Annotated in this window: 51 protein-coding genes and 1 riboswitch (1 of these 52 only partly in view); of the genes, 19 read left to right on the top strand and 32 right to left on the bottom strand. The window is 65.7% G+C overall.

All coding sequences use genetic code 11. From position 1 onward, the window contains the following. From E3O45_RS11540 to E3O45_RS11520, 5 genes are all read right to left on the bottom strand, one after another. Positions 1 to 736, bottom strand: the 5' portion of a protein-coding gene (locus E3O45_RS11540) for an NAD(P)/FAD-dependent oxidoreductase (protein ID WP_134443525.1). 389 nt of this gene lie to the left of the window's left edge; only the first 736 of its 1,125 coding nucleotides appear in the window; its start codon is at positions 734 to 736; the stop codon falls past the left edge of the window. After that, positions 729 to 1,433 carry a class I SAM-dependent methyltransferase gene (locus E3O45_RS11535; protein ID WP_134443524.1) on the bottom strand — a complete coding sequence of 235 codons (705 nt, stop codon included), beginning with the start codon at positions 1,431 to 1,433 and terminating at the stop codon, positions 729 to 731. Before E3O45_RS11535 ends, E3O45_RS11540 begins: the two co-directional genes overlap by 8 nt. Further along, positions 1,434 to 2,648 (bottom strand): type III polyketide synthase, encoded by a 1,215-nt coding sequence (locus E3O45_RS11530; RefSeq protein ID WP_134443523.1) that lies wholly within the window; start codon positions 2,646 to 2,648, stop codon positions 1,434 to 1,436. It lies immediately after the preceding gene. A gap of 175 nt (positions 2,649 to 2,823) precedes the next feature. Then, entirely contained in the window at positions 2,824 to 3,729 is a 906-nt protein-coding gene (locus tag E3O45_RS11525) for a phosphatase PAP2 family protein (RefSeq protein ID WP_166789477.1), read from the bottom strand. Between the two features lie 156 nt (positions 3,730 to 3,885). Then, positions 3,886 to 4,149, bottom strand: coding sequence for a zinc-binding dehydrogenase (locus E3O45_RS11520; RefSeq protein WP_134443521.1), 264 nt, complete (start codon positions 4,147 to 4,149; stop codon positions 3,886 to 3,888). Between the two features lie 298 nt (positions 4,150 to 4,447). Here E3O45_RS11520 and E3O45_RS11515 point away from each other — a divergent pair, with 298 nt between their 5' ends. Continuing rightward, positions 4,448 to 5,386, top strand: coding sequence for a phosphodiesterase (locus E3O45_RS11515; RefSeq protein ID WP_134443520.1), 939 nt, complete (start codon positions 4,448 to 4,450; stop codon positions 5,384 to 5,386). Here E3O45_RS11515 and E3O45_RS11510 read toward each other — a convergent pair. The 6 genes from E3O45_RS11510 to E3O45_RS18225 all read right to left on the bottom strand — a co-directional run bounded on the left by E3O45_RS11510 (position 5,316) and on the right by E3O45_RS18225 (position 12,090). Beyond that, on the bottom strand, positions 5,316 to 7,124 hold the full coding sequence (locus E3O45_RS11510) for a stealth family protein (RefSeq protein ID WP_134443519.1): 1,809 nt from the start codon (positions 7,122 to 7,124) through the stop codon (positions 5,316 to 5,318). The two genes, E3O45_RS11515 and E3O45_RS11510, sit on opposite strands and share 71 nt — an antisense overlap. 284 nt (positions 7,125 to 7,408) lie before the next feature. After that, positions 7,409 to 7,837: a DUF1761 domain-containing protein gene (locus E3O45_RS11505; RefSeq protein ID WP_134443518.1), complete on the bottom strand. Its 429-nt coding sequence runs from the start codon at positions 7,835 to 7,837 to the stop codon at positions 7,409 to 7,411. A 52-nt stretch (positions 7,838 to 7,889) separates the two neighbouring features. Continuing rightward, entirely contained in the window at positions 7,890 to 9,974 is a 2,085-nt protein-coding gene (locus E3O45_RS11500; protein ID WP_134443517.1) for a thioredoxin domain-containing protein, read from the bottom strand. Positions 9,975 to 10,016: 42 nt separating this feature from the next. Next, positions 10,017 to 10,682 carry a nicotinamide riboside transporter PnuC gene (gene pnuC, locus E3O45_RS11495; protein ID WP_092448898.1) on the bottom strand — a complete coding sequence of 222 codons (666 nt, stop codon included), beginning with the start codon at positions 10,680 to 10,682 and terminating at the stop codon, positions 10,017 to 10,019. A gap of 439 nt (positions 10,683 to 11,121) precedes the next feature. Beyond that, positions 11,122 to 11,955, bottom strand: a complete 834-nt coding sequence (locus E3O45_RS11490; protein ID WP_134443516.1) for an aldo/keto reductase — start codon at positions 11,953 to 11,955, stop codon at positions 11,122 to 11,124. Between the two features lie 9 nt (positions 11,956 to 11,964). Beyond that, entirely contained in the window at positions 11,965 to 12,090 is a 126-nt protein-coding gene (locus E3O45_RS18225; protein WP_255452978.1) for a hypothetical protein, read from the bottom strand. Here E3O45_RS18225 and hrpA point away from each other — a divergent pair. Next, a complete protein-coding gene (hrpA, locus tag E3O45_RS17785; RefSeq protein ID WP_198418254.1) occupies positions 12,089 to 16,168 on the top strand; it encodes an ATP-dependent RNA helicase HrpA in 4,080 nt (1,359 codons plus the stop codon). The genes E3O45_RS18225 and hrpA overlap by 2 nt on opposite strands. 79 nt (positions 16,169 to 16,247) lie before the next feature. Here hrpA and E3O45_RS11475 read toward each other — a convergent pair whose 3' ends face one another. The 3 genes from E3O45_RS11475 to E3O45_RS11465 are packed head-to-tail and all read right to left on the bottom strand — an operon-like array spanning position 16,248 to position 18,980. Next, the gene (locus E3O45_RS11475; protein WP_166787452.1) at positions 16,248 to 17,000 is read right to left on the bottom strand and encodes an amino acid ABC transporter ATP-binding protein; all 753 of its coding nucleotides are present in this window, start codon (positions 16,998 to 17,000) and stop codon (positions 16,248 to 16,250) included. Between the two features lie 23 nt (positions 17,001 to 17,023). After that, positions 17,024 to 18,067 (bottom strand): amino acid ABC transporter permease, encoded by a 1,044-nt coding sequence (locus E3O45_RS11470; RefSeq protein WP_134443514.1) that lies wholly within the window; start codon positions 18,065 to 18,067, stop codon positions 17,024 to 17,026. 19 nt (positions 18,068 to 18,086) lie between these two features. Next, the gene (locus E3O45_RS11465) at positions 18,087 to 18,980 is read right to left on the bottom strand and encodes an ABC transporter substrate-binding protein (protein ID WP_104133304.1); all 894 of its coding nucleotides are present in this window, start codon (positions 18,978 to 18,980) and stop codon (positions 18,087 to 18,089) included. Between the two features lie 160 nt (positions 18,981 to 19,140). Here E3O45_RS11465 and E3O45_RS11460 point away from each other — a divergent pair, with 160 nt between their 5' ends. Further along, the gene (locus E3O45_RS11460) at positions 19,141 to 19,653 is read left to right on the top strand and encodes a GNAT family N-acetyltransferase (RefSeq protein WP_241979066.1); all 513 of its coding nucleotides are present in this window, start codon (positions 19,141 to 19,143) and stop codon (positions 19,651 to 19,653) included. 407 nt (positions 19,654 to 20,060) lie between these two features. Here E3O45_RS11460 and E3O45_RS11455 read toward each other — a convergent pair whose 3' ends face one another. From E3O45_RS11455 to E3O45_RS11435, 5 genes are read right to left on the bottom strand one after another with little or no spacing between them, the layout of a single operon-like run. After that, positions 20,061 to 21,101, bottom strand: a complete 1,041-nt coding sequence (locus E3O45_RS11455) for an iron-siderophore ABC transporter substrate-binding protein (RefSeq protein WP_134443512.1) — start codon at positions 21,099 to 21,101, stop codon at positions 20,061 to 20,063. A gap of 36 nt (positions 21,102 to 21,137) precedes the next feature. Continuing rightward, entirely contained in the window at positions 21,138 to 22,037 is a 900-nt protein-coding gene (locus tag E3O45_RS11450) for an ABC transporter ATP-binding protein (RefSeq protein WP_134443511.1), read from the bottom strand. After that, a complete protein-coding gene (locus tag E3O45_RS11445; RefSeq protein ID WP_134443648.1) occupies positions 22,037 to 23,113 on the bottom strand; it encodes an iron chelate uptake ABC transporter family permease subunit in 1,077 nt (358 codons plus the stop codon). The genes E3O45_RS11450 and E3O45_RS11445 overlap by 1 nt, the downstream gene beginning before the upstream one ends. Beyond that, entirely contained in the window at positions 23,113 to 24,171 is a 1,059-nt protein-coding gene (locus E3O45_RS11440) for an iron ABC transporter permease (protein WP_241985334.1), read from the bottom strand. The genes E3O45_RS11445 and E3O45_RS11440 overlap by 1 nt, the downstream gene beginning before the upstream one ends. Beyond that, on the bottom strand, positions 24,168 to 25,136 hold the full coding sequence (locus E3O45_RS11435; RefSeq protein ID WP_134443510.1) for a siderophore-interacting protein: 969 nt from the start codon (positions 25,134 to 25,136) through the stop codon (positions 24,168 to 24,170). The genes E3O45_RS11440 and E3O45_RS11435 overlap by 4 nt, the downstream gene beginning before the upstream one ends. Before the next feature lie 103 nt (positions 25,137 to 25,239). Between E3O45_RS11435 and E3O45_RS11430 the strand changes: the two genes are divergently transcribed. Next, on the top strand, positions 25,240 to 26,448 hold the full coding sequence (locus E3O45_RS11430; RefSeq protein ID WP_104133311.1) for an MFS transporter: 1,209 nt from the start codon (positions 25,240 to 25,242) through the stop codon (positions 26,446 to 26,448). A gap of 9 nt (positions 26,449 to 26,457) precedes the next feature. Next, a complete protein-coding gene (locus tag E3O45_RS11425; protein ID WP_134443509.1) occupies positions 26,458 to 27,273 on the top strand; it encodes an aldo/keto reductase in 816 nt (271 codons plus the stop codon). A 23-nt stretch (positions 27,274 to 27,296) separates the two neighbouring features. Here E3O45_RS11425 and E3O45_RS11420 read toward each other — a convergent pair whose 3' ends face one another. The 10 genes from E3O45_RS11420 to E3O45_RS11375 form a co-directional block, all read right to left on the bottom strand. Then, positions 27,297 to 28,283, bottom strand: a complete 987-nt coding sequence (locus tag E3O45_RS11420; RefSeq protein ID WP_134443508.1) for an aldo/keto reductase — start codon at positions 28,281 to 28,283, stop codon at positions 27,297 to 27,299. Between the two features lie 58 nt (positions 28,284 to 28,341). Further along, positions 28,342 to 29,244: a hypothetical protein gene (locus E3O45_RS11415; RefSeq protein ID WP_166789475.1), complete on the bottom strand. Its 903-nt coding sequence runs from the start codon at positions 29,242 to 29,244 to the stop codon at positions 28,342 to 28,344. 460 nt (positions 29,245 to 29,704) lie between these two features. Then, positions 29,705 to 31,009, bottom strand: a complete 1,305-nt coding sequence (locus E3O45_RS11410; protein WP_134443506.1) for a thymidine phosphorylase — start codon at positions 31,007 to 31,009, stop codon at positions 29,705 to 29,707. A gap of 67 nt (positions 31,010 to 31,076) precedes the next feature. Then, complete coding sequence (locus tag E3O45_RS11405; RefSeq protein ID WP_134443505.1) at positions 31,077 to 31,490, bottom strand: cytidine deaminase; 414 nt, start codon at positions 31,488 to 31,490, stop codon at positions 31,077 to 31,079. Between the two features lie 5 nt (positions 31,491 to 31,495). Further along, positions 31,496 to 32,788, bottom strand: coding sequence for an ABC transporter permease (locus tag E3O45_RS11400; RefSeq protein ID WP_134443504.1), 1,293 nt, complete (start codon positions 32,786 to 32,788; stop codon positions 31,496 to 31,498). Continuing rightward, complete coding sequence (locus tag E3O45_RS11395; RefSeq protein WP_241985333.1) at positions 32,785 to 34,056, bottom strand: ABC transporter permease; 1,272 nt, start codon at positions 34,054 to 34,056, stop codon at positions 32,785 to 32,787. Before E3O45_RS11395 ends, E3O45_RS11400 begins: the two co-directional genes overlap by 4 nt. Next, complete coding sequence (locus tag E3O45_RS11390; RefSeq protein ID WP_134443503.1) at positions 34,053 to 35,573, bottom strand: ABC transporter ATP-binding protein; 1,521 nt, start codon at positions 35,571 to 35,573, stop codon at positions 34,053 to 34,055. The genes E3O45_RS11395 and E3O45_RS11390 overlap by 4 nt, the downstream gene beginning before the upstream one ends. Before the next feature lie 98 nt (positions 35,574 to 35,671). Beyond that, positions 35,672 to 36,778, bottom strand: coding sequence for a BMP family protein (locus E3O45_RS11385; protein ID WP_134443502.1), 1,107 nt, complete (start codon positions 36,776 to 36,778; stop codon positions 35,672 to 35,674). A gap of 142 nt (positions 36,779 to 36,920) precedes the next feature. Then, positions 36,921 to 37,982 carry a BMP family protein gene (locus E3O45_RS11380; RefSeq protein ID WP_134443501.1) on the bottom strand — a complete coding sequence of 354 codons (1,062 nt, stop codon included), beginning with the start codon at positions 37,980 to 37,982 and terminating at the stop codon, positions 36,921 to 36,923. 44 nt (positions 37,983 to 38,026) lie between these two features. Next, positions 38,027 to 39,148, bottom strand: coding sequence for a mannose-1-phosphate guanylyltransferase (locus E3O45_RS11375; RefSeq protein ID WP_134443500.1), 1,122 nt, complete (start codon positions 39,146 to 39,148; stop codon positions 38,027 to 38,029). A gap of 82 nt (positions 39,149 to 39,230) precedes the next feature. Between E3O45_RS11375 and E3O45_RS11370 the strand changes: the two genes are divergently transcribed. The 9 genes from E3O45_RS11370 (at position 39,231) to E3O45_RS11330 (ending at position 47,791) form a co-directional block, all read left to right on the top strand. Then, on the top strand, positions 39,231 to 40,403 hold the full coding sequence (locus E3O45_RS11370; protein WP_134443499.1) for a glycosyltransferase family 1 protein: 1,173 nt from the start codon (positions 39,231 to 39,233) through the stop codon (positions 40,401 to 40,403). Between the two features lie 110 nt (positions 40,404 to 40,513). Further along, on the top strand, positions 40,514 to 40,927 hold the full coding sequence (gene sdhC / locus E3O45_RS11365) for a succinate dehydrogenase, cytochrome b556 subunit (RefSeq protein WP_092448920.1): 414 nt from the start codon (positions 40,514 to 40,516) through the stop codon (positions 40,925 to 40,927). Positions 40,928 to 40,939: 12 nt separating this feature from the next. Beyond that, positions 40,940 to 41,392, top strand: coding sequence for a succinate dehydrogenase hydrophobic membrane anchor subunit (locus tag E3O45_RS11360; protein WP_134443498.1), 453 nt, complete (start codon positions 40,940 to 40,942; stop codon positions 41,390 to 41,392). Between the two features lie 17 nt (positions 41,393 to 41,409). Further along, positions 41,410 to 43,230: a succinate dehydrogenase flavoprotein subunit gene (gene sdhA / locus E3O45_RS11355; protein ID WP_092448922.1), complete on the top strand. Its 1,821-nt coding sequence runs from the start codon at positions 41,410 to 41,412 to the stop codon at positions 43,228 to 43,230. Further along, positions 43,230 to 43,991: a succinate dehydrogenase iron-sulfur subunit gene (locus E3O45_RS11350; RefSeq protein WP_134443497.1), complete on the top strand. Its 762-nt coding sequence runs from the start codon at positions 43,230 to 43,232 to the stop codon at positions 43,989 to 43,991. Before sdhA ends, E3O45_RS11350 begins: the two co-directional genes overlap by 1 nt. Positions 43,992 to 44,056: 65 nt before the next feature. Next, positions 44,057 to 44,980, top strand: a complete 924-nt coding sequence (locus E3O45_RS11345; protein WP_134443496.1) for a YihY/virulence factor BrkB family protein — start codon at positions 44,057 to 44,059, stop codon at positions 44,978 to 44,980. Between the two features lie 161 nt (positions 44,981 to 45,141). After that, positions 45,142 to 45,999: an exodeoxyribonuclease III gene (locus E3O45_RS11340; protein ID WP_134443495.1), complete on the top strand. Its 858-nt coding sequence runs from the start codon at positions 45,142 to 45,144 to the stop codon at positions 45,997 to 45,999. Further along, on the top strand, positions 45,996 to 47,000 hold the full coding sequence (gene trpS / locus E3O45_RS11335; RefSeq protein ID WP_134443494.1) for a tryptophan--tRNA ligase: 1,005 nt from the start codon (positions 45,996 to 45,998) through the stop codon (positions 46,998 to 47,000). Before E3O45_RS11340 ends, trpS begins: the two co-directional genes overlap by 4 nt. A gap of 95 nt (positions 47,001 to 47,095) precedes the next feature. After that, positions 47,096 to 47,791 carry an HAD family hydrolase gene (locus tag E3O45_RS11330; RefSeq protein WP_241979067.1) on the top strand — a complete coding sequence of 232 codons (696 nt, stop codon included), beginning with the start codon at positions 47,096 to 47,098 and terminating at the stop codon, positions 47,789 to 47,791. Between the two features lie 68 nt (positions 47,792 to 47,859). On the opposite strand, the gene glpK is transcribed toward E3O45_RS11330, so the two are convergent. From glpK to E3O45_RS11315, 3 genes are all read right to left on the bottom strand, one after another. Continuing rightward, on the bottom strand, positions 47,860 to 49,374 hold the full coding sequence (glpK, locus tag E3O45_RS11325; protein ID WP_104133318.1) for a glycerol kinase GlpK: 1,515 nt from the start codon (positions 49,372 to 49,374) through the stop codon (positions 47,860 to 47,862). Between the two features lie 71 nt (positions 49,375 to 49,445). After that, on the bottom strand, positions 49,446 to 50,180 hold the full coding sequence (locus tag E3O45_RS11320; RefSeq protein WP_134443492.1) for an MIP/aquaporin family protein: 735 nt from the start codon (positions 50,178 to 50,180) through the stop codon (positions 49,446 to 49,448). A 188-nt stretch (positions 50,181 to 50,368) separates the two neighbouring features. Then, on the bottom strand, positions 50,369 to 52,111 hold the full coding sequence (locus tag E3O45_RS11315; protein ID WP_134443491.1) for a glycerol-3-phosphate dehydrogenase/oxidase: 1,743 nt from the start codon (positions 52,109 to 52,111) through the stop codon (positions 50,369 to 50,371). 111 nt (positions 52,112 to 52,222) lie between these two features. Between E3O45_RS11315 and E3O45_RS11310 the strand changes: the two genes are divergently transcribed. The 5 genes from E3O45_RS11310 to ribH all read left to right on the top strand — a co-directional run bounded on the left by E3O45_RS11310 (position 52,223) and on the right by ribH (position 56,910). After that, positions 52,223 to 53,197 (top strand): sugar-binding transcriptional regulator, encoded by a 975-nt coding sequence (locus tag E3O45_RS11310; RefSeq protein WP_370450001.1) that lies wholly within the window; start codon positions 52,223 to 52,225, stop codon positions 53,195 to 53,197. Between the two features lie 75 nt (positions 53,198 to 53,272). Next, a riboswitch (FMN riboswitch) is annotated at positions 53,273 to 53,410 on the top strand. A gap of 87 nt (positions 53,411 to 53,497) precedes the next feature. Beyond that, positions 53,498 to 54,529 (top strand): bifunctional diaminohydroxyphosphoribosylaminopyrimidine deaminase/5-amino-6-(5-phosphoribosylamino)uracil reductase RibD, encoded by a 1,032-nt coding sequence (gene ribD, locus E3O45_RS11305; protein WP_241985332.1) that lies wholly within the window; start codon positions 53,498 to 53,500, stop codon positions 54,527 to 54,529. Between the two features lie 7 nt (positions 54,530 to 54,536). Next, on the top strand, positions 54,537 to 55,187 hold the full coding sequence (locus tag E3O45_RS11300) for a riboflavin synthase (protein WP_134443490.1): 651 nt from the start codon (positions 54,537 to 54,539) through the stop codon (positions 55,185 to 55,187). Then, a complete protein-coding gene (ribA, locus tag E3O45_RS11295; protein ID WP_134443489.1) occupies positions 55,184 to 56,443 on the top strand; it encodes a GTP cyclohydrolase II in 1,260 nt (419 codons plus the stop codon). Before E3O45_RS11300 ends, ribA begins: the two co-directional genes overlap by 4 nt. Further along, on the top strand, positions 56,443 to 56,910 hold the full coding sequence (ribH, locus tag E3O45_RS11290) for a 6,7-dimethyl-8-ribityllumazine synthase (RefSeq protein ID WP_134443488.1): 468 nt from the start codon (positions 56,443 to 56,445) through the stop codon (positions 56,908 to 56,910). The genes ribA and ribH overlap by 1 nt, the downstream gene beginning before the upstream one ends. Positions 56,911 to 57,039 lie beyond the last annotated feature (129 nt).

Genomic DNA, 57,039 nt, shown 5'->3' with positions numbered 1-57,039 from the left:
GCGGTTCGGCCACCCTGACGTCGGTTCGATGACGGACGAGCGCGGCCAGGTCGGCGCTGTCGGCTTCCGTGGCGAGAAAATCGGTCATCGCCACCCAGCGGCGCCGGCCGCCGGGCAGTGGAAAGGACTCCACCACGCCGCCGCGCTCGAAATAGAGCACCGCACCGTTGTCGCCCGGATCGGGGTCGGCGAAGTCGCCCATGAGATAGGTTTCGCTGCGGCCGAGCTGCCGCCAGGCGATGCCAGCAGCCGCCCGCACCCGGCTGCGGGCACCGTCCGCGCCAATCACATAGCGCGCCTCGATTGGGCCGGCGTCGGTCGAGAGCACGACGGCATCGCCGCGATCGTGCACTCCGGTCACCGTCACACCGCTGCGATACTGCCCCGGCCTGAGCTGGTCGAACCGGGCGCGCAACAGGGCCTCCGTCTCGTATTGCGGCACCGCGACCACGAATGGATATTCCGGCGCTGCCCGCTCGAACGACAGCTGCCCGAGCCTGCGGCCGTCGCAGCGCACCTCCCCCTGGTGAATGCGTACCGCCCGGTCGATCAGGGCGTCGGCGACACCGATAGAGGCGAGGGCGCGGAGCGACGGCGGGTGGATGCCGATCGCCCGCGAGCGCAGCGACGGCAGCTCGCGCTGCTCGACCACCTCAACATCGAGCCCGCCGACGGCGAGCACACAGGCGAGCATCGTACCGACCGGCCCGCCACCGACGATGACAACGTCACGCATCCGCTGCTTCCCAGCCCAGCACGAGCCGCGACGGCCTGCCGCGCGACACCGTCCACCCAGCGGGCACCGCGGCCCGCAGCTCGACGGCGGTATAGCTGCGTTGAATCGAGGTGAGCCCGTCCGGCCGGATATAGGAGTGTCGAAAGAACGGCCAGGTAGCCGCCGCGAACCCGAGGTAGGCGAAGTTCGAGCGTTCGAGATCGGCGTGCAGCACCCGACGCCGTGCGAGCGATTCGGAGTCCACGAGCAGCCCCTTGAGCTCGTCGACGCTCAGGTGGTGCAGCACATGGTTGGAGACCACGAAGTCATAGTGCTCGCCCTCCGCGACAAGATCCGAGCTCAGCGCCCGCCGAAAAGTCAGCCCGGCAATCTTCGGTTGCGACGTCGCGAACACGTGCGCGCGGGCATCCGGATCGATGCCGGTCACCCTCAGCCGCAGGCCGTCACGCACCGCCCAGCCGGCCAGCGCCCGCGACACATCGCCGCCGCCCGATCCGACATCGAGCAGCGTCAGTTCGGTCGTGGTTGACAGAGCGGGGCGGATGCTGCGGCGATAGATCCCCCACCAGCCCGAGACGACCGCATTGACCACCCGAAAATCCTGATAGGTGCGGGTGAGCATGGTCGGGTCACAGAGCGGGGAATCCATGATCTCCACCGCGTCGTGGGCGCGCACGCGCAGGGAGGGAAGGGCCATTCAGCCCTCGATCACGGTCATCAGGCCGGACTCCACAGTGAGTCCGGGGCCGAACGCCATGGCGCAGACCCGCTCGCCGTCGGCCGTGGCCGGACCGTCGAGAATGGCCTTCATCACGAACAAAATGGTCGCGCTGCTCATATTGCCGTTGGTGCGCAGCGTCTGGCGCGAGGGAAACAGCTGGTCGGGGCGCAGTTCAAGCTTCGCCTCGGTCTTGTCGAGAATGCTGCGGCCGCCGGGGTGGATTGCCCAATGCTCGATCACCGAACTGAGCGAGGCGGGGGGCGCGAGGGTGAGCACTGCCGCGCCCAGAGTCGATCCGACGGCATCCGCTTCGAGGGAAGCAGTGGCTGCGAGCTGCCCGGTGATCGACACATCACGGGCGAACAGCGGGGCGAGCGCGCCCTCGATGTGCTCGTCGATGATGTGCGGAACGTAGGTGCTCAGAATCATCTCGAAGCCCTCGTCGCCGATTTTCCAGGCCATGTCGCCCTCGCCGACCGGCGTGATCACCGTTTCGAACAGGTCGAGGCCCAAGGCCTTCTCGCCCGCGAGCGGGGCCCGCGCGCTTACGATGCCGGCGGCCGCGCCGTCGGAGAATAGCGAGGAGGCAACGATGGTATCTGGATCGCTCGAGGTACGCAGGTGCAGCGAGCAGAGTTCGGCGCTGACCACCAGCACGACCGCGTTCGGGTCGGCCTCAACGAACTGCTTCGCGGTGCGGAGGGCCGGCATCGCTGCGTAGCAGCCCATGAATCCCAGGTGGTAGCGCTGCGTGCTGGCGTTCAGGCCAAGCTCCCGCACGAGCATATAGTCGGGGCCGGGCGCGTAAAACCCGGTGCAGGAAACGGTGACAACGTGCGTTATGTCTTCGGGACGAATGTCGCCGCAGGCGGCGAGCGCCCGGCGGCCGGCCTCGACGAACAGTTTGGTGGCCTCTTCGATGTAGAGCTCGTTGCGCACCCGGGTGCTCGGCATGAGCAGCAGCTGTTTGTGCGCGTCGAAGAATTGCGGTTCGGTCGAATCGTTGTCGAGGGTCAGCTCGGCGATCACGGTATGTCGCGTCTCGATACCCGACACGTTGAAACTGGTGCTGACCAGCCGTTGAGCTAGTCGGCTGAGTCCGGGCTGGGCGGCGAAGATATCGCGCACCTGCTCCTGGATCAGAATCGTCGGGGGTACTACGGTCTGGAGCGCTCTCAGCGTGACGGCCATGAGTCAGTGTTGCACGCGACTTCTGTTCCGTACAGCCCTAGTGCGCCGAAAAATCGGCCCGACACAGCTTTTCGGGGGCGCCAGGCCACAGAACTCCCAGCTGCCGTGCATAACGGCGGAGATTGTCGGAACACCCTCTGCGTCAAGCTGGTTGTGAACGGGCAGCGAGCGAAATCTACGGAAGGCGGGCGAACAGCCGCGTTCCACTGAGCGCCAGCAGCAGGCCTGCGGTAACGATGGCCGCGACGCCACCGAAATAGGCCACGACGGTGCCCAGCGTTCCGACGCTGTCGAACAGGCTGCTGTTCACCACGAGGGTAGCGACAAAGGCCAGCACGGAGACAGCACCGAAGCCGACCGACAGCCAGCGAATAACGCGAATGGTGGATCGGCGCAGGCCGATGAAGGCGGGCCACCGCGAGCTGGAGCCGTCGCCGTCGGCGCGGGGCAGCGCCCCGGCCCGCGGCCAGGCCAGCACGGCACCGGCCAGGCAGCCCCAGAAGGCAACCCAGAGCAGCCCGGCAATCACGTCACTGGGCCGATGCCACTGGTTGGCGAGCGTTGCGACCCCGGCCAGCACGGCGAAGGCGGTGCCCCAGCCGGCGACCATTGGCCGGGTGCGCGGGCTCGCCACCAGAAACACCACGAGAGCGGATGCCGCCGCCACCGTCGTATGCCCCGACGGGAAAGAGTTTCCGGCGTAGCCCTCGACGGCCAGATCGGGGCGGGCCAGGATGCCGTACTTGAGCAGCTGCGCGGTCGCCGTCGCTGCCCCGGCCGCCACCAGGGCGACGAGCAGGGTGCGCCAGTTGCGGCGCACGAGCGCGATGATCGCGGTCAGCGCGACGCCGAACACCACGGCCACATCGGGCACAGAGTCGAGCACCCGACCGGTGAACGGGGTGATGCTGCGGCGGCCGAATTCGGCGCCGTTATAGGCGAGCTGGTCGGCCTCCTGGCCGGCATGGCCCCGCACGAAAAATAGGTAGAGACCGACGAATACGAGCGCGATCAGCGCGGCTCCGGCGAGGTAGCCATACGCCCCCTGTAGCGGAGCGTTCGGTTTGGATCTGGTGCGCACGATCAAGCATGCCACAACCGGCTGGGAGCCCGAGCGGGTCGGCCTGGAGCGACCACGTCTCCGGAACAAATCGCAGACCAGCCAGCGCGCCGTGCCGGCGAGCCCCTTTCCCGGCCAGGAACGGCCGGACCGTGGCCCCGAGCACCCGGGACTCGCCTACCGGGTCGCGAGCACGACCTTGCCGCGCAGGTGCCCGGCCATCAGGTGGCGGTAGGCGCCCTGCACCTGCTCGAGCGGGAACACCCGGTCGATCGGCAGCACGATCTCCCCGCTCCCGATAAGCGCGGAGAGGGCACGGAGGTCATCAATATCCGCGGCCTGTCCGCCCACCTCGGTAATGCCGGCGCCAGCCCGGTGGCCACGCGCGGCGATCGTGTTGATCCGACCGCCGGGAACGCCCAGCTCGAGTGCCGCATCGATGGTCGCGGCGCCGTTTTAGTCGAGGGCGGCAGTCACAACCGGCGCGGCTGCTCGTCGTGCACGATGCTCAGAACGCCTGGGCCACCAAATTCCTCAATGCGTACGTATCGAGCCATGCGGCCAGCCTAGAGTACGAATCCTGAGAACGATTCAATAACGGCACTTGCCCATTTACCCCGCCCGATGCAGGATTAAGGTGTGGCGTACACCGGTTGTTCAAGTACGTCTGATCGAATAGTCCCAATCATCGTGAAAGCGCGCCGGCAAAGCGCGTCCGCGACAAACGAATGGACGCTCCGTGAGCTTTCGAACGGCTGAATACCCCCGGCCGGATCATTTCCTGTTACACCTGAGCGACACCCACCTGCTGGCGGGGGGCTCGAAACTCTATGGCAGCGTCAACGTTGAAGCCCGCCTGGCCGAGCTGTTCGCCGAGGTCGAGGCCTCTGGAGCCCAGCCAGAGGCCATCGTCGTCACCGGTGATCTCGCCGACAAGGGTGAGCCCGGCGCCTACCAGCTGCTGCGTCAGATCGTGGAGCCGGTCGCTGAGCGTCTCGGCGCCCGAATCGTCTGGGTCATGGGCAACCACGACAATCGCTCGGCTTTTCGCACCGAACTGTTCGGTGAGGTGGCCAGCGACGCGCCGATCGACCGGTCCTGCGACCTCAACGGCCTGCGCCTGATCACCCTCGACACCTCGGTGCCCGGTCACCACTACGGCGCCGTGACCGACCAGCAGCTGCAGTGGCTCGCTGAAGAGCTGCGCGTACCGGCCCCCGACGGCACGATTCTGGCGATGCATCACCCGCCCATTCCGAGCGTGCTCGACCTGGCCACCGCCGTCGAGCTGCGCGACCAGGACCGTCTGGCCGACGTGCTGCGCGGCACCGATGTGCGCAGCATCATTGCCGGCCACCTGCACTATTCATCGATGGCTATGTTCGCCGGCATCCCCGTGTCGGTAGCATCGGCCACCTGCTATACCCAGGACCTCAACGTTCCCATCGGCGGAACCCTCGGGCGTGATGGTGCCCGAGCGTTCAACCTGGTGCACGTCTACCCCGGCACGGTTTTGCATTCCGTGGTTCCGCTCGGCCGCTACCCAACGCTCGACTACGTGGATGCCGCCGAAAGCGCGCGTCGTCTGCGCGCTTCCGGCGTCGAGATCACGCCGTCGGAAACTCTGCCTGCACTGCGTGAGCCGCCCATGACACGGCCGATTCCGGTTCTGCACTAGCGGCCAGGCTGGCCCGTTCCCACGGTGCCACGATGGGAAAGTACAGGTTCAGGAACTCGGTGACCGCGGCGCGCCGCGCATCGGGCGTGATTTCCGGGTGACTGCCGTCATTGAGACAGAACATGTCCTGATCGCGGCGCTTGCGCAGATGGTTCATCTGCCGCAGGGCGATGCGCAGGGTCGTCTCGATGTAGAGCGAGCGCACCTGCGTCTGCGCGACCGCACGCCCGGTCATTAGGGCGTAATAGTGGTACAGCGAGTTGGTGACCGAGATGTCGGTCGCCGAGCGGAACCGGCTGGCTGCCGTGCGGCTGAAGTCCGCGGGGAACTCCTGTTCCAGCTCGAGCAGTACGCTCTTGCGCATGGGCGCGGGCGTGTGCTCGAGGTGGCGGGTCGTGACCTTGCCGAACCGGCCACGCAGCAGCGCTCGGTTCACGCGCGCGGCGTTCTCAAACCCGCTGCGGGTCGGGTCGTTCTCGCCAAGTCCGATTCGAGTGGATGCCTCCACGAACTTGGTCACTCCGCCCGGTGAGAAGAACAGTTCAGGGCCGACCGGGCGGCCGAAGAACATGTCGTCGTTGGAGTAGAGAAAGTGCTCGGCCAGGCCCGGAATGTGGTGCAGCTGGCTTTCGACGGCGTGCGAATTGTGGATGGGCAGCACGCTCGTGTCGACGAAGAAATCTTCGCTGCGCATGATGGTGACGCGGGGATGCTCGGCAAGCCACGCCGGAGCCGGTGAATCGGTCGCGATGAAGATGCGTCGAATCCACGGGGCAAACATATAGACGCTGCGCAGCGCGTACTTAAGCTCGTCGATCTGGCGAAAACGGGCATCCGAATCGTCGCCCTCGCCGATGACATAGGCCTTCATCCGCTTGGCGCGTTCCCGCTGGAACTCGTCGCTCGAGCCGTCGACCCAGCTGAAGACGAGGTCGATGTCGAACGTGACATCACTGGCCAGATCGTCGAACATATTCTGCAGGGTCAGCCAGGTGCGCCCATACAGGTCGATCGTGGTTTCGCGGGCCTCGGAGCGCGGCAGCCGGGTGCGCATAAGCGCGTTTTCGACCGGAGCGACGATTTCGTCCTCGCCAAAACGCCACAACTCGAACTGGAACGCTGTCTGGGCTCCGTAGCGCAGGCGTCCGATCGGTTCGATGCGCGGGCGGTAGACCCGAAAAACGCTGGACTTGCGCAGCATGGTGAGGGCGCCGTCGGCGAGGAGAAACTGCTGGTTCACGTTGCCGTCGAGCGGCTTGGCGTAAAAGGGCTCGTTGGCGAACGCCTCGCTCAGAACCTGAGTGATTTCCTTGCGACGCTTGCGGTCGACGGCGATGACCGGACGATTGTGGTCGCCGCGTACCAGCAGAAAGTCGATTCCAGCGCGGGTGAGGGCGTCGTAGACGGCAAGGAGGTCCTTGACCATGGACTCGTGCGGCGTGTAGTGGCCGTTGATGAGCGCGATCTCGCCCTTGCGCACGACGACGTCATCACGGTTGAAGCGGCGGGTGCGGGCATCCGGTGTGATCAACACCAACTCGGGCTCACTGCTGAGGGAGAGAGTCGGGATCAGGCCGGTGTTCGTGGGCGGCTCGGGTTCGCTCGAGTCGTAGCCGACGGAGTCGGAACGAAAAGCGTCGGTGTCAAAAATGTCACCGCCGAAGGAATCGGGGTAACCGTCTTCTGGGGGTTCCGTGCGCGCATCCGGTTGTGCGTCTGGAATATCGAGTGTCGCCATGGTCCTCCTTGAAAAAGTGGAGCACTCAAACGCGGGGCAATTCGTGCCTGCGCCGGGGAGTGCGGCCGAAAAAGCCGGCGTGAACGCTGCTCTGCCTGTGTCTCGAACAGCTGACTCTCAGTATGGTGCCGCCGAGATTCTCGATGAGCGACCAGCGGCCGGTGACACGCAGGGGCGTTCACCTCAGTGTACGTCCCTGATGCCGGTAGTTTGCTGCACCCGCGCGACGGCGGGTGGCCTGCGAAACGGATGCTGCGGCATCCGTTTCGCACAGTCGGTGCACGTTAGAGGGCGGAGATGCCGAACAGGCCGATAATCAAGGCCATGAGCAGAATGGTCACGAGTTCGTGGGCCAGGTTGAGCACGGTGAGGCCGGCCGGGCGGCGGTCGAAGGTGTCGTGGGTGACCATGCGGGCCGCGGTGAATCCGGCCCAGAGGATGAGCCCGGTGAGCAGGGTGTTGAACAGAAAGTTGCCGCCGTAGAAGTTCTGGGCGATCGCCGCGGCGCCGGCCAGCACGGAGGCGGTGACGAAGCTGACGATGACCGTGATGATGATGGCGCCGGTGCCGCTGCCCTTCATGCTTTCCTGGGTGTGTCCGACGGCTTTCATCCAGTACCGGCCGAAGACCGCGTGGGTGTACCAGATCGAGCCGACGACCATGCTCGATGCGGTGGCCAGGAGCACGGCCCAGATGTTAATTTCGGGAACCATGAGGGATCCTTTCGACTGGTCCTGAACGTGGGGCGTAGGCGGTATCCCGATGTTAGTGCTTGTGCGGCCCGCCCAATTGTTGCTGTTCAGCGGCAATTTTGGCCAGAAGCGCGGCTGTGGCGTCGATCGGCGGCAGTTGAGCCGGGTCGGTGACCGGCAGTTGGCAGACGAAGTCGCGGCAGAGGTACGCGGTGGACTGGCCGGTCTGCGCTGTTCGAGCGGCAAAGAGGTCGAATCCGGCGTCGGCGAAGGCGCAGGCCTGCGATTCGGTCACGGCGACGACTACGTCAGCCGGATGGCGCCGGGCGAGGTCGATCAGGGTGGGGTTGAAGCCGATGGCGCCGTGGGCGGTGGGGTCAGGGTTGGTGGGGTCGGCGCGGACTCCGTCTGGCTCGTCTGGCGAGACGATGACGAGCTGCTGGATCGGGGCGTTGAGCGCGTCGAAGAGGCGCAGCGCGGCGCCGAAGGCGAGCGGACGCTGCGGAGCGAGGGTGGCGACCAGGCTGAGTCCGGCCGCCGCGGCTCGGCGGTAGCGGTCGTCGCCGGTGAGCTGGTGGAGTAGTACGGCCGCGTCGACCGTGGCGGATAGTCCGGAGGGGTAGGCGCCCTCCGACGGGTCAATGGCGCTGACCAGGCCCTGCGCGGTGAGTACGGTATCCGAACCGTGCGGCGGGCGAAAAGCGGGGCTCGATGCCGTCGTGCTGACACCGGGGTCGGTCACTGCACCGGCCCGATCAGCAGCGTCGGTGGTGTCCGATAGCGTTCTGTCGAGCAGGTGACGAGCCTGGGTGGCGTATGTGACGTCACCGGTGACGAGAGCAAGTTCAAGGAGTCCCCGTGAGTACATGCCGTAGTCCTCCAGCGTGGCCTTCGCATCCGAGGAACGTTCGCCGGAGGCAGATCCGCTGACGGAGGCCCGTACCAGCGTGCCATCAGCGCGCTCGTGGTGCACGCGCAGATAGTCGGCCGCGCGGCGGGCGGCGGCGATCAGGTCGGGCTGGTCGAAGGCGAAGCCGGCTCGGGCCAGTGCTTGGATGGCGAGGCCGTTCCAGCCGGTGAGTACCTTCTCGTCGCGGGCTGGCGGGGTCTGCCGGAGGCGGTCGCTGGCTTCGAGGGCGTAGTAGCCGCCCTCGACCCGCTGGCCGTCGACTGTGCTCTCCGAATCCTGGGCACTCGCGAAACCGCCGCTCGGCAGCTGCATCACGTCGCACAGAAAGCGTGCGATTCCCTCGGCGACGTGGCGTGCCCACGGCGCTTCGGTGAGCATCCAGGCGCTGGTGTAGAGGCCGAGCAGTTGGGCGTTGTCGTAGAGCATGCGTTCGTAGTGCGGATCGCTCCAATCGCGATTGACGGCGTACCGAAAGAAGCCGCCCTCGATCGGGTCCCGCAGGGGTGACGCTCCCATGAGTTTGAGCGTACGCACGGCGAGCTCGGGGCCTGGGCCGTCGATCCCACCGTGCCCGAGCAGAAAGGAGAGTGCCGGCGCCACCGGAAACTTCGGCGCGCCGCCGAAGCCGCCGAACGAGGCGTCCTCGTAGGCGACCAGTTCGGCCACCGCCTGGTCGAGCCGGTCGGCATCGGGTCCAGCACCGGGCCCACTGCCGGACGCGGAGCCGACCCCCGCGGCCAGGTCACGCGCCGACTCGGCGAGCATCTCTGCGACCCGAGCCGCGCCCGCCGTCAGGTCCGCGCGGCGCGTGACCCAAGCATCCGTCACCGCGGTCAGTACGTCGCGAAATGACGGATGCCCCGGCTGCCCGACCGGCGGAAAGTAGGTTCCGGCATGAAAGGCCCGGCCGTCGGGCGTGACGAACACGTTGAGCGGCCAGCCGAGCCCGTCGATAAACGCGCTTGCCGCGGCCAGGTAGCTCGCGTCGACGTCGGGGTGCTCCTCACGGTCGACCTTGATGCTCACGAAGTGGGCGTTGAGGTACTCCGCGATGGCCGGGTCGCTGAAGCTCTCCCTGGCCATGACATGACACCAATGGCAGGTGGAATAGCCGATCGAGACGAGCACCGGCACGTCCCGCTCGCGCGCTTCGGCGAAGGCCTGCTCGCCCCAGCCGAACCACTCCACCGGGTTGTCAGCGTGACTGCGGAGGTAGGGACTGATGGCGTCGGCGAGGTGATTGGGCATGTTCCATTCTGCTCCCGCTTGGCCAATTCGAGCGATACGGGCCTAAACGACGCCGAGTAGTGCACTCCGGCGGCGTTGTACCCGCACCCAGACGATGAACCCGATGATGGTGAACGCCCCGTAGAACAGATACAGCACGGCGGAGGCGTAGTAGCCGGCGCTGATCAGCAGCGGCACCCCGACTACGTCGACGGCCACCCAGATCAGCCAGAACTCGGTCCACCCCTTGGCCATACCGTAGGTCGCGAGCAGCGAACCGGTGAAGATCCAGGCATCCGCCCAGACCGGTTCGAACGAGCCGAGCGCACGAAAAATCGGGGTGAGCACGAGGGTGCCGGCGATCAGCCCAGCGGCGAGCAGAATGCGGGTGCGGTTGCCAGCCCAGTGCGGCGCGACGGCAACGTGCACGGCGGAATTGCGGCTGCGCTGCCACTGCACCCAGCCGAAGATCGACACGACGATGAACATGATCTGACGGCCGGCCTGCCCAAGCAGGTTGACCGGGTTAGGCGTCCCGAACACGGCGCCGAGGAACACTGTGAACAACAGCACGTTGCCGACGATCCCGACCGGCCAGGCCCAGATCTTGCGGCGCATGCCCCCGACGGCGCTCGCAATTCCGAAGGCGTTGCCGATGACCTCGCGCCAGAGAATGGTCTGGGTGCCAAGCTGCAGCTGCGCGTCGAATAGCCATTCAATGGGATTCATGGGTTCTTTCTGCGGGGCGGCGCGCAACCGCGCTCAAGGGAGCGCAGCACACCCCAATGTACGCCGTTGCACAGCCGTGGCCCCACGGACCGTCGGTCGCCGGGGCCACGCATAAGCGGATGCTGCGGGCTAGTTCACCGCGTTGGGGTGAGCCGAGTCGCGGGCCAACCCGCCGCGCTCCCGCGACCTGGCTAGTTCACCTCGTTAAGGTGAGCCGAGTCGCGGGCCAACCCGCCGCGCTCCCGCGACCTGGCTAGTTCACCTCGTTAAGGTGAGCCGAGTCGCGGGCCAACCCGCCGCGCTCCCGCGACCGGGCTAGTTCACCTCGTTAAGGTGAGCCGAGTCGCGGGCCAACCCGCCGCGCTCCCGCGACCTGGCTAGTTCACCTCGTTAAGGTGAGCCGAGTCGCGGGCCAACCAGCCGCGCTCCCGCGACCGGGCTAGTTCACCTCGTTGGGGTGAGCCGAGACTCGGCCGGCGCGCTCGAGCGCGGAGATCATGGTCACCTCGGTGTGGGTCAGTTCGAAGTCGAACACGTCGAAGTTCTCCGTCATGCGCGCGAGGCGGTTCGACTTGGGGAACAGAATGTTGCCGATCTGCAGGTGCCAGCGAATGACGACCTGCGCTGGCGACTTGCCGTGCGCGTCGGCAGCATCCGCTATCACCTGCTCGTCGAACAGGGGGTACTTGCCTTGGCCGAGCGGGCCCCAGGCTTCAATGTTGATGCCGTTTTCGCGAGCGAAAGCGATGACCTCCGGCTGCTGGTGTGCCGGGTGCAGCTCGATCTGGTTGACGGCGGGCACGATGCTGGTCTCGTGCAGCAGCCGGTCGAGGTGCGGCACCAGAAAGTTGGACACGCCGATGGAACGGGCACGGCCCGACTCCTGAATCTTTTCGAGGGCGCGCCAGCTCTCGACAAACTTGTCGTTGGCCGGAGCCGGCCAGTGGATCAGGTAGAGGTCGACGTAGTCGAGGCCGAGCTTCTCGAGGCTCTCCTCGAAAGCGTCAAAGGCTGATTGGGTGCCCTGACGGTCGTTCCACAATTTGGTTGTGATGAACAGCTCGGAACGGTCGATGGCCGAAGCGGCGAGTGCCTTGCCCACACCCTCCTCGTTACCGTAGATGGCAGCGGTGTCGATGTGGCGGTACCCGACCGACAGCGCGTCGGCCACAATGCGGGTGGTTTCGTCGGGCTCGACCTTGAACACGCCGAAACCGAGCTGAGGAATCGTGTGGCCGTCGTTGAGGGTGATGGTGGGAACTGATTTCGTCATCGCCCCAGCCTATAAGCCGGGGTCCTCGACGCTCTCTCCCAACCCCCAATGTTCACTGACCGCGAAAGCGCCCACGCTGGCCAGCACGAGCGCTTTCACGTCGCGGGTGGGGGCGAAGTAATATTGAGACTTCATGGAAACGCTCAATATCACCTTCCCGCCCGAACTGCCGGTCAGCCAGCGTCGGGAGGACATTGCCCGCGCCATTCGTGACCACCAGGTCGTGATCGTCGCCGGATCGACCGGGTCGGGCAAGACCACCCAGCTGCCCAAGATCTGCCTCGAGCTCGGCCGTAAGAACATCGGCCACACCCAACCGCGCCGGCTCGCCGCGCGCACCATTGCCGAGCGCATTGCCGAGGAGCTCGGCCAGGAGGTCGGGCAGCTCGTCGGCTACCAGGTGCGGTTCACCGACAAGGTCGGCGCGGATACCCGCATTAAGTTGATGACCGACGGCATCCTCTTGAATGAAATTCACCGCGACCGCATGCTGCGCAAGTACGACACGATCATCATCGACGAGGCGCATGAGCGCAGCCTCAATATTGACTTTCTGCTCGGGTATTTGCGGCAGTTGCTGCCCAAGCGCCCCGATCTCAAGCTCATCATCACCTCGGCGACGATCGACCCGGCCAGTTTCGCGAAGCATTTCGCGGCCGCCGACGGTACCCCGGCGCCTGTCGTCGAGGTGTCAGGGCGCACCTTCCCGGTGGAGATTCGCTATCGCCCGCTCGTGGCGGAGCCCGGAATAGACGACGATGATGACACGACGGATGCCGCTCCCCCGGTTGACCGCGACTACATCGAGGGCATCACCACCGCTCTCGACGAGCTCGAGCGGGAGTCGAATGGTGACGTGCTGGTCTTCCTTTCCGGCGAGACCGAGATTCGCGACGCCGCCGACGCGCTGCAGGGCAAGTACGCCTCCTCGGCCAGCCGCAATCCCACCGAGGTGCTGCCGCTGTACGGCCGGTTGTCGTCGGCGGACCAGCACCGGGTGTTCCAGCCGTCGACCGTGGCCGGGGTCAAACGACGCATCGTGCTTGCGACCAACGTGGCTGAGACCAGTCTGACGGTGCCGGGCATCCGTTATGTCATCGACGCCGGAACGGCGCGGATCAGCCGCTACAGCGTGCGGTCCAAGGTGCAGCGGTTGCCGATCGAAGCGATCTCGCAGGCCTCTGGCAATCAGCGCAGCGGCCGCAGCGGCCGCACCAGCGACGGTATTGCGATTCGGTTATATTCCGAAGAAGACTATATGCGCCGCCCGGAATATACCGAGCCGGAGATTCTGCGCACTAACCTCGCCGCGGTCATTCTGCAGATGATTTCGCTCGGCCTCGGCGACATTGCGTCGTTCCCGTTTCTGACCCCGCCGGACAGCCGCAATATCAAGGACGGCCTCGACCTCCTCGCCGAACTCGGCGCCATCGAGGCGGAGGGTACCGGCCGCACCAAGAGCGGTCGCCGCCCGGTTGAAACGGATGCCGCCCCCGCCGCCGGCCCGGCCACCCCGCGCCTGACCCGCATCGGCCAGCAGCTCGCGCAGCTGCCGATCGATCCGCGCTTTGGCCGCATGGTGATCGAGTCGAAAACGCAGGGCACCAGTAGGGAAGTCATGGCGATCGTCGCCGGGCTGACCATTCAGGATCCGCGGGAGCGCCCGCTCGAACGGCGCGCGCAAGCCGACCAGTTTCACGCTCGGTTCGCCGACCCGACGAGCGACTTTCTCAGCCTGCTCAACCTTTGGAACTACCTCGAGAAGCAACAGTCCGAACTCGGCTCGAGCGCCTTCCGTCGACTGTGCAAGAACGAGTACCTGAACTACCTGCGGGTGCGCGAATGGCAAGACGTCTTGCGCCAGTTGCGCCAGCTCGCCAAGCCGCTCGGCCTGCACCTCGGTGAACCGAGCGCCAACCCCGACGGCGTGCACCGGTCGCTGCTGGCCGGGCTGCTCTCGCACATCGGGCTGAAGGACGTCGCCAAGAAGGACTATGTCGGCGCCAGACAGCAGCGCTTCGTGCTGTTTCCCGGCTCCACCCTGGCCAAGAAGCAGCCGAACGCGGTGATGAGCGCCGAACTGGTCGAAACCAGCCGGTTGTTCGCCCGCATGAACGCGGTCGTCGACCCGGCCTGGGCCGAACCGCTCGCCGGCAACCTGTGCAAGCGCAGCTACTCCGAACCGCACTGGGAGATGAAGCAGGGCGCCGCCGTCGTCTACGAACGGGTCACCCTGTACGGCGTACCGATCGTGGCCCGCCGCCGGGTGCAGTTCTCCCGGATCGACCCGGCGTATGCCCGCGAGCTGTTCATTCGGCACGCGCTGGTCGAGGGCGAGTGGGACCGCGCGTCTGGACCGCAGTCTGCTTCGGCCGAGAAGGAAGCGGATCGCGGCTCCCGCGGACCATCCCGCAACGAACGCGTCAGCATCTCAACCGACGGCGGCGACGCCAGCGGTGGGCGCGGCGCTGGCCGCGCACCCGCCGTTGGCTCGAGCGCCAGCCGCGGCGGACGGCCCGGCCAGACGGGCGACCCCGGCATGTGGGCGTTCGAACGGGCCAATGCGCGGCTGCGGGAGGAACTGGCCGAGCTGGAGGAGCGCACCCGGCGCCGGGACATCCTCTTTGATGATGAAGCGGTGTTCGACTTCTATCAGCGTCGCATTCCGGCCGACGTGTCGTCGACCAAGAGCTTCGAGGGCTGGTGGCGCACTGCCCGGTTCGACACCCCCGACCTCCTGACCATGACCGCCGACGCACTCGTCGCCGAGGACTCCCCCGAGATCGACGAGGGACTCTTTCCGCCAAGCTGGCAGCAGGGCGACCAGCGCCTGACCCTCGGCTACCGTTTCGAACCCGGCGAAGAAGACGACGGCGTGACCGTGCGCATTCCGCTCGCGCTGCTCGCCCGCCTCTCGCCGAACGGTTTCGACTGGCAGGTGCCCGGCCTCCGCGCCGAGCTCGTGACCGCCATGATCAAGTCGCTGCCGAAAAGCATCCGGCGCAATGTCGTACCCGCCGCCGACTGGGCAGCTCGGCTGCTCGGCGAGCTCCCGAGCGAGCCCGGAATCGTGGAGGCGCTGCCGACGCCGGTGCCGGTGCCGCAAGGCTCGTTCGCCGAGACGCTCGCCGCGCTGATTCAGAAGCTCACCTATGTGCCGGTTTCCGCGCGCGACTTCGAGCTGGGCCGGGTTCCGTCGCACCTGCGCATGACCTTCGTCGTCACCGACGAACGTGGGCGCACGGTCGCCGCCGACAAGGACCTCGCCGACCTGCAACGGCGGCTCGGCACCCGCGTTCGGTTGAGCGTCGCGAAGGCGACGAGCGCCGCGGCTCCCAGCAACGCGATCGAGCGCGGCGGCATCACCACCTGGGACCTCGGCGAGCTCCCGCGCTTTCTCGACACGAAGCAGGGTGACACCACGATTCGCGGGTATCCGACGCTGGTCGATGATGGGGCATCCGTTTCTATTCGCATGATGAGCACCGAGCTGGAGCAGGCGCGCGCGCTGCCCCGCGGGGTACGCCGGCTGCTGCTGCTGGCGACGCCGTCGCCGGCCGCGTATGTGCAGCAACATCTGACCGCCGCCGAGAAACTTTCGCTCGCGACCAGCCCGTATAAGAGCACGCAGGCCCTGTTCGAGGATTGTCTCGCGGCCGCGGTCGACGACGTGCTGTTTCGGGTGCGGCCCGACGGGCAGGTGTTCATGAAGGCCGAGTTCGACACCATTCGCGACCGGGTGTCGGGAGTCGTGATGGACTCCATGTTCGAAACGGTCGGCCTGGTTGCCCGCATTTTGACCGCTCATCGGCTGGCCGACAAGGCGCTCAAGGCCGCGACCAGCATGGCCTTGCTGCCCGGAATCAGCGATGCCCGCCAACAGCTGACGGCGCTGGTCTACCCAGGATTCGTCAGCGAGACCGGCCTGGCCCAGCTGCGGCACCTGCCGCGCTACCTCAGCGGAATCAGCGCCCGGGTGCCGAAACTGGTCGACAACCCCAGTCGCGACCGGGTCTGGATGAACGAGACCCAGGCCGCGACCACGCGGTTCGAGAACGCCGGCGGCACGATGCCGCTCAAAGCGGATGCCGCGGCGCCGGTCCTGCGCGCCCGCTGGATGATCGAGGAGCTGCGCATCAGCCTGTTCGCGCAGGAACTCAAGGCCGCCGAATCCGTGTCGCTGCAGCGGATTCAGAAGGTGCTCGCCGGGTAGTTTGCCGCTACGGCCGTATTCTGCTGCCCGGGCCCACCTTACGGAACCGGGCCCGGGCCCGGAAAGTAGAGAGCGGGGGCTAGAGGACCTTGGAGAGGAAGGCCTGGGTGCGGTGGTGCTGGGGGTTGGCGAGCACCTCGGTGGGGATACCGCTCTCGACGACGACTCCGCCGTCCATGAAGACGAGCGAGTCGGCGACCTCGCGGGCGAAGCCCATCTCGTGGGTGACCACGATCATGGTCATGCCATCGCGGGCCAGGCCCTGCATGACGTCGAGCACCTCACCGACGAGCTCGGGGTCGAGCGCGCTGGTCGGCTCGTCGAACAGCATGAGCTTGGGCTCCATCGCGAGGGCACGGGCGATCGCGACCCGCTGCTGCTGGCCGCCGGAGAGGTGCGCGGGGTAATAGTCGGCCCGTTCGGCAAGCCCGACCCGGGCCAGCAGGGCGCGGGCGTTGGCCTCGACCCCGGCCCTGGACAGGCCCTTGACCCGGATCGGCGCTTCCATCACGTTTTGCAGCGCGGTCATGTGCGGAAACAGGTTGAAGCGCTGGAACACCATGCCGATATCCCGGCGCTGCCGAGCGGCCTCCTTGGGGCGCATCTCGTAGAGCTTGTGGTTGGCCTCGCGGTAGCCGATGAGCTCACCGTCGACGCTGAGGCGCCCTGCCGAGACCACTTCGAGGTGGTTGATGCAGCGCAGGAACGTGGACTTGCCGGATCCGCTCGGCCCGACCAGGCACATGACCTCGCCGCGCTTGACCTCAAGCGAGATGCTCTTAAGCACCTCATTGGAGCCGAAGCTCTTGGAGACACGGTCGGCGACCACCATGGGCGTCTCAATAACAGCGGGCATCAGCGGTCCCCCTTCGGCGAGTCGATCGGCGAATCGGTCGGCGAGTCGGTCGGCGGCGTTTCGCGCGGCAGCTGCGGCGGCAGGACCACGGTCGGTTGGCCGCTGCCGACGACATGGGTGACGCCGGTCGTGACGCCCGTGATCGACGAGGTGGCGTCATCCGCTTTCTTGTTCGGACGACGGTCACCGATGCCGCGGGCGAACCGCTTCTCGAGAAAGTACTGACCAACCATGAGAATCGAGGTGAAGAACAGGTACCAGATCGACGCGACGATGAGCATCGGCACCGTCTCGAAGGTGATGGCGGCAATGTCGCGCGAGCGCGTGTAGAGCTCGAGCGTGAAGGGGATGGCGACCACGAGCGAGGTCGTTTTCAGCATCGAGATGACCTCGTTGCCGGCCGGTGGAATGATCACCCGCATCGACTGCGGAACGACCACGCGCACCATGGTCTGGAACCAGCTCATACCGAGGGCCTTGGCCGCCTCTTCCTGCCCACTGTCCACCGAGAGCAGGCCGGCGCGCACGATTTCAGCCATGTAGGCGGCTTCGTTGAGGGCCAGTCCGATGACTGCGAGGATGAAGGCGCTCAGCGCGACCCGGGTCGGGAACGATACTAACGGTTCCGTGAACGGCAGCCCGATGTCGATCGACTGGTAGATCGTGCCGATCAGGCCCCAGAAGGCGAGCTGAACGTAGACCGGGGTGCCCCGGAAGATCCAGAGGTACACCCAGGCCATGCTATTGACCACCGGGTTGGGCGACAGCCGCATGATCGCCAGGGTCACGCCGAGAATGATCGCGATGACCATCGAGTAGACCGTGAGCTGCAGGGTGACGAACGCCGCCTGCGAGATGCGCTGGTCGAACAGATACTTGCCGACGGCTGGCCAGTCATAGGCTGGCCGCATCGCCGCATCGGCGATGAAGAGCGCAACGAGCAGCAGTAACACGACCGCGAAGGTGTTGCGCCACGGGTGGCGCAAGCGAATCGCCTTGATTCCGGGCTCCGTCTTGCCGCCGGGCGCGGCCGTGTTCGTCATGATGCGGGTCGCTTATTCTCTAGCCGTTGGATGCGGCGTTGATGGTGATGGTGTCGATGCCACCGTCGGTGACTCCCCACTCGGAGAGGATCTTGCCGTAGGAACCGTCGTCAACCATGGACTGCAGGGCAGCCTGCACGGCTTTGGTCAGTTCCGAACCCTTGTCGACGGTGATGCCGTACGGCGCCACATCGAAGCTTTCGCCGGCGGGCTCCAGCTTGCCCTCGGCCTTGGAGATGGCATACAGGGCGACCGGCGAGTCGGCGCTGAGGGCATCAGCCTTGCCGAGCACGACCGCGTTGGTCGCTTCGTCCTGCGATGGGTAGGGCAAAACCTCGATTGCCTCCAGCCCGGCGGCGGCACAGGCCGCGTTCTTGGCGGGAAGTTCGTCGGTGTGCTCAACCGTGTTGGCCTGTACAGCGACGGCCAGGCCGCAGGCGTTGTCGGGGTCGACGGTACTGCCGACGGGCGCGGCCCAGAGGATGCCGGCGTTGAAGTAGTTGACGAAGTCGACCTGCTTCTCGCGTTCGAGGTTGTCGGTGAACGAGGATTCGCCGATGTCGACGGTGCCGCCGGTGATTTTGGGAATGATGGTGTCAAAGGACGCGATCTCGTACTCGGTGTCCAGGCCGAGCTTGGCCGCGATGCCGTTGGCGAGTTCAATGCCCCAGCCGATCGGTGCGCCGGACTCGTCCTTGTACTCGTTCGGCGGGTACGCCGCGTCGGTTCCGATAATGAGCACGCCCGCGCTCTTGATGTCTTCGGGGAGCAACGCGACGGCTGCGGCATCCGCTTCGATCGTGGTTCCGGAGTCTGAGGGCGTCGTGGCGGTCGTGGTGGTGTTGTCGACACAGCCGGTCAGTAGCAGAACGGCGGTGGCGGCGAAAGCCGGAACGATATAGCGTGCGCGCATGGCACTTCCTTCTTGATTTGGTCGAAAATGCGCGGATTCTACGGTGAATCCACACGCGAGTAAGACCTAACGATCCTAGTGCAACCGCAGCCGACTGTTTTCGAGCCCCTGGAATTCAAGCGGTTTTGACCAGCGGATGCTGCGGATCTATCGTCAAAAGGTGCCCAACCTGAGACCGAACATCCTGTACACCTCACCGACCGACCCGCTCGCGGCAGCGCTGGTGGCCGAACTCTCGCGGGAGTATGACGAGCGCTACGGCCTGAACAACGGGATTCCATCGTCGGTCGAGCTCAGCCGGTATCCGGCCCGGCGCTTTCAGCCGATCGATGGCGGCACCTTTTTGCTGCTCGTCGAGAACGGAAAAGCGGTTGCCGGCGGCGCGTTCATGCGGGGCGAGAATGATTCCGTCGAGGTGAAGAGAGTCTGGACGCACTCCGCGCATCGCCGCCGTGGCCTGGCCCGCCAGGTGATGGCCGAGCTGGAGGCCGAGGCGGGGCGGCGGGGCATCCGTTCTATTGTGCTGACCACGGGAGCACGACAACCCGAGGCGGTGGCGCTGTACCTGTCGCTCGGGTATGAGCCGCAGTTCGACCTTGACGACGATTGGGAATCGATCGGGTATTTGGAGTTTCGCAAGCAGCTCGCCGTGGTCGACGAGCAGTTCAGCTAGAACATGCTGAATACGGAATATGTGTACGAGGCAGCCGATTCGGCGGCTTCGAGCAGCTGCACGGTCTGGTCGACGACCTCGGTGAAAGGCAGGTTGTGCGCCAAGAGTGTGCAGAGCGGGCACCAGCCCGGTGGTTGACCGGCCAGCCGGGGCCGGCAGCCCGGCGGCGGGAACCCGCAGCTCAACCAACGGGGTATTACCCACAAGGTCCGCGACGCTCGCGAGCACGCCTTCGCGCAGCGGTTCTTCCGCCGACGGCATCGGTGCCGCGAGGTGACCGGTACTGCTCATCTCTCCATGGTAAATCTCCCGGCCCACACTGACCCCAGGGGTGCGACCATTACCGGCACGCCGAAAACGGATGCCGCGGCGCCTGCTGGCTTACGCTGCATCCGTTCTGAGAAAAGTTACTGAACCGCGGCGGAGAGCAGGGCGACGTAGTCGTCGAGTCCCCAGCTCAGCGAGAGTCCGGTGGGCGGAGAAACGGACGAGATGAAGGCCGCGCCGACCGGGCTTGCGACCGTGCCGGCCTGCACCTGCGGCATGGCCTGGGCGTAGCTCGCGTTCAGGAACGCGTCGGACTCTTCCTGGGTGGAGCCGAAGTTGACCAGCAGGTCACTGTCGAGCTGGTCGAGCTGCTCGTAGCTGAGCGTGTAGTAGAAGCTCGCCTCGTCGGTCGCGAGGTCGTCGACGGCGGGAGCGCTGACGAAGCCGAGGTCAAGGGTGAAGTCGACGCGCGGGTCTTCCTTCTTATAGATGTAGAAAGTTCCGGCGCTGTCGCTGGTGAGGGCGATGGTCTTGCCGGCGAATTCGGGGTGCGCGGCGGCCTGATCGGCGATTTCGGTGTCGATCGATGCGAGCAATTTGTCGGCCTCATCGGTCTTGCCGAGCGCGGTTCCGGTGATTTCGATCAGTTCGCGCCACGGGGTGGCCCAGGCGTCGCCCGGGTAGGCGACGACCGGGGCGATCTCGCTGAGCAGGTCGTATTCCTGCTCGGTGATGCCGGAGTACGCGGCGAGAATCACGTCCGGCGCGGCCGCGGCGATGTCTTCGTAGGGCGGCTCCTGGGTGTCGGGCAGAATGACGGGCATCTCTTCGCCTTCGAGCGCCTCGTTGATCCACGGCAGCACGCCGTTTTCATCGCCGGCGTAGCTTTGGAACGGCATCGCCACCGGAGTCACGCCGAGCGCGATCGCGTCGTCGGCGCTGCCCCAGCCCCAGGTCACGACGCGGGTCGGCTGCTCAGAGATCGTGGTTTCGCCGAACGCGTGCTCGATGGTGACGGGAAAGCTGCCGGATGCCGCGGTGTCCGCGGCAGGGTCGGTCGCGTCATCCGCGGCGGCCGTGCAACCGCTCAGGGTCAGAGCGAGAATGCTGGCGGCGGCAGCCAGTGTGACGGTGAGGCGTCGGGACACGAAAATCTCCAGTTCGTCGGACGCGGGCGACATTCTCGCCCTACGTGATAAGGGTAGCCTACCCTGACTTTATACGCGTTCGATTTGTCGGGATTCGGGCGCAGCCTCTGGGACCGCTGCCGGAGGGGCAGCAGGCGCAGCGCTGGGGACAGCGCTGTCCGGCCCCGAAGCCGGCGCCCGGCCGTGGAACCGACCGATCGGTACGACCATGGGCGAGCCGCAGACCGGGTCGGGTCTGATGAGCGCCTCGAGGTCGAAGGCCTCGCGCACGATCTCGGCCGTGAGCGTCTCGGCCGGCGCGCCATTGGCGACGATGCGTCCCGCCCGCATAACGACGAGGTGATCGGCATAACGGGCGGCCAGGTTGAGGTCGTGCAGCACCATCACAACGGTCGTGCCGCGCTCGCGATTGCGTTCGAGCAGTAGGTCGAGCACCTCAATCTGGTGGGTGACATCGAGAAAGGTGGTCGGTTCGTCGAGCAGCAGAATCTCGGGATCCTGCGCAAGCGCCATGGCAATCCAGACGCGTTGGCGCTGGCCGCCGGAGAGGTCCTTGAGGCGGCGGGAGGCGAGCTGGTCGGTGTTGGTGGCGGCCATGGCCGCGGCGACGGTCTCTCCGTCGGTGCTTGACCACTGCCGAAACCAGCCCTGGTGCGGGTAGCGTCCACGCCCGACGAGGTCGGCCACGGTGATGCCGTCCGGGGCGACTGGCTGCTGGGGCAGCAGGCCCACGACGGTCGCGACCTTCTTGCCGGGGAGCGCGGCGATGTTGCGACCATTCAGGGTGACCTGGCCGGCATCCGGTTTCAGCAGCCTGGCGAGGCCCTTGAGTAGCGTGGATTTGCCGGAGGCGTTGGCCCCGACGATGACGGTGATCGCGCCGGGAATCACCTCGAGGTCGAGGTTGTCGATGATGCGGGTCTGGTCGTAGCCGAGGCTGACGCCCTCGGCGCGCAGTCGTGGGGTCATCAGGCGCCCTTTCCGGTTTTATTGCTGGTGGCGAGCAGCCAGAGCAGGTAGGGGGCGCCGATCGCGCCCGTGATGATTCCGGCCGGCAGTTCGAGCTGCCCCGGCAGCAGGTGTTGGGCGGCGAAGTCGGCGACCGTGGTGATCAGCGCTCCGATCAAGGCGGCCGAAATCAGGGCGAGCCCCCCGGAGCCAACGATGCGACGGGCGATCGGCGCCGCGACGAACGCCACAAAGGCGAGCGGGCCGACCGCCGCTGTCGCCGTCGCGGCGAGGGCGACCGCGATCACGAGCAGCACGAGTCGGGTGCGTTCGGCGCCAACGCCGAGGCTCGTCGCAAGATCGTCACCAAGCTGCAGGGCGCGCAGGCGGCCACTCAGCAGCCAAATGATGGGCAGCAGCACGAGCAGCACCACGGCGACGACCGAAATATCCTGCCAGGGGGCACCGCTCACACTGCCGACCAGCCAGAGCAGGGCGCCCTGCGCGTCATTCAGGTCGGCGCGGGAGAGCAGATAGCCGAGCAGCCCTTGCACCATGAACGCGACCCCGACACCGATCAGCACAAAGCGGTAGCCGACGACTCCGCCGCGCCAGGCCAGCAGATAGATAGCGCAGGCGACGATAATGGCCCCGGCAAACGCCGCGAGCGAGGTGGCGACGGCACCGAAGCCGAGAATGAGCATGCCGAACACTGCCGCGGCGCTCGCTCCCCCGGTCACACCGATAATGTCAGGGCTCGCGAGCGGGTTGCGCAACACGGTCTGGAACAGTGCGCCCGAGATTGCGAACGCCACGCCGACGAGCACGGCGAGGGTCAGCCGCGGCAGACGCAACGACAGCACGATGAAGTTCTCGCTCTGCGTTCCCTGCCCGGTGAGCGTGCGCAGCAGGTCGGGCACGCTGAGCGAATACGCTCCGATCGCGAGGCTGAAGGCACCGACGATGACGAGGGTACCGAGCAGCCCGAGCACGATCCGGCGCTCGCGTCTGCGGAGCTGCGCGCGCGTGTGGGCCAGCGGTGCGGCATCCACTGCTTTAACGGACGCTGCCAAAACGGATGCTGGCGTCAGGGCCATCACAGGCCGGCCAGTTTCACTCGGCGCACGAGCGCAATGAGTACCGGCGCGCCGAGGAAAGCGACGACGAGGCCGGCCTCGATTTCGCCGGGCTGGGCGATGATGCGGCCGAGCACATCCGCCGCGACGAGCAGGGTGGGGCCGAACAGCGCGGAGAACGCGATGATGAGGCGGTAGTCCGGGCCGGTGATCCAGCGTGCCACGTGCGGCACGGCGAGTCCGACGAACACAATCGGGCCGGCCATCGCGGTCGCCGAGCCGCACAGCAGCACGATCGCGACGGCGCAGACGATGCGAGCGGCGACCAGATTTTGGCCGAGACCACGGGCGAGATCGTCTCCGAGGGCGAGGGCATTGAGCATACGGGCGGCCACGATGGCGAGAATCGCGCCGACCAGAATGAACGGGACCAGCGGCAGGGCGGCGTCGAGGCCACGCGCGACGAGGGAGCCAGCCGCCCAGAACCGGTAGCGGTCGAAGGCCTCCGAGTCGGCCAGCAGCACGATGGTAATGAGCGAGGTGAACGCCGCCGTCAGCGCGGTTCCGGCGAGGGCCAGCTTGACCGGGGTGGCGCCTTCACGGCCGAGCGAGCCGATCAAATAGACGATCGTTGCGGCCACCGCGGCGCCGATAAAGGCGAACCAGACGTAGCCGAGCGCGGTGGTGACGCCGAACCAGCCGATGCCGGCGACGACGAACAGGGAGGCGCCGGCGTTGACGCCGAGCAGACCAGGGTCGGCGAGCGGGTTGCGGGTGACACCCTGCATGAGGGCCCCCGCCAGGCCGAGTGCCAGGCCGGCGAGCAGTCCGACGACGGTGCGCGGCACGCGCAGGTCCAGGATGACGGTGCGGTCAGTCAGCGCAGTGTCGGTCAGGGTTCGATCGGGGTCGATCAGGGCGTCGAGCACGGCGCCGAGGGCAATCTCCCGGGTGCCGACGACGAGCGACGCGGCGATGGTCAGAACGAGCAACGCGAGCGCGAGGGCGAAGCCGATGACGACGCGGCGCGACCGGGTTCGGGTTCGGGTTCGCTCCGGCCGTGCCAGAACCAGGGTCACTGAGCTTCGGACCGGCCGAGCCGCCAGTAGCCCATGAAGGCCACGCGCTTTCGGTCGATGCCGGTTTCACTCACCAGAAAACGGCGCAGCAGCTTGATCATGCAGGATTCACCCGCGAGCCAGGCGTAGAAACCAGTGCCGGCTTCATCGTTGGGCGATTCCCAGAGCAGATCGCAGTCCACGTCGACGTCCGCCCAGGGCTGCGGGGTGGCGGCGACCGCCGTCTTGACGAGCGAACGATTGTTCGCCACCCAGCCGCGCACCGCGGCGTCGAGTCGCTCACCGTGCGGGGCGGCGTCGCGAGCCAGCCAGGTGATTTCGCAACCGGCGGGAAGGTCGAGGGGTAGGGCATCCGCTTCGGTGGGCACTTCGATGAAGACGCGCGCGCGGCGACCGGCCGGGAGACTCTCGAGGATGCTGCAGATGGCTGGAGCTGCGGTTTCGTCGCCGGCCAGCAGCAATTCGGTCGCCTGCGCCGGGTGCCAGTCGAGGCCGATGGCGCGGCCCGGGCTGCGCTCGTCGGGCCCGATGATGAGCACGTCACTGCCGACCGACGCGGTGTACAGCCAGCGCGCGGCCGGGCCGAGCGGGCCGTGACCGTTGTGGGTGACGAAATCCACGTCGATTTCACGCAGTTCGGGGCGCACGGCGCGAACCGTGTAGGTGCGAAACGGGTTGCGATCGGCGTCCGGCAGCGCGCGCCAGCGGGCGTACCAACTTCCGTCGGCGATGGTGGACTCGTCGTTTGCACCAATGTCGGACAGACCACGGCCGGGTAGCGGCAACACGATCTTGACCCTCTGGTCGAGCCCGGCGGTACTGAAGGTGTCAAACTGCTCACCGAAGAAGGTCACCCGAGTGAAATGCTTACTCAGGGAACGGATGCCCACTACCGTGGCCCGATAGGGTCGATAGGCCGGACGATCCAGGACCGCGGTCGCACTCTCGTTCGGTAAGGTAAGCATTGCCTTAGTATGGCATGCCTTAGCTGGGGTTTGTCCAGCCTCGCAATTTTCGCGGTCAGCTGCCCGCCCCGGTTTTCAATCGGCCCCGCCGTAGACTGAAATCGTGAAAAGCTACTGGACCCTTCTGCGCACGCCCGGCGTATCCCGCCTCATCGCTGCGCAGTTGACGGCCCGTTTTCCCTTCGGAATGCTCTCCCTCGCTTTCCTCATTCACATTGAGCGGATCTTTGATTCCTACGGCGCGGCCGGACTGGTTCTCGGTGCCATGAGCATCGGTCAGGCCATCGCCGGGCCGCTCACCAGCCGGCTGATGGGCCGACTCGGCATGCGCCCGGTGATCATCGCCACCATGTTCATCTGCGCGGTGTCGATCATCGTGATGGCGCTGATTTCGCTGTCGGTGCTGAACCTCATGCTGATCGGATTCGTCGCCGGCCTGTCCACCCCGCCGATTCAACCGGCCGTGCGCACGATTTACCCCAAAATCGTCAACTCCCGCCAGCTCACCCCGCTCTTCTCGCTGGATGCCTCGGCGCAGGAGATCATCTGGGTGCTCGGCCCGGTGATCGCTACCTTCGTGGCGCTGCAGGTATCGACGACCGCGGGCATCCTGCTCGCCGCATTCTTCCTGGTCGCCGGCGGAATCTGGTTCGTCGCCCTGCCCGAGGTAGGCCGGGTGCGCATCCCGCGCAGCCGCCGCAAGCTCGGCGTTGTGCTCAAAAAACCCGAGGTGCTGCTCAGCACGGTCGTCGGTTTCACGCTCGTCGCCGCCTGCGCCGCGGTCGAAGCCGGTGTGGTTGCGGTGTTCGGCCACGGCAGCGCCGACGCCGGCTGGGTGCTCGGCATCTTCGCGATCGGTTCGCTCATCGGCGGCCTGGCACTCGGACACGCTCCGATCGGCCCCTGGGCCCTCGCCACCCGCATGCTCATCGTCACCATCGGGTTAATTCTGGCGAGCCTGTGGCTCACCTTTTGGTGGCTCTCCCTCGCGCTGCTCCTGGCCGGGGTCGGCATCGCGCCCGCCTTCGCTGTTCTTTTCGGCATCGTCTCGGCGAGCGTGAAATTCAGCGACACCGCCGAAGCCTATGGCTGGGTCGGTACCGGCCAGCTGATCGGCGCCGCCATGGGCTCCGCCATCGCCGGGTTCTCGATCGACCATTCCGGCCCGGTGTCGGCGATCTACGTCGCCGCCGGTTTCGCGGGCCTCGGCTGCATCATCCCAGCGCTCGGCCGCCGCTGGCACCCGGACCTGCGCGGGCGCGATATCAGCCCCATTCCCGACACTGAGCCCATCCAGGTGCAGGTCTCGTAACATTGAGGGATGACTTCCCTCACGCTCAATGACGGCCACGTGATTCCCCAGCTCGGTCTCGGGGTGTATAAGGTAGCGGATGCCATCGCCGCCGACACCGTGCAGGTCGCGCTCGAGGCCGGGTACCGTCACGTCGACACCGCAGCACTCTATGAGAACGAGGTCGGCGTCGGGCAGGGGCTCGCGCGTTCCGGGGTGCCTCGGGAGGACGTGTTCGTCACGACCAAGGTGTGGAATGACCGCCACGGCTACGACGAAACGATGAAGGCCTTCGACGAGAGCCTGGCCAAGCTGGGCCTGGACTACGTGGACTTGTACCTGATCCACTGGCCGGCACCGCAGCAGAATCGCTACGTCGAAACCTATCGCGCCCTCGAAGCCCTGCGCGCCGACGGCCGGGCCCGCTCGATCGGGGTCTCGAATTTTCACCCGCACCACCTCGACCGACTCCTGGCCGAAACCGACGTCGTGCCGGTTCTCAACCAGGTGGAGTTGCACCCGTGGCTGCCGCAAACGGAGGTTCGCGCTTATGACGCGGCCCACGGCATCCGTACCGAAGCGTGGTCGCCTCTGGCCCGCGGGCGCGCAATCGGCAACCCGATCCTCGATGCGATCGGCGCCCGACACGGCAAATCAGCCGCGCAGATCGTGATCGCCTGGCACCTCGCGCTCGGCAACATCGTCATTCCCAAGTCGGTCACCCCGGCACGCATTCGCGCCAATATCGACGTGTTCGACATTGTGCTCGAGCCGGACGATCTTGCGCAGATTGCGGCGCTCGAGAGCGGCGAGCGCACCGGAACGGACCCCGACGACCTCGACTGAACAAGAGGCGACCGGCCGACGTATTACCAGCGCGGGTGGATCTGCTCCCGCAGGAGCCGGTCATAGATGTCCTGAACGCCCTCGTTGAAGGCGAGGTCAAGCGGTTCGGCTACGCCGGCAGTCGCGTTTCCCTGCGCCTGGGCGACCGAGCGGGCTCCCGGAATGACGGCGCTCACCCCGTCGATCTGGGCTACCCAGGCCAGGGCTGCCTGGGCCGGCGTGAGGCCGACCGGGGCGAGGGCGGCAAACTCGGTCGCGGCCTGCAGGCCGACCTCGAAGTCGACGCCGGAGAAGGTCTCACCGACGTCGAAGTGGCTGCCGTCCCGGTTGAAGTTGCGGTGGTCACTCTCGGCGAAGACCGTGTCGGCGGTGTATTTGCCGGTCAGCAGCCCGCTGGCCAGCGGAACCCGGGCGATGATGCCCACCCCGGCGGCGCGTGCGGCCGGCAGCACCTCGTCGAGCGGCTTGAGGCGAAAAGCGTTCAGGATGATCTGCACCGTGGCGACGCCGGGGTGGCTGATCGCGGCGAGGGCCTGGTCGCAGGTCTCCACGCTCACCCCGTAATTGGCGATGACGCCCTCGTCGACGAGGGTGTCGAGCGCGTCGTAGACCTCGCCGGAGTCGTAGACAGCGCTCGGCGGGCAGTGCAACTGCACCAGGTCGAGAGTGTCCATGCCGAGGTTCGTGCGGGAGCGGTCGGTCCAGGCGCGAAAATTGGCGAGCACGAAATTCTCGGCCAGCTGTTCGACTCGGCGGCCCATCTTGGTGGCCACCGTAATTTCCGCGCCGAGGGCCTCATTGGCGAGAAATTGGCCAATCAGCCGCTCGCTGCGGCCGTCGCCGTAGACATCCGCTGTGTCAAAGAAGGTGACACCGGCATCAGCGGATGCGGCGAGCACGCCGGTCGCGTCGGCGTCGGATACCGCTCCCCAGTCCGCTCCGAGTTGCCAGGTACCCAGGCCGATCACGGAAACAGTGCGGCCGGTACGTCCGAGGGTGCGTTTTTGCATATCCCTAGCTTAGGCACCCGCCGCACATCGCTACCGCACCATTTGGCCGCCGGCCCGGCTACGGGCGCCACCCCCGCGACCGGAGCGCAGCATCGACGGCGCCCTGCACCCACTCCTTCGTCGAGCCCTTGCGCACGGTGATGACCAGCCACCCGGCCTCGCGCAGGTCATGCAGGCGTTCGGCATCGCGGTTGAATTGCGCCGTATCAGTGCGGTGCTGCTCGCCGTCGTACTCCACGAGCACTTTGTAGCAAAAATAGACCAGGTCGCCGCGAACGCGTCGTTTGCCGCGCGGCAGGGGAATGTCCCGGTTCGTTTCGGGTTCAGGAAAGCCGCACATGACGAGGAACAGACGCAGGAACGTTTCCCTTCGGGATTCCACCCGCGGCCGAATCATCGCCTCGGCCACCCGCAGACGCAGAGCGCCACGATTCCCCGCATACTGCACCACCCGCGCGGCAATCTCGGGGGCGGTTGCCAGTCCAAGCTCCGGTCGCAGCAGGTGATCTCCGGCCGCTACCAAATCATTCAATTCCAGAACGGATGCCAGTTGGCACCACGCCGAAATCGGCTCGAGCACCGGCAGCCCCGCCACGCTGCGCACTCCCGGGGACGTCGCCACACGATGTCCGTTGACCCCGGCTAGTCGCAGAGTCCGATCCGGGTCGATCACCGATACGTGAAGAAGCGGGTCGGCCTCCAGGTCGGCCGGCAGGGGCATGCCGTGCAGGCGGGCAGCTGTGGCGTGGCTGAAGAAGGCACCCGCAGGCATCCGTTTGTGAAGTGCCCGACAGCGGTCATTCAGGTTGTGAACGGTGCCAGCGGCAACACACACACCCCAAAACGGATGCTCTACATCGCGTGACCGCAGGCGCTTGGCCGAGACACCTGCCGCCCGGGCCGCTCCAAAGGTGAACGCGCCGGAATCGAAGCCGGGAGGAAGAGGAGTTTGGATGTACATGGCCTGAGAGTGCCACGAACGGTGACCCACCCGACGGTTATCCACAGGGTGCAATGGGTCGGGCGCCACTCCACAGGGTCGCCCGGGGAAGCGCGCCACTCCACAGGGTCGCCCGGGGAAGCGCGCCACTCCACAGGTCAATCTCGGCCGAGCACACGCGAGGTGCCACCTTTTGCCCCCTGACCACGGCCCAGCACACCCGAGGTGCCACCTTTTGCCCCATCAACGCTCGCCATGAGGTAAAAGTTGGCGCCTCACGAGAACCATGGGGCAGAAGTTGGCACCTCGAATCCGCATTGACGGCGAGAGCGCGCACTCCAGAGTTGGCGCTCCTACTCAGGGTAACAACCACGGCCACTCAACCAGGAGAACTGCGAAATGGCCGCCCACGATGACCCAGCCGAATGTGCGCCCGGGAATCGCGTCGCGAGCAGCCCGCACGTTGTGGCGGGCCTCGCTGCTAGCGACTCCCGATCCGCTCCGCGATCAGCGGACCGCCATCCTGCACGGGCTCCCCCACGTCGCCGATGCGCCAGGCACCCTCAACGGCCTCGAGCGCACGGGCGAACCGGGCGGGCTCGTCGGCGCTCAGCGTGAACAGCGGCTGGCCCTTCACCACGGTGTCGCCGGGCTTGGCGTGCAGGTCGATTCCGGCGGCATGCTGCACGGGATCCTGCTTACGGGCGCGCCCGGCACCGAGTCGCCAGGCACCGATACCAAAAGGCAGCGCCTGCTGTTCCACCAGCACGCCGCTGCGCTCGGCGAGCACAACGTGAGTCTCGCGCGCGACCGGCAACGCGGCATCCGGGTCGCCACCCTGCGCGCGAATCACGGCCCGCCATTTGTCCATGGCTCGGCCATCCTTCAGAGCCGCGCCCACATCGACACCGGTGATTCCGGCGAGCGAGAGCATCTCCTCGGCCAGGGCCACGGTGAGCTCGACAACGTCGGCGGGCCCGCCGCCGGCGAGCACCTCCACCGACTCGCGCACCTCGTTGGCATTGCCGATGGCAAACCCAAGCGGAACGTTCATATTGGTCAACAAAGCGGATGTCGCCACCCCGGCATCCTCGCCCAGCTCGACCATCGTGCGGGCCAACTCCCGCGACCGCTCGATGTCCTGGAGAAAGGCGCCCGAGCCGAACTTAACGTCGAGTACGAGGGCCTGAGTACCCTCGGCGATCTTCTTCGACATGATCGACGATGCGATCAGCGGGATCGCCTCAACCGTTCCGGTGATGTCACGCAGGGCGTAGAGCTTGCCGTCGGCCGGCGCCAGGCCACTGCCGGCCGCGCAGACCACGCCGCCGAGCTCCTGCAACTGCTGGAACATTTCGGCGTTGCTCAGGTTGGCGCGCCAGCCCGGAATCGACTCGAGCTTGTCGAGCGTTCCGCCCGTGTGACCGAGGCCACGGCCGGACAGCTGCGGCACGGCCGCGCCGAAGACGGCGACGAGCGGCATCAGCGGCAGCGTGATCTTGTCACCGACGCCTCCGGTGGAGTGCTTGTCGGTGGTCGGCTTACCGAGGCCGTCGAAGCTCATCCGCTCACCGCTCGCGAGCATGGCCATGGTCAGAGCCCGAATCTCGCTGCGGCTCATGCCGTTCAGAAAGATCGCCATGGTCATGGCGGCCATCTGCTCGTCGCCGACGTAGCCACGGGTGTACGCGTCGATCAGCCAGTCAATTTGCGGTGTGGTCAGCTCGCCGCGGTCGCGCTTGGTGTGAATTAGGTCGACGGCGTCAAACGCTTCGATGGTGCTCATGGTGCACTCCTTCAGAGCCGATTACACAATGGAAAATCCTGACGACCGGGCTGAACGAGCCCAACGGCTACGACGAAGTTGCGCTGGCGCGATAGTCGGCGAGTTGGCGCGGCCCGAAGGCATCCGGCAGCACCTCGTCGATGGTTTTGACGCCGGAGACCGTTTCGAGCAGCATGCCCGGCGCGGAGTGTTCGTAGAGCAACTGGCGGCAGCGGCCGCACGGCATGAGGATGCCGCCATTTCCGTCGACACAGGTGAACGCGACGAGCTGGCCGCCACCACTGAGGTGCAGCGCGGAGACCAGGCCGCACTCCGCGCAGAGGGTGAGGCCGTAGGAGGCATTCTCCACGTTGCATCCGCTGATCACTCGCCCGTCATCGACGAGCGCCGCGACGCCGACCGGAAACTTGGAGTACGGCACATAAGCTGTGGCCATAGCGGCGAGGGCTTGCGCGCGCAGCAGCGGCCAGTCGATGCTCACATCACTCACTTGATGTACGGCTTTCCGTCAGCGGCGGGTGCCCTTGAGCGGCCGACGAACCCGGCAACGGCGAAGATCGTCACGACGTAGGGCAGCATGAGCATGAATTCGCTCGGTACCGGTGAGCCGATGATGCCCAGTACGTTCTGCAGGTTCGTCGCGAATCCGAACAGAAGCGCTGCGAGGGTCGCCTTGATCGGATGCCACTGGCCGAAGATCACCGCGGCGAGGGCGATGAAGCCCATGCCGTTGGTCATCTCCTTGTTGAACGCACCGACCGCGCCGAGGGTGAAGTACGCCCCGCCGAAGCCCGAGATGACACCGCCGAGGGTGACGGCAACGAAGCGAGTGCGGTTGACGTTGATGCCAACCGTATCGGCGGCTTGCGGATGTTCACCCACGGCGCGCACGCGCAGGCCCCACTTGGTGCGAAACAGGGCAAAGAACACGAGCGCGACCGCAACGTACATGGCGTAGACGATGATGGTCTGGCGAAACAGCACCGGGCCAATGATGGGGATTTCGCTGAACAACGGAATGTTCAGCCGGGGAAAGACGTCCGGTGAGTTGAGGGTGGCGCTGGGTGCGAGCACCTGCGAGTACAAAAAGCTGGTGAGCCCGATCACGAGAACGTTGAGCACGACACCGACGATGACCTGGTCGACGAGGTACTTGAGCGCGAACCCGGCCAGCACCATGGAGACGAGCGCCCCAGCCACCATCGCCGCAAGCAGGCCTAGGTAGGGGTTCCCCGTGGCGGAGGCGACGACCGCGGAGCTGAAGGCTCCGGCCAGGAGCTGCGCCTCGATGGCCACATTGACGACGCCGGCGCGTTCGGACAGCACCCCGCCGAGGGCACCGAAGATGAGTGGGGCGCTCAGGGTGACCGTTCCGATCAGCAGTCCGGGCACCGGAATGGTCGAACCCGATGCCGCCCAGGCCAGAAAGCCCACCAGGAATAGCAGCGCGAACAGGATGGTCAAGACAATCGGGATCTTGGTGTGACGATAGACCAGCCAGGCCGACGCCGCAGCCATGAGCACGAGCGCGATGGCCACGAACACTCCGGTAGCCAAGGTTGGCAGGGCCACCTCTGGCAGTTGGATCAGGTCGCGCGCTTCCGAGAGGCGGAAGGTGCTCAGCTCACCGCGCTGGCCGCGTCCGAGGAACACGAACAGGGTCAGCGACAGCGCGGCAAATCCGCCGAAGGTGATCGGAATCTTCCAGCTGCGAATCTGCGCCGTCAGCTTCACGACCGGGGCCGAAGCCGGAGCGGGGCTCTGTGTGATCGTGCTCATTTCGCCACCACCTCGTTGGTCTTGCGAATCCTGGGTTTCTTGGTGGTGCCCGGTGTCGGAAGGTGGAACATGGCACGCACCAGCGGCGGCGCGGCGATGAACAGCACGATCAGCGCCTGCACGACGACGACGATGTCGATTGGCACACCCTCAGCCGCCTGCATGGCGAACCCGCCGGCCTTGAACGCACCAAAGAGAATGCCGGCGGCGAAGATACCCCAGGGCTTTGAACGACCAAGCAGGGCGACGGTGATGGCGTCGAAGCCGATGCCGGCGTCGATTCCGGAACTGAAGCCCGTGGTCAGGGTCCCCAGCACCTGGTTGACGCCGGCCAGGCCGACGAGCGCTCCCGAGATGGCCATGGCGCAGAAGTAGACGTTCTTCACGTTGATGCCGGCGACCCTGGCTGCGCCGGGGTTCTGCCCGACGGCACGAAACTGAAACCCGAGGTTTGAGCGGCTGAGTAGCCACCAGACGAAGATGGTGGCCGCGATGACGGTGAGAAAACCGGCGTGCAGGTTGTAGCGCGGCCCGAACAGATCGGGGAACACCGCGGTCGCTGCCATGGCCGGTGTCTTCGGGTTGTTACTGCCAGGCGCCTGTAGCGCACCGGGGGTGCGCAGCAGGAACTGAATCAGGTACAGCGCGACGAAGTTGAGCATGATCGTGACGATCACCTCGTGGGCACCGGTACGAGCCTTGAGCAAGCCCACGATGCCGCCCCAGATAGCCCCACCAAGCAGGCCGGCCAGAACGGCGACGATCAAGTGGATACCGGCTGGCAGTTCAACCGCGAAAGCGACCCAGCCAGCGGCCCCGGCGGCGATGAGCATCTGTCCACGACCACCGATGTTAAACATGCCCACGCGAAAAGCGAGCCCCACACCGAGCCCGGCCGCGATCAGCGGCGTCGCAAAGGTGAGTGTCTCGGTCAGCGGGCGAATCGCGGTGAGAAAGCTGCTCGCCCGGAAGTTGTAGATTGCCCCCTGGAACAGCGCGGAATAGGCGCCCGCGACGGAGTCCCAGACAGCCTGCAGCAGGTCGGTCGGTCGGGAGAAGAAATATCCGGCCGTCTCCTGCACGCGTTCGTTGGTGAACGCGATCAGAATCGCCCCAACCACGAGAGCGACGAGGACGGCCAGTACAGAGATCATGGCGCTGCCGCCGGTGATGTCGCGCAGGGTTTGGTTCCAGCGCTCGGACCCATCCTTCCTTCCCTGGCCGGACCCGGGAGCGCCCGGAGCCGCCGGTACGGTGGCGTCGCTCACAGCGCACCCTCCATTTCCGGAGCGTGCTCGCCGGCCATCATGAGGCCGAGCGTGGCGCGGGGGGTGTTGCCTGGCACGATTCCAACGATCTCTCCTCGATACATCACCGCGATGCGGTCTGCGAGAGCGACGACCTCGTCGAGCTCGGTGGACACCACGATGACCGGAATTCCGGAGTCGCGAGTTTCGATAATGCGGGTGTGCACGAATTCGATCGAACCCACGTCAAGACCGCGGGTCGGCTGGGCCGCAACGAACAAACGCAGATCACGGCTCAGTTCACGAGCGAGCACGACCTTCTGCTGGTTACCACCCGAGAGCCGTCCGGCCTCCATATCGCTGCCCTGCGATCGAATGTCGAACTCCGCAATTTTCTCGGCGGCGAACCTCGCTCGAAACCCGAGCTGCAGGTTGCCCGCCTTCACGAACGGCGCTCCGGAGCTGCGGTCGAGCATGAGGTTCTCGGCGATGCTGAAGTCGGCGATGAGGCCGTCTTCGGTGCGGTCTTCGGGAACGAAACCGACTCCGGAATCAAGGATGTGCCGCACGCTGTAGCCGCGCAACGGCTTGCCGTCGAGTTCGATCGACCCGGTGACGTGCTGCTGTAGTCCAAGCAGCGCTTCGGTGAGTTCGGTTTGGCCGTTACCTTGGACGCCGGCGATGGCAAGTACTTCACCGGCCTGGACGTCGAAGCTCACGCTGTTGACGACGATCTGGTTGCGGGCATCGATCACCGAGAGGTTTTTCACTGACAGGGCGGTGCCGCGCAACTCTGGCGCGTTCTTGTGTACGGTCAACTCGACAGCGCGCCCGACCAAGAGTGAGGCCAACTCCGCGTTGGTCGCGGTCGGCGACGCCTCACCGACGACGGTTCCCAAGCGGATGACCGTGATGCGGTCCGCGACGGCGCGCACCTCCCGCAGTTTGTGCGTGATGAACACGATCGAGGTTCCGGACTCGGCGAGCTGGCGCATGATGGTCATGAGCTCATCGGTCTCCTGCGGGGTGAGCACCGCCGTCGGTTCGTCGAACACCAGCACCTTGGCGTCCTGGGACAGTGCCTTGATGATCTCGACGCGCTGCTGCACGCCAACCGGCAGGTCTTCAATGACGGCATCCGGGTCGATGTCGAAGCCGAACCGGTCAGAGATCTCCCGCACCTTAGCTCGGGCCGCACTGAGGTCGAGGCGGCCGCCGAAGGTGGTCTGTTCGTGGCCGAGAACGACATTCTCAGCAACGGTGAACACCGGAACGAGCATGAAATGCTGGTGCACCATACCGATCCCAGCTTTCATGGCGTCGCCCGGCCCGGCGAATTTCTGCACCACGTTATCGAGCAGGACCTCGCCCTCTTCGGCAATGTACAGGCCATACAGCACGTTCATGAGCGTGGACTTACCAGCGCCGTTCTCGCCCAGGAGGGCATGAATTTCACCCGACTCGACGACGAGCGAAATGTTGTTGTTGGCGACCAGCGCACCAAAGCGCTTTGTGATGCCTCGAAGTTCGAGCTTCATTGATCCTGAATTCCTGGGTCGAGCGCGACGGGGGAAAAGCGCGGGGGAACTGAAATGGGGAGGCCGACAATCCGGCCTCCCCAGGTCACTACAGCGTATTACTGCTTCGGCGAGGAAGGCGATTCGACCGTGATCGAACCGTCGATGATTCCTGCTCTGATGGCGTCGAGCTCGTCGGCCAGGGTCGCGGGGACCTTGGATTCGAAGTCGTGGAACGAGGCAATGCCCACGCCGTCGTTGTCCAGAGTTCCGATGTACGGCGTGGCGTCGAAGGTGTCGTCGCCAGCGCCGGAAACGACGTCGAAGACGCTGACCTTGATCCCCTTGAGGATGCTGGTGAGGAACAGGCTCTTGTTCGTCGCGTCGGTCTCGTAGAGGTCAGCGTCAACGCCCACCATGGCGATATCCTTGCCCGAGCTCTTGATCGCTTCAATCGCGCTCAGAAAGATCGGTCCACCAACGGGCAGCAGCACGTCGGCATTCTGGTCGATGAGGCCTTGCGCATTGGCGAGCGATTCGACGCCGGCGGCGAAGCCACCCGTGAACGAACCGGTCTGCGAGGCGACGTCCCAGCCGATGGTCTTGACGGAGGTGCCGTTCTGCTCGTTGTAGTACGCAACGCCGTCAGCGAAGCCATCCATGAAGATGGTGACGGTCGGAAATTGCATTCCGCCGTAGGTTCCAACGACGCCGGTCTTGCTGTAGCCGGCTGCCGCATAGCCGGCCATGAAGGCGGCCGGGGCGGTGTCGAAGATGATCGGCTTGATGTTCGGGGCGTCGACCTTGCCGTCGAAGTCGAGGTCGGCATCATTGTCAATGATGGCGAAGTTGACTTCGGGGTTAGCCAAGGCAGACTCAACGGTCGCCGCGGCGAGGTTGAATCCGACGGTCACGATGAGGTTGCAGCCCTGGTCGACAAGGTTCTGCACGTTGGACTGGTAGTCGGTCTCGGACGTTGACTCCACGGTTTTCGGCGTCACACTGAGTGCGGCCGCAGCCTCAGTGAGGCCCTCGAAGCCGAGCTGGTTGAACGACTTGTCGTCGAATCCACCGGCGTCAGATACCATGCAGGGCAGAAAGTCGCTCGCGGCGGCGGAGCTGGTGTCGTCGGTGGTTGCGGGCGCCTGAGCACAAGCGGCGAGCATCGCCACGGTACCGAACATTGCAAGACCGGCAAGTACGGTCTTACGGGTCGAAATTGTCAAGATGACCTCCAGGGTGCTGCCCAGCGAGATCGCACGGGCGTGGTGCGATCCACGTTACCCAATGAGACGCTGCGCAGATGAGCATTGTGCGTGCGCGACCGAGTCGTTACCAAGCCGCGACATTGGCGAAACGAATTTCCCCCTATTGGGGTGTGCTGGGGCCGGTCACTGTGATGATCCCCGCTATAATCGCGGCACGAATCTGTTCGAGTTCGTCCACCAATTCGGCTGAGACCAGGGCAGACTGATCGTGAAAATCGGCGATCTCGACGCCGCCGTTCTTGAGCGTGCCGACGAAGGCCTCGTTGTCAAAGCTGCCCTCGAGGTCAGCCCCGATCGTCTCGACGACCGCCGCTGACGTGTTTTTCAGCACGCTGGTGAGCACGACCGACTGAAACTGGGCCGGCAGGGTGACATACCCGTCGTTGTCGACCCAGATGATCGATACGCCCGGGTTCTCGATGGCAGCGGCCGCCGCGCCCTGGCCGACCTGACCGGCCACCGGCAGAATAATGTCCGCGCCCTGATCGATCAGTGTCTGGGTCAACGACTTGCCTTTGTTCACGTCCTCAAAGTCGCCGGTGAAGGAGCCGTCCTGGGTGTCCTTGTTCCAGCCGAGTACCTCAACCGTCGTCTCGTGCTTGTCGTTGTACATGGCGACACCATCGACGAAACCGTCCATGAACAGAGTGACCGGCGGCTGGTTGCCGCCGCCGAATGTTCCCACCTTGCCGGTTTTGGTGACGCCGGCCGCGAGGTACCCGGCCAGGAACGAGGCCTGAGCGGTGTCGAACACGATCGGCTTAACGTTCGGCGCGTCCACGAACTCGTCGACGATCGCAAAGTGCACGTCGGGATTTTTGGTGGCTTCAGCGAAGGTCGCATCGGCGAGCTCGAAACCGACGGTGAGCACGAACTGGCATCCGGTCGCCACAGCCTGGCTCACGTTCGGTGCGAGGTCGGTCTCCGCCGCCGACACGATCGCGTCGGTGTCAATGTTGTACTTCGTCGCCGCTTCCTGCAGCCCCTCCCAGGTGGACTGGTTGAAGGAGCGGTCGTCGAGACCGCCCGAGTTTGTGACCATGCGCGCGCAGTACTCCGGCTCCGTCGCATCCGGTGTCGCGGTCGGTGTCGGTGCGGGCGCGCAGCCGACCAGCAGCACAGCGGATGCCACGAGGGCAAAAACGGCAATCAAGCGGCGCATAGACACTTCCTTCAGCATGAACTGGAATTCTAGTCAGGTTGGGCCTAGAGCACGTCGCTCGAACCCGACAGCTTGAGCGCGTCGACGACTGCCTTGACCTTCTGGGCATTGGCACTCGTCGTCACCAACAGGGCGTCGGGGGTGTCGACGACGACGATGTCCTCGACGCCGATCAGCGCGATCATGCGCCCGGTGTGGCTGACCACGATGCCGCTCGACGAGTCGGCGAGCACCCGGGCACCCTCACCCAGGATGGCGAGGTTGGCTTTGCGTCCGCCGGAGTGCAGTTTGGCGATCGAGGCGAAGTCGCCCACGTCGTCCCAGTCGAACTGGCCGGGAATGACGACGAGTTTGCCAGCGGCGGCGGCGGGTTCGGCCACCGAGTAGTCGATGGCGATCTTCTTCAGGCGTGGCCAGACCTGGTCGACGACGGCGCCGCGGGCCGGTGTGTCCCAGGCCTCGGCGAGTTGTATGAGGCCGGCGTGCAGTTCCGGCTCTGCCGCTTCGATTTCGGCGAGCAACCGGTCGGCGCGGGCAATGAAGATGCCGGCGTTCCAGAGGTAGTTGCCGTCGGCGAGGTATCCTTCGGCGATATAGGGGCTGGGCTTCTCCACGAAGGAGTCGACGGCGAGAGCGGTCGACGCACCTTCAATATCGAGCGAGGCTGCGCTCTTGATATAGCCGAAGCCGATTGCAGCCTCGGTCGGCTGAATGCCGATGGTGACGATGTAACCGGCGTCCGCCGCGGCGACAGCCTCGGTCACAGCCGACCGGAACTGGGCATCGCCCTTGATGACGTGGTCGGCCGGAAACGATCCGATGATGACGCCGGGTTCGCGCCGCTGCAAAATCGCGGCCGCGAGGCCGATCGCAGCGGTCGAGTCGCGCGGTTCGCTCTCCAGCACAACATTCTGGTCGGCCAGTTCGGGCAGCTGCAGCTCGACGGCGGCGCGGTGGGCGCGCCCGGTGACGACCATGATGCGCTGCTCGGTGGAAAGCGGAACGAGGCGATCCCAGGTATCGCGCAGCAGGGTGTGACCGGAACCGGTGAGGTCGTGCAGAAATTTCGGGGCATCCGCTCGTGACAGCGGCCAGAGCCGGGAACCGATGCCGCCGGCAGGAATCACGCTGTACAGGCGGTCGAGGGGCTCACTGGAGGTAGTCATCGCCCCAGACTATCGCTGAGGTCGCTACGACTGTTCACCCACCGGCCACCCGACGGCAACGCCCGCGGCCTACTTTCGAACCATGCGGATCGCAGTCATCAGCGAAAGTTTCCTCCCCACCATCAGCGGGGTGACCACGAGCGTCTGCAAGGTGCTCGAGCACCTCGCGGCCACCGGGCACGAGGCTATGGTGATCGCACCCTACGGCGCCCCGGCGGAATACGCGGGCTTTCCCGTGCACACCGTTTCAGCGCTCAACTACCGCCAGTTTCCGGTCGGTATCCCCAGTCCCCAGGTGCAGAAACTGCTCGCCGATTTTCGGCCGGACGTGCTACACGCGGCCTCCCCCTTTCTGCTCGGAGCACAGGGCATCAGCGCCGCGAATCGGCTCGACATTCCCTCGGTCGCGATTTTTCAAACGGATGTCGCCGGTTACGCCCACCGCAATCACCTCGGCCCGGCCACCGCGCTCGCCTGGCGCTTCGTGAAGTGGGTGCACGAGGGCGCCACTCGAACCCTGGTGCCGTCGTCGTCGTCGATGGCCGCCCTGCTGCGGCTCGGCGTGCCACGCCTGGCGATGTGGACCCGTGGCGTTGACCTCAACGGGTTCCACCCGAACGTCAAGAACGACCCGGCCGTCGCGGCGCTGCGCGAACGCATTTCACCAACGCCCCCCAACGGCGCACCGCGCGACGTGATCGTCGGCTACGTCGGTCGGATGGCTCCGGAGAAACAGGTCGAGCGGTTGCGCGCCCTGCGCGGGCTGCCGGGCATCCGTTTGGCGCTGGTCGGTGACGGGCCGAGCGTACCGTCTATAAGTCGAGCGCTGGCCGGCATGTCCGTGACCTGGCTGGGCCGGCTCTCGGGAGCAGAGCTGGCCGTTGCCTACGCGAGCTTCGACCTGTTCGTGCATGCCGGTACCGAAGAGACCTTCGGGCAAACCATCCAGGAGGCCCACGCCGCCGGGCTGCCGGTGGTCGCGCCCTACGCCGGCGGGCCGATCGACCTCGTCGCCCACGGAGAAAACGGCTACCTGTTTCGGCCGGACGACGACCGGGACCTGCGGCACTGGGTATCTCAGCTGGTCGGCGACCCGGCGCTGCGGGCGCGCATGGGGGAAGCCGGGCGCCGCGCCGTGCTCGGACGCTCCTGGCCGACGGTCTGCGCGGACCTGGTCGACTACTACGAACAAGCCATTGACGAGCGTCGTGCGGTGCGGGCCGACACGCATGTACCCCCGTCTATGCAGCGTTAGGGTAACCTAACCGGCACGATGTGGCGGCGCACTTGTAGACTAACGCTATGTGCTCACAGCACATTCTCGGTCTCACTAAAGAGCCATAATTCAGCCAGGGAGGGTTGTTCATGCCACAGAAGGCAGGAACCCTAGATTCTCAGCAAAAGACGACATCACGTCGCCCAGCCGGCACCCTGTATCGGGGTAACACGGGCATGTGGTCTTGGGTCTTACACCGCATCACCGGTGTCGCGATCTTCTTCTTTCTGCTCGTCCATATTCTCGACACGGCACTCGTGCGGGTCAGCCCCGAAGCGTACAACGCGGTCATCGGGCAGTACCAGACGCCGATCATGGGTCTCGGTGAGGTCGCACTCGTCGGCGCCATCGTATTCCACGCCTTCAACGGGCTGCGCATCATTCTGATCGACTTCTGGAACGCCAAGTACCAGCGCGTACTGTTCTATGTCGTCATCGGCCTGTGGGTAGTCACCATGCTGGCCTTCGTGCCGCGCCACCTCATCAACGTGTTCAGCCACTAGGGGGCGATCGACATGACTTCAACAATCGAAGCTCCCCGCAGCTCGTACACCCGTTCTACCAGGAAGAGCGGCGTCAACTGGGAAAAGTGGGGCTGGATCTACATGCGCGTCTCCGGCGTCGTGCTGGTCGTGCTCATCTTCGGCCACCTGTTCGTCAACCTCATGATCGGTGAGGGCGTCAGCGCCCTGAACTTCGCGTTCGTCGCCGGTAAGCTGACCAACCCGTTCTGGATGGTCTGGGACATCATCATGCTGTGGCTCGCCCTAATTCACGGCGGCAACGGCATGCGCACCCTCGTCAATGACTACGCGACCTCACGGATCAGCCGCGGCATCCTGAAAGTCGCGATCCTGGTCAGTGTTGTTTCGCTGATCGTGCTGGGCACCCTCGTGGTGTTCACCTTCGATCCCTGCCCCGCCGGTGCGCCTGCCGACCTCGTGGCCTCGTTCTGTAAGTCCCTATAGGAGCTGCACACAAAAAAATGACATCCTCCACAGCACCCGCCGGCGCAAACCCGGAGTCCACCGTCGTAGACGGTGTGCACTACCACCAGCACGACATCGTCATTGTGGGAGCGGGTGGAGCTGGCATGCGCGCCGCCATCGAAGCCGGCCCCCATGCCAGCACGGCTGTCATCTCCAAGCTCTACCCGACGCGTTCGCACACCGGTGCGGCCCAGGGCGGCATGGCCGCGGCGCTGGCCAACGTCGAGGAAGACAACTGGGAATGGCACACCTTCGACACGATCAAGGGTGGCGACTACCTGGTTGACCAGGACGCCGCCGAGATCCTGGCCAAGGAAGCCATCGACGCGGTCATCGACCTCGAGAACATGGGCCTGCCGTTCAACCGCACCCCAGAGGGCAAGATCGACCAGCGGCGTTTCGGTGGCCACACCCGCGACCACGGCAAGAGCCCGGTTCGCCGGGCCTGCTACGCCGCGGACCGCACCGGCCACATGATTCTGCAGACGCTGTACCAGAACTGCGTCAAGCGCGGCATCAACTTCTTCAACGAGTACTACGTGCTGGACCTCGTCATGACCAACGTCGACGGCGTCGACCAGCCGTCGGCCGTGGTCGCCCTCGACCTGTCGAGCGGCGAGCTGCACGTGTTCCAGGGCAAGGCGTTCATCTTCGCCACCGGTGGTTTCGGAAAGATCTACAAAACCACCTCGAACGCCCACACCCTCACCGGTGACGGCGTCGGCATCGTCTGGCGCAAGGGCCTGCCGCTGGAGGACATGGAGTTCTTCCAGTTTCACCCGACCGGCCTGGCCGGATTGGGCATCCTCCTTACCGAGGGCGCCCGCGGTGAGGGAGCAATCCTCCGCAACGCCTCCGGTGAACGCTTCATGGAACGCTACGCGCCGACCATCAAGGACCTCGCCCCGCGTGACATCGTCTCACGCTGCATGCTCAAGGAGGTTGCGGAGGGTCGCGGTGCCGGTCCGGAGAAGGACTACCTCTACCTGGATTGCACCCACCTCGGCAAGGAACTGCTCGAGACCAAGCTGCCCGACATCACCGAGTTCGCCCGCACGTACCTCGGCGTCGACCCGGTCACCGAGCCTGTCCCGGTCATGCCGACCGCGCACTACGCGATGGGCGGCATCCCGACCAATGTGAAGGCCGAAGTCTGGCGCAACAACGAGGTCGTCGTTCCCGGGCTGTACGCCGCCGGCGAATGCGCCTGCGTCTCGGTGCACGGCTCCAACCGCCTCGGCACCAACTCGCTGCTCGACATCAACGTGTTCGGCAAGCGCGCCGGTATCAATGCGGTCGAGTATGTGAAGACGGCGTCATTCGTTCCGCTGCCGACAGACCCGGCCGGGGAAGTGCGCGAACTGCTGGAAGGCATCCGTTCATCGACCGGAACCGAACGCATCGCCGTGCTGCGCAAGATTCTGCAGGAGGAGATGGACAAGAAGGCTCAGGTGTTCCGCACTGACGAGTCCCTGGCCGAGGTCACCGAGACCATCCACCTGCTGCGTCAGCGCTACAAGAACATCGGTGTGCAGGACAAGGGCCGCCGGTTCAACACCGACCTGCTCGAGGCCGTCGAACTCGGCTTTCTGCTCGACCTGGCCGAAGTTGTCGTCTATTCCGCCCGCAACCGCAAGGAAAGCCGCGGCGGCCACCAGCGCGAAGACTATCTCGTGCGAGATGACGAGAACTACCTGAAGCACACCATGGCGTACCTCAAGGGTGACGCGATGTCGGCGGACGCCGCCGACCACATCAAGCTCGACTGGAAGCCGGTTGTCATCACCCGCTACCAGCCGATGGAGAGGAAGTACTAGTGAGCACAGCCACGATCGACAACAAGCCCGTCGTACCCGAAGAGATCAAGTCGTTCACCGCCACGATCATCGTGCGCCGGTTCAACCCGGAGGTCGACGACGAGCCGCACTGGCAGGACTTCGATGTGCAGCTCTACCCGACCGACCGCGTGCTCGACGCCCTGCACAAGATCAAATGGGAGCAGGACGGCTCGCTGACCTTCCGCCGCTCCTGCGCGCACGGCATTTGCGGCTCAGACGCCATGCGCATCAACGGTCGCAACCGCCTGGCCTGCAAGACGCTCATGAAGGACCTGGACGTCACGAAGCCCATCTACGTGGAGGCCATTAAGGGTCTGCCGCTGGAGAAGGACCTCGTCGTGGACATGGAGCCGTTCTTCGCATCGTTCAAGGAGGTGCAGCCGTTCCTCATGAACAGCGTCGCCCCAGTCAAGGGCAAGGAACGCATTCAGACCGTCGCCCAGCGCGCGCGCTTCGACGACACGACGAAATGTATTCTCTGTGCGGCATGCACGTCGAGCTGCCCGGTGTTCTGGACCGACGGACAGTACTTCGGTCCGGCCGCGATCGTGAACGCGCACCGCTTCATCTTCGATTCGCGCGATGATAATGCGGCCGTGCGCCTCGACATTCTCAACGACAAAGAGGGCGTGTGGCGTTGCCGCACGACCTTCAACTGCACGGATGCCTGCCCTCGCGGCATCCAGGTGACCCAGGCTATCGCCGAGGTCAAGCAGGCCATCATGCGCGGCAAGGCGTAACTGCCTTCTTATAGGAAAGACACCCCCGTCACCTCGACGGGGGTGTCTTTGGTTAAGCTGACACTGTGAAAGAGCTTGTAGCCCGCATCCTCACCTGGCGACCCGTGCGGGTGGTGACCCACTTCAACAACGTGGGTGGCAGCATCCTCGCCGCTGGAATGTCCTATCAGGCGATCTTCGCCATTTTCGCGGCTGTCTGGGTGGGCTTTTCGATTGCGGGGCTCTTTCTGACCGCGAATCAGGGCCTGCTGAACGCGCTCTACGCGATCATCAACCAGTCGATTCCGGGACTGATCGGCACCGACGGCATCATCGACCCCGAGTTACTCGCCACCGCCGGCATTCTCACCTGGACCGGAGCAATCGCCCTGGTCGGACTGCTGCTGACCGCGCTCGGCTGGCTGTCGGCGACGGCGCAGGCGGTGCGCACCGTCTTTGACATGCCGCAGCAGACGACGTTCTTTTTGCTGGTCAAGCTGCGCGAGCTCGGCCTCGGGCTGGTCTTCGGCCTGGCCCTCGTGTTGTCGGCGATCGTCTCGCTGGCGAGCACCGCGCTGCTCGGCCTGCTCTTTGGCATCTTTCAGATACCGCAGGACTCGTTCTTCTACGAAGCCTCGGCCCGCGCCATCGGCCTGGCCGTCGTGCTCGTCATCGACACCCTCACCCTGGCCGCCCTGTTCCGGGTGTTGTCGCGGGTACGCATTCCGGTACGGCGGTTGTTCGCCGGCGCGCTGCTGGGCGGGTTGGCGCTTGGCCTGCTCAAAATTCTCGGTGGTGCGCTGCTCGGCGGCGCCAGCCGCAACCCGCTGCTGGCGACCTTTGCGGTGATCATCGGGCTGCTGATCTGGTTCAACCTGGTGAGCACGGTCACGTTGATCGCGGCGTCGTGGATTGCGGTGGGGATGGACGCGATGCGGGGATTCCGCCCCACACGCTCAGCGCCGATGAGGCGGCGGAAGACCAGGCGCAGCGGATGCACGATGCCCTGAGGCTGACCGCGCAGGGCGAGCTCACCGCCGCCAGAGCGGATCTCGATGCCTCGCCCTGGTATGCCCGGTGGGGCGCCCGGCGGCGGCTCAGGGCTGCCGAAGCTATCGTCGAAGGCCTTGCCCGGGCAGATGCGGCGGACGCCCCAAACTAGACTTGACCCATGTCTGCAGCCAAACCTCTCCGCATTGCCAGCATCAACACGAACGGGGCACGAGCCGCGTACCGCAAGGGAATGGGCGACTGGCTGAATGCCCGTGACATCGACATTCTGGCCATCCAAGAGGTGCGTGCCTCCACCGAAGACCTCGAGGGGCTGCTCGGTCCGGACTGGAATATTCTGCACGACGCCGCCACCGCCAAGGGCCGCGCCGGGGTTGCCCTGGCAAGCCGCGCGGGGGCATCCATTCATCGCGTTGCCCTCGGTGCTGAGGAATTCGACAGCGCCGGCCGCTGGCTCGAAGCCGACTACGAGGTCAACGGCCAGATCATCACCGTGGTGAGCACGTATGTGCACTCCGGCGAGACGGACACTCCCAAGCAGGTGGAGAAGTACAAGTTTCTGGACGCCATGATCGCTCGGCTACCGGAGCTGAGCACGCACAGCTCGCTCGCGCTCGTGCTCGGCGACCTCAACGTCGGGCACCGCACGCTCGACATTAAGAACTGGCGCGGCAACAAGAAGCATGCCGGTTTTCTGCCGGAAGAGCGTGAGTATTTCGACCGTATCCTCGGCGCTGAAGGCGACGCTTTGTACAACGCGGGCGCCGGACTGGGCTGGGTGGATGTTGGGCGCAAGTGGGCTGGCGAGGTTGAGGGTCCATACACCTGGTGGTCTCAGCGCGGCCAGGCATTCGACAACGACACCGGATGGCGGTTGGACTACCACCTGGCCAGCCCGGAGTTGGCGGCATCCGTGGTGTCGTATGCGGTCGACCGGGCCGCAGCGTACGACCAGCGTTGGAGCGACCACTCCCCCGTCGTTGTCGACTATGACCTTTCTGGAGCGTTGAACTCATGACCAAACCCCGCCTCTATTCGGGCATGCAGCCCTCCGCCGAGTCCCTGCAGATCGGCAACTACATTGGCGCGCTGCTGAACTGGAAGTCGCTGCAGCAGACCCACGACGCGTTCTTCAGCATCGTCGACCTGCACGCGATCACCGTCGCGCAGGAGCCTGTGAAGCTGCGTGAGAACACCCGCGGCACGGCGGCGCAATACATTGCGGCCGGGATCGACCCGTCGGCGTCGACGCTGTATGTGCAGTCGCATGTCGCGGCGCACGCGCAGCTGGCCTGGGTGCTGAACACCATCACCGGGTTCGGTGAGGCCAGCCGCATGACCCAGTTCAAGGACAAGTCCGCGCGGCACGGCGCCGACGCGACGACGGTGGGTCTGTTCGCCTACCCGACACTGATGGCGGCGGATATTCTGCTCTACCAGACCACGGTGGTGCCGGTCGGAGAGGACCAGCGCCAGCACGTTGAACTCACCCGCGACCTCGCGCTGCGCTTCAACTCACGGTTCGGCGACACCTTCACGATTCCCGAGGTGGCGATCGTGAAGGAGACCGCGAAGATCTACGACCTGCAGAATCCCACGTCGAAAATGTCGAAGTCGGCCGAGTCGCACGCCGGAGTGATCTGGCTGCTCGACGAGCCCGGGGTCACCAAGAAGAAGATCATGCGGGCCGTGACGGATGCCGATGGCGGCGTGGTCTTCGACCGCGAGAACAAGCCGGGCGTGGCGAACCTGCTGACGATCTACTCCGTACTCGCCGGTCAGTCGATCGAGTCGCTGGAGAACGAGTACGCCGGGCGAGGCTACGGCGATCTGAAGAAGGGTCTCGTCGAAGTTGTACTCGGCACCTTCGACCCGATTCGCGAGCGCGTAGCCGAGCTGCTCGGCGACCCGGCCGAACTCGACCGGGTGCTGGCGTCGAACGCCGCCCGGGCTGACGCTGTAGCGAACGAAACCCTCGCGACCGTCTACGACCGCGTAGGCTTTCTCCCCCGCCGCTGATGCCCGTTCCTCCCCCTGCGCCTGGTGGCGAGAGCGCAAAAAGTGCCCGATTGGACCCGTCAAACGGGCACTTTTTGCGCTCTCGGCGACCTGGGGTGGTGCTGTTCGACCTCGACGACACCCTGTTCGAGCACCGCGGAGCTGTTGCGGCGGGAATCCTGCTGCACCTCGACCGGATCGGCGGTGCATTCGCGACCGGCGACCGCAATGCAGCAATCGTGCTTTGGGACGCGCTCGAGGAGGAGCATTACCACTCCTACCTCGCCGGCGCTCTGGACTTTGCCGGCCAGCGGCGCGCCCGGGCCCAGGACTTCGCCGCATCGTTCGACATCTCGCTGACCGACGCCGAGGCCGACGCCTGGTTTGACGAGTACTTTCTGAGCTACCGGGCCAGTTGGCGGCTGCACGACGACGCGCTCCCCTGCCTCGACGCGCTGGCTGAGGTTCTGCCCGGGGTGCGCTTTGGCCTCATCACGAACGGCGACCCGGTGTTTCAGGGCGAGAAGATTCGGCGGGTCGGGCTGACCCACCGGTTCGAGCACGTCGTCACCTCCGGTGCTCTCGGCTTCGCCAAGCCGGACGCGCGCATCTTCCAGCACGCCTGCGCGTTGTTCGACGTTCCGGTGGAGGGGGCGGTGTACGTGGGCGATCGGCTTCGCACGGATGCCGTGGGCGCGGCCGCTGCGGGGCTGACGGGTGTCTGGCTGGACCGCGCCGGCGCATCCGCTGCCCCCGTTGGAATCCTCCGTATCGAATCCCTCCACGACCTTCCGCCCCTATTGGCACAGTGACGCGAGAGCGCAAAAAGTGCCCGATTGGATAGTCCAATCGGGCACTTTTTGCGCTCTCGCGAGAAGAGCTAGCGCACGTCTTCGTCTACCCAGTCGAGGGTCTTCGTTACGGCCTTCTTCCAGTTGCGCAGGAGGCGATCGGCCTCGTCCTTGTCCATGGACGGCTCCCAGCGGGAGTCCTCCTGCCAGTTGGCGCGGAGGTCGTCGAGGCCACTCCAGAAGCCGACGGCCAGGCCGGCCGCATACGCGGCGCCCAGGGCGGTGGTCTCGGCGACGACCGGGCGCACGACGGGCACGCCGATAATGTCGGCCTGGAACTGCATGAGCAGGTCGTTGGCCGTGGCACCACCGTCGACCTTGAGTTCGGTCAGCGGAACCCCGGAGTCGGCATTGACCGCATCGAGCACCTCTCGCGTCTGGTACGCGATGGCCTCGAGCGCGGCGCGGGCGATGTGGCCCTTGTTCACGTAGCGGGTGAGACCGACCAGGGCGCCACGGGCATCCGACCGCCAGTACGGCGCGAACAGACCCGAGAAGGCCGGCACGAAGTACGCCCCGCCGTTGTCCTTGACCGTCTTGGCGAGGTCTTCGATCTCGGAGGCGTTCTTGATGATGCCGAGCTGGTCCCGCATCCACTGCACGAGCGAACCGGTCACGGCGATCGATCCCTCGAGCGCGTAGTGCACGGGGGCATCGCCGAGCTTGTAGCCCACGGTCGTGAGCAGGCCGTTCTTGGAGTGGATGATCTCGGTGCCGGTGTTGAAGATCAGAAAGTTTCCGGTGCCGTAGGTGTTCTTGGCCTCGCCCTGGTCGAACGCGGCCTGGCCGAAGGTCGCGGCCTGCTGGTCACCCAGGATGCCCGCAATCGGCACCTCGCGCAGCAGGCTGTGCCCGCTCGCGATGCCGTAGACCTCGGACGAGCTCTTGATCTCGGGCAGCATCGACTTGGGCACGTCGAAGATGGCCAGGATCTCGTCGTCCCACTGCAGGGTTTCGAGGTCCATGAACATCGTGCGGCTGGCGTTGGTGACGTCGGTCGCGTGCACGCCACCCTCGATGCCGCCGGTCAGGTTCCAGAGGACCCAGGAGTCGGTGGTACCGAACAGGAGGTCGCCGGCATCCGCTTTCGCGCGGGCGCCCTCGACGTTCTCGAGGATCCAGACGATCTTGGTGCCGGAAAAATAGGTGGCCAGCGGCAAGCCGACCTTCTGCTTGAAACGCTCGACACCGCCGTCGGCCGCGAGGCGGTCGACGATTGCCTGGGTGCGGGTGTCCTGCCAGACGATGGCGTTGTAGACGGGCACGCCGGTGTTCTTGTCCCAGACGACAGCGGTTTCGCGCTGATTGGTGATGCCGATGGCCTCGATGTCGTGCCGGGTGATGTTCGCTTTGGACAGCGCCTGGCCGATGGCCTCACGGGTGTTGTCCCAGATTTCTTTCGGGTCGTGCTCGACCCAGCCGGCCTGCGGCAGAATCTGTTCGTGCTCAAGCTGACCGGTCGAAATGATCGACCCGGCCTTGTCGAAGATGATCGCGCGGGAGCTCGTGGTTCCCTGGTCGATGGCGAGAACGTACTTGGCCATTTGTAACTCCTTTGTTGTTCCAGGTGGGATGAATCAGTTTAAAGCGGATGCTGCAGAATGCGTCGGCAGGCCTAGCCCAGGATGGGCAGCAGCACACCAGAGGAGGCACCGGCGAGCACGCCGCCGATGATCGGGCCGACGACGGGTACCCAGGAATACGACCAGTCGCTTGAGCCCTTGCCCTTGATCGGCAGCAGGAAGTGCGCGATGCGGGGGCCGAGGTCACGCGCCGGGTTGATGGCGTAGCCGGTGGGCCCACCGAGCGAGGCGCCGATCGCGATCACGAGCAGGGCCACCGGCAGTGCACCGAGGGCCGCGAGCCCGCCGCCGTCGCCGTTGCGGCCGAAGCCGATGACGACGAAAACCAGCACGAAGGTGCCGATGATTTCGGTGACCAGGTTCCAACCGTAGGAGCGGATGGCCGGCCCGGTCGAGAAGACACCGAGCTTGTTGGCGGCTTCCGGCTCCTGATCGAAGTGCTGCTTGTAGGCAAGCCAGACCACGACGGCACCGAGGATCGCGCCGATCATCTGCGCGCCGATATAGGTCATGATCGACACGAAGTTGACCGGAACGCCGGAGCCGAACGTGTCGGTGCCGCTCGCGACGAGGCCGAGCGTGACGGCCGGGTTCAGGTGGGCGCCCGAGTTGTACGCGGCGATGACACCGGCGTAGACCGCGAGGCCCCAGCCGATGGTGACCATGAGAAAACCGCCGCCGAAGCCCTTGTTCTTGGCGAGCGCGACGTTGGCGACCACGCCACAGCCGAGGAGTATGAGGATGGCCGTTCCCACGACCTCTGACATAAATACGACACCGAGATTGTCCACATTGACCTTTCAGATGGGGTGCTGCCGACTGACCTAATTGTCGAGTGCGACGGTCGTGTTGTTTGTGACCTGTGTAAAAACGTATCGGCGCCCGGCCCGGCGATGGTCGCTTTGAGCTGCACGTTCGTGCAGATTGTCGGCAATCGCCGGCCAGGGCGGACGCGTCAGGCGACGCGAATGGGAGTCTGGCTGACCGGGGCCAGCGTGACCCCGTGCACGTCGCTCAGGATGCTGCGGGCCAGCTCGATCTCTTCGGCCATTCGCCCAGCATCCCACCCCAAAACCGGGGCGACGACACCGCTGAGCTCCTCGATCAGCGGCGTGGTGACGGATCCGACGAAGGCCATGCTGGTGCGACGCAGCAGCACGTCGATCAGGCGCACGACACTCTCGGTGGAGGCCAAAAACTCGATCTCGCGCCGGCTGTAGGCGGAGTTGTGTACGAGCAGGGCATCCGCTGGAGCGGTCGGGTCGGTGAGAAAGTCGATGACCTCGCTCGCGCGGGTGCCGTACCGGGCGAGCAGGGCTGCGGCGCGGTCTGCGCCCACCTCGTCACCGTGGGCGGTGACCCAGACCTGGTGGGCGGCATCCGTTGCGGGGAAGTTGCGGCCGCCGCCGATGGCCAAGCCCTCGGTGGAGACGGTGCGCGGCAGGCCGAGCAGCTTCAGGATGTCGGTGCTCAGGTGCTCGGCCAAGGCGCGGAAGGTGGTCCATTTGCCGCCGACCAGGCTGAGCAGGGTGCCGTCTTCGGTACCGGCGCGGGGCAGCGGACGCGACTCGATGCGGTAGTCGCGGGAGACGAATCCGGGGGCTTCTTCGTCGTGGCGCGGGAGCGGGCGTACGCCGGCGAAGCGGAACACGATGTGCGAACGGTCGACCTTCACGGTTGGGAAAACGTGCGCGACCAGGTCGAAGAAGTAGTCGATCTCGTCTTCGGTGCAGCGAATCGGCTTGCTCATGTCGTGTTCGAGGTCGGTGGTGCCGACCAGAACGCGGCCCTTGAGCGGGTAGATCAGCACGATGCGGCCGTCTTCGTGTTCGAAGAAGATCTCGCGGCCACCGGTCGCCGCGAGCAGCTCCGGGTTGTCGAGGACGATATGGGAGCCCTTGGTGCCGCCCATGAACGTGCTCGGCTGCCCGAGAGCGGTGTTGGTCAGGTCGGTCCAGGGCCCGCTCGTGTTGACGACGACATCCGCTGTGAAGGTGAACTCTTCGCCGGTGATGCTGTTGCGCAGCAGCACGCCGTTCTCACTCATGCCCGCGGCTTCGACGTAGTTGGCGGCGCGAGCATGCGGGCCAGCGTCGAGGCCGTCGCGCAGCACGTCGAGGGCGAGGCGCTCAGGGTCGTGCATCGCGGCGTCGTAGTACGTTGCCGTGTACTTGAGGCCGGGGTTCAGCAGCGGCAGAGCGGAAAGCGCCTGACTGCGGCCCTTGAACTCGTGACGCGGCACCGAACCGCCGTCGCGGGAGAAGGCGTCGTAGATCATCATGCCGAGTTTGATCAGCAGGGCGCCACGCTCAACGTGCTTGGAACCCTGCTTGTGGGTGAGGAAACGCAGCGGCGCGGCCATCACTCCGGAGAAGGTGGAGAAGATGGGGATGGTGGTCTGCAGCGGCTTGACGTAGTGCGGCGCGATCTTGAGCAGGCCGTTGCGCTCGGTCACCGACTCCTTGACCAGGCGAAACTCGCCGTTTTCGAGGTAGCGCACCCCGCCGTGGATCATGTGCGAGCTCGCCGACGAGGCGCCGGAGACGAAGTCGTTCTTCTCGACGATGACCACGTCGACGCCCTGCAGGGCCAGATCGCGGAAGGTTGCGATGCCATTGATGCCGGCGCCGATAATGAGCACCTGGGCGTTGGGACGATCGTTGAGTGCTGACGAAGTCTGTGAGTTTAAGAACGACATTGTTGTCACCTCTGTCTCGGGCTTGCATTGCGGCAAGCCATGTGGATACATTCATTCTGACAGTCCGACACAATTTCTCAACCGGATTGAACATACGTGCAAGGAGCCGTTGTGACCCTCGACATTGATCCCGTGCAGTCCGATCGCAGCCGCGACGCCCTCACCGCGGCGCACCTGTATTACATGCAGGACCTCACCATGGATGCCATCGCTCGGGAGCTGCACACCTCCCGCTCCTCCGTCTCTCGCCTGCTCAGCCATGCTCGGGAGACCGGCCTGGTCGACATCCAAATCAAGTCGCCATTGGATGCCCCGAGTCACCTCGAGCAGCAGCTCGAGGCTCGATTTCAGATCACCGCGCACGTCGTTCCGGTACCAGACAGCGCGAGCGACGTCGATCGCCTCGAGCGCGTAGCCCTGTCTGTTGCACGGATTCTCGGTCAATACTTTGACTCGAACATGACCATGGGCATCGCCTGGGGCTCCACTATGAACGCGATCAGCCGACACGTGACGCCCAAACAAACCCACAACTCGCAGATCGTGCAGCTCAACGGTGCTGGAAACATGCGCACGACCGGCCTCGGCTACGCGAGTGAAATTCTCGGACGCTTCGGCACGGCGTTCGGCGCACACATTCAACAGTTTCCGGTGCCGGCGTTCTTCGACGACCCGGCCACCAAGAAGGCGCTGTGGCGGGAGCGCAGCATAAGCCGCCTGATCGACATGCAAGCCATCATGGATATCGCCCTGTTCGGCCTCGGCTCTCCGTTTTCCGGTGTGATCAGCCGTGTCTACGCCGGTGGCTACCTGGAGAAAGCCGAATTCGATGCACTCAGCGCCGCCCAGGTGGTCGGCGACGTGGCCACCGTGTTTTACCGCGCCGACGGTTCGACCGACGGCATTGCTCTGAACGAGCGTTCAACCGGCCCGGACTTCACCGTATTGCGCCGCACTCCGCGCCGCATCTGCGTCGTGGCCGGCCGCTCCAAGCTCGCGAGCCTGCGCGGGGCCCTCGCCGCCCGGCTGATCACCGACCTGTTCGTCGACGAGAGCACGGCCCGGGCCCTGGTCGAGGCCTCCTAAGCCCCTGACCGGAACAGCGGATGTCGCCGGGAATAGTACCGCGCGCGGACTGTTGCACTATAACTAGAAGTAGTACACGTGCTCCGGGGTCGGTGTAATTCCGAACCGGCGGTTAAAGTCCGCGACCCGTTAGCCCCTCGAGAGAGAGGCGAAACGGTTGAGCTGGTGAAACTCCAGCACCGACGGTCAAAGTCCGGACGGGAGGCGCACGAGTCGGTTGGCCCCTACGGTCGACCGGCGGGTTTGTGCAGGTCTGCACCCCCATACCCCCGGAGCTCGTCCAATACGGATGAGGGCGGGATGACCAACAACGCGGCAGTGCACACCCTGCACAGCGCCATGCGTCGCGCGCTCGAACTTGCCGCCCAGGGCCCGTCCACCGGCGTCAACCCCCGGGTCGGCTGCGTCATTGTGAACGCTGAGGGCGACACCCTCGCCGAAGGCTGGCACCGCGGAGCCGGCAGCAAGCACGCCGAGGTCGACGCGCTGTCCCAGCTCGCCCCCGGCGCTGCGCGCGGCAGCACCGTCGTGGTCACTCTGGAACCCTGCAACCATGTCGGCCGCACGGGACCCTGCGCCGAGGCCCTGATCGAGGCCGGCGTCGCTCGCGTCGTTTACTCGGTGACCGACTCCGGCGAACGTTCCTGCGGCGGAGCCGACCGGCTGCGCGCTGCCGGAGTTGACGTGCAGGGCGGCCTGCTCGTGGCGGAGGGCGAAGAGTTCCTGGGCGACTGGCTCGTTGCCGCCCGCCTCGGGCGCCCGTTCGTCACGCTCAAGTGGGCGGCGAGCCTCGACGGTCGTGCGGCAGCGGCCGACGGCTCCAGCCGTTGGATCACCGGCGGCGCAGCCCGCGTCGACGTGCACCAACGGCGTGGTGCCGCCGCCGCGATCCTGGTCGGCACCGGGACCGTGCTCGCCGACGATCCGGCCCTGACCGCGCGCGACGCCGATGGCGCGCTGCTCAAGCAGCAACCGGTGCCCGTGGTGCTGGGCCGACGTCCGCTGCCGGCATCCACTGCCCTGTTCAACCACCCGCAGTCACCGCTGTTTTTCGACGGACGCAACCTTCCCGGCGTTCTCGCCGACCTGCACGGCCGAGGGCTGCGCAGCGTGTTCATCGAGGGTGGACCGACCGTGGCGAGCGCCTTCGTCGCCGCCGGCCTGGTCGACGAATACCTCATCTACCTGGCTCCGACGCTCATCGGCGGCTCCCGGCTCGCCCTCACCGACATCGGTGTGGCCGCGATCGGTGAGCAGCGCCGCCTCGCCATTCTTTCCCTCGACCGCCTCGGTGACGATGTTCTCATCGTCGCCCGACCGCAGACCAACTAAGGAACCCATGTTCACCGGAATCATCGAGGAGCTCGGCCAAATCGAGCGCATCGAGCAGACAGCGGATGCCGCCCGCCTCACCATCCGCGGCCCGCTCGTGATCGACGGCGCGCTGCGAGGCGACTCCATCGCCGTGCAGGGCGTCTGTCTCACCGTGGTCGAGCGCACCGCCGAAACCTTCACCGCCGACGTGATGGCGCAGACCCTGTCGATGTCGACACTGTCCGCGGCCCTCGTCGGCTCCCCGGTCAACCTCGAACGCGCCGCCCTCGTCGGTGGACGCCTCGGCGGCCACATCGTGCAGGGCCACATTGACGGCACCAGCACGGTGCTTAGCCTCACGCCCGGTGATGCCTGGCGAGTGCTGCGGTTCAGCCTCAGCGCCGAACTCGCGCCGCTCGTCGTCGGCAAGGGTTCGATCGCCATCGACGGCGTCTCCCTCACGGTGAGCAACATCAGCCCCGCCACCGAGACGGATCAGTGGTTTGAGGTGTCACTCATTCCCGAGACCCTCACGGTGACCACCCTCGGCGAGCGCGCCGTCGGCGACCGAGTCAACATTGAGACGGACATTCTGGCCCGCCACGTTGAACGGATGCTCGCCCTGACGGCGACCCACAATTCCCAGCACGTCACCACCCCAAGGAGCGCATCATGAGCCTCGCCGATATTCCCTCCGCACTCGACGCCCTACGCCTCGGTCGACCGGTCATCGTCGCCGACGACGAGGGCCGCGAAAACGAGGGAGACGTCATTATCTCGGCCCAGCTCGCCACGCAGGAGTGGATCGCCTGGACCGTGCGCTACTCTTCCGGCTTCATCTGCGCGCCGATGACGAATGAGATCGCTGACCAGCTCGACCTGCCGGTGATGGTCTTGAACAACGAAGACCCGCTCGGTACCAACTACACCGTGAGCGTCGACGCGGCCGATCGGCTGTCGACCGGGATCAGCGCCGCCGACCGGGCCCACACCCTGCGAGTTCTGGCCGATCCGGCGTCGGCACCGGCCAGCCTGCACCGCCCCGGCCACATCCTGCCGCTGCGCGCCCGCGACGGCGGCGTGCGCGAGCGCAGCGGCCACACCGAAGCCGGCGTCGACCTGATGAAACTAGCCGGTCTGGTTCCGGTCGCGGCGATCGCTGAGATCGTCGCCGAAGACGGCGAGATGATGCGACTGCCCGGCCTGCTCGAACTCGGCGAGCGCGAGGGGCTGCACGTCATCACGATTAAAGACCTGATCAGCTACCTCGACGAGTTCCACCCCAACGCAGCACTGCCGACGATCGCGCCACTGATCGAGGCGCCGCGGGTCGACTTCGAGGTGGAGACCACCATCCCCACCCGGCACGGCCTCTTTCGGGTGCGCGCCTACCGAGACCGTTCCACGGGCGCCGACCACGTCGCCTTCGTCGCCGGCAACCCGGCCAATGGCGCCATCGTGCGGGTTCACTCCGAGTGCCTCACCGGCGAAGCGTTCGGCTCACTCAAGTGCGAGTGCGGACCACAGCTCGACGCCTCACTCGACATCATCCAGGAGGAAGGCGGCGTGGTCGTCTACCTGCGCGGCCAGGAGGGGCGCGGCATCGGCCTGATCAATAAGCTGCGCGCCTACGAGCTGCAGGAAGACGGGCTCGACACCCTCGACGCCAACGTGGCGCTGGGTCTGCCCGTCGATAGCCGCGAGTACGGCGCGGCCACCAGCATCCTGCACGAACTGGGGTTGAGTTCGGTGCGGCTGCTCACCAACAACCCCGAGAAGGTACGTCAACTCGAACTGCACGGCGTCGCTGTGACCGAGCGCGTGCCACTCGTGGTGGGGATCGGCGAATACAACGAGGAATACCTCGCCACCAAGCGCGACCGCATGGGGCACCACATCACCGACACCGAAATCATGAACGGAATCGCCTAATGGCCGGAACAGGACCCACCCTCAGCGTTGACGGCTCCGGCTTGCGCGTCGTCATCGTCGCGGGTCTCTGGCACGACGTGATCACCGACGGCCTCATCGCCGGCGCAACCCGCGTGCTCGAAGCGAGCGGAGCCTCCTGGTCGCTCGTGCGCGTGCCGGGCAGCTTCGAACTGCCCGTTGCCTGCAAGGTCGCGCTCGAAAACGGGGCCGACGCGGCCGTCGCCCTCGGCGTGATCATCCGGGGCGGCACTCCACACTTTGAGTTCGTCTCCAATGCGGCAACGGATGGTCTCACTCGCGTTGCGCTCGACACCGGCAAGCCCGTGGGCTTCGGCGTGCTGACCCTCGACGACGAACAGCAAGGCCTCGACCGGGCCGGACTGCCCGGATCGAAGGAAGACAAGGGCGAGGAGGCGGCATCCGCTGCCCTGGCCACCGCAATTCTGCTGCGCGAGCTGCGCAGCTAGCTTGTAGCGCATCGTCGTCACCTAGGAGCGTGGGTCAGTAGTACCAAAGTTTAAAACGCCGGTCGATTTCCCGGGGTTGGGGTGTTGGTCTGGGAAAATTGATTATGAGCGATTCTGATGGCCTGTTCC

This window comes from Cryobacterium sp. TMS1-20-1 (assembly GCF_004402355.1).
Taxonomy (GTDB): Bacteria; Actinomycetota; Actinomycetes; order Actinomycetales; family Microbacteriaceae; genus Cryobacterium; species Cryobacterium levicorallinum.
This window is presented reverse-complemented; position numbering and strand designations above follow the sequence as displayed.

What these genes read in the sequence shown, in the direction of transcription:
- E3O45_RS11535 (WP_134443524.1), bottom strand. Translation starts at nt 1,433, where the DNA reads ATGGCCCTTCCCTCCCTGCGCGTGCGCGCCCACGACGCGGTGGAGATC.
- E3O45_RS11530 (WP_134443523.1), bottom strand. Translation starts at nt 2,648, where the DNA reads ATGGCCGTCACGCTGAGAGCGCTCCAGACCGTAGTACCCCCGACGATT.
- E3O45_RS11510 (WP_134443519.1), bottom strand. Translation starts at nt 7,124, where the DNA reads ATGGCGACACTCGATATTCCAGACGCACAACCGGATGCGCGCACGGAA.
- E3O45_RS11505 (WP_134443518.1), bottom strand. Translation starts at nt 7,837, where the DNA reads ATGGTTCCCGAAATTAACATCTGGGCCGTGCTCCTGGCCACCGCATCG.
- E3O45_RS11500 (WP_134443517.1), bottom strand. Translation starts at nt 9,974, where the DNA reads ATGCCCAATCACCTCGCCGACGCCATCAGTCCCTACCTCCGCAGTCAC.
- pnuC (WP_092448898.1), bottom strand. Translation starts at nt 10,682, where the DNA reads ATGAATCCCATTGAATGGCTATTCGACGCGCAGCTGCAGCTTGGCACC.
- E3O45_RS11490 (WP_134443516.1), bottom strand. Translation starts at nt 11,955, where the DNA reads ATGACGAAATCAGTTCCCACCATCACCCTCAACGACGGCCACACGATT.
- hrpA (WP_198418254.1), top strand. Translation starts at nt 12,089, where the DNA reads ATGGAAACGCTCAATATCACCTTCCCGCCCGAACTGCCGGTCAGCCAG.
- E3O45_RS18225 (WP_255452978.1), bottom strand. Translation starts at nt 12,090, where the DNA reads ATGAAGTCTCAATATTACTTCGCCCCCACCCGCGACGTGAAAGCGCTC.
- E3O45_RS11475 (WP_166787452.1), bottom strand. Translation starts at nt 17,000, where the DNA reads ATGGTGGTCGCCGACCGTGTCTCCAAGAGCTTCGGCTCCAATGAGGTG.
- E3O45_RS11470 (WP_134443514.1), bottom strand. Translation starts at nt 18,067, where the DNA reads ATGACGAACACGGCCGCGCCCGGCGGCAAGACGGAGCCCGGAATCAAG.
- E3O45_RS11465 (WP_104133304.1), bottom strand. Translation starts at nt 18,980, where the DNA reads ATGCGCGCACGCTATATCGTTCCGGCTTTCGCCGCCACCGCCGTTCTG.
- E3O45_RS11455 (WP_134443512.1), bottom strand. Translation starts at nt 21,101, where the DNA reads ATGTCGCCCGCGTCCGACGAACTGGAGATTTTCGTGTCCCGACGCCTC.
- E3O45_RS11450 (WP_134443511.1), bottom strand. Translation starts at nt 22,037, where the DNA reads ATGACCCCACGACTGCGCGCCGAGGGCGTCAGCCTCGGCTACGACCAG.
- E3O45_RS11445 (WP_134443648.1), bottom strand. Translation starts at nt 23,113, where the DNA reads ATGGCCCTGACGCCAGCATCCGTTTTGGCAGCGTCCGTTAAAGCAGTG.
- E3O45_RS11435 (WP_134443510.1), bottom strand. Translation starts at nt 25,136, where the DNA reads ATGCTTACCTTACCGAACGAGAGTGCGACCGCGGTCCTGGATCGTCCG.
- E3O45_RS11425 (WP_134443509.1), top strand. Translation starts at nt 26,458, where the DNA reads ATGACTTCCCTCACGCTCAATGACGGCCACGTGATTCCCCAGCTCGGT.
- E3O45_RS11420 (WP_134443508.1), bottom strand. Translation starts at nt 28,283, where the DNA reads ATGCAAAAACGCACCCTCGGACGTACCGGCCGCACTGTTTCCGTGATC.
- E3O45_RS11415 (WP_166789475.1), bottom strand. Translation starts at nt 29,244, where the DNA reads ATGTACATCCAAACTCCTCTTCCTCCCGGCTTCGATTCCGGCGCGTTC.
- E3O45_RS11410 (WP_134443506.1), bottom strand. Translation starts at nt 31,009, where the DNA reads ATGAGCACCATCGAAGCGTTTGACGCCGTCGACCTAATTCACACCAAG.
- E3O45_RS11400 (WP_134443504.1), bottom strand. Translation starts at nt 32,788, where the DNA reads ATGAGCACGATCACACAGAGCCCCGCTCCGGCTTCGGCCCCGGTCGTG.
- E3O45_RS11390 (WP_134443503.1), bottom strand. Translation starts at nt 35,573, where the DNA reads ATGAAGCTCGAACTTCGAGGCATCACAAAGCGCTTTGGTGCGCTGGTC.
- E3O45_RS11380 (WP_134443501.1), bottom strand. Translation starts at nt 37,982, where the DNA reads ATGCGCCGCTTGATTGCCGTTTTTGCCCTCGTGGCATCCGCTGTGCTG.
- E3O45_RS11375 (WP_134443500.1), bottom strand. Translation starts at nt 39,148, where the DNA reads ATGACTACCTCCAGTGAGCCCCTCGACCGCCTGTACAGCGTGATTCCT.
- E3O45_RS11370 (WP_134443499.1), top strand. Translation starts at nt 39,231, where the DNA reads ATGCGGATCGCAGTCATCAGCGAAAGTTTCCTCCCCACCATCAGCGGG.
- sdhC (WP_092448920.1), top strand. Translation starts at nt 40,514, where the DNA reads ATGCCACAGAAGGCAGGAACCCTAGATTCTCAGCAAAAGACGACATCA.
- E3O45_RS11360 (WP_134443498.1), top strand. Translation starts at nt 40,940, where the DNA reads ATGACTTCAACAATCGAAGCTCCCCGCAGCTCGTACACCCGTTCTACC.
- sdhA (WP_092448922.1), top strand. Translation starts at nt 41,410, where the DNA reads ATGACATCCTCCACAGCACCCGCCGGCGCAAACCCGGAGTCCACCGTC.
- E3O45_RS11340 (WP_134443495.1), top strand. Translation starts at nt 45,142, where the DNA reads ATGTCTGCAGCCAAACCTCTCCGCATTGCCAGCATCAACACGAACGGG.
- trpS (WP_134443494.1), top strand. Translation starts at nt 45,996, where the DNA reads ATGACCAAACCCCGCCTCTATTCGGGCATGCAGCCCTCCGCCGAGTCC.
- glpK (WP_104133318.1), bottom strand. Translation starts at nt 49,374, where the DNA reads ATGGCCAAGTACGTTCTCGCCATCGACCAGGGAACCACGAGCTCCCGC.
- E3O45_RS11320 (WP_134443492.1), bottom strand. Translation starts at nt 50,180, where the DNA reads ATGTCAGAGGTCGTGGGAACGGCCATCCTCATACTCCTCGGCTGTGGC.
- E3O45_RS11315 (WP_134443491.1), bottom strand. Translation starts at nt 52,111, where the DNA reads ATGTCGTTCTTAAACTCACAGACTTCGTCAGCACTCAACGATCGTCCC.
- ribD (WP_241985332.1), top strand. Translation starts at nt 53,498, where the DNA reads ATGACCAACAACGCGGCAGTGCACACCCTGCACAGCGCCATGCGTCGC.
- E3O45_RS11300 (WP_134443490.1), top strand. Translation starts at nt 54,537, where the DNA reads ATGTTCACCGGAATCATCGAGGAGCTCGGCCAAATCGAGCGCATCGAG.
- ribA (WP_134443489.1), top strand. Translation starts at nt 55,184, where the DNA reads ATGAGCCTCGCCGATATTCCCTCCGCACTCGACGCCCTACGCCTCGGT.
- ribH (WP_134443488.1), top strand. Translation starts at nt 56,443, where the DNA reads ATGGCCGGAACAGGACCCACCCTCAGCGTTGACGGCTCCGGCTTGCGC.